This is a genomic window from Vibrio sp. 970, from assembly GCF_033339075.1.
Genome location: NZ_JAWOTW010000004.1, coordinates 57,672 through 115,342, shown reverse-complemented (window position 1 = coordinate 115,342; position 57,671 = coordinate 57,672). Strand labels below are relative to the sequence as shown.

General features: G+C 43.9%; 49 protein-coding genes and 1 riboswitch (2 of these 50 cut by a window edge). Of the genes, 26 read left to right on the top strand and 23 right to left on the bottom strand.

The genetic code is table 11. From position 1 onward, the window contains the following. A protein-coding gene (gene aspS, locus R7Q11_RS07535; RefSeq protein ID WP_005378401.1) for an aspartate--tRNA ligase crosses the window boundary here: on the bottom strand, window positions 1–813 show its 5' portion. Its footprint begins 966 nt before the window's first position; only the first 813 of its 1,779 coding nucleotides appear in the window; its start codon is at window positions 811–813; its stop codon lies beyond the left edge, outside the window. Window positions 814–1,119: 306 nt separating this feature from the next. On the opposite strand from aspS, the gene R7Q11_RS07530 reads away from it, so the two are divergent. The 7 genes from R7Q11_RS07530 to R7Q11_RS07500 all read left to right on the top strand — a co-directional run bounded on the left by R7Q11_RS07530 (window position 1,120) and on the right by R7Q11_RS07500 (window position 7,729). Beyond that, window positions 1,120–1,953, top strand: a complete 834-nt coding sequence (locus tag R7Q11_RS07530; RefSeq protein WP_224721216.1) for a DUF72 domain-containing protein — start codon at window positions 1,120–1,122, stop codon at window positions 1,951–1,953. Window positions 1,954–2,046: 93 nt separating this feature from the next. Further along, entirely contained in the window at window positions 2,047–2,784 is a 738-nt protein-coding gene (gene cmoA / locus R7Q11_RS07525; protein WP_017635063.1) for a carboxy-S-adenosyl-L-methionine synthase CmoA, read from the top strand. Window positions 2,785–2,865: 81 nt separating this feature from the next. Then, entirely contained in the window at window positions 2,866–3,837 is a 972-nt protein-coding gene (cmoB, locus tag R7Q11_RS07520) for a tRNA 5-methoxyuridine(34)/uridine 5-oxyacetic acid(34) synthase CmoB (protein ID WP_017820038.1), read from the top strand. Window positions 3,838–4,113: 276 nt separating this feature from the next. Further along, window positions 4,114–4,860 carry an ATP-dependent zinc protease gene (locus R7Q11_RS07515; RefSeq protein WP_005378391.1) on the top strand — a complete coding sequence of 249 codons (747 nt, stop codon included), beginning with the start codon at window positions 4,114–4,116 and terminating at the stop codon, window positions 4,858–4,860. Between the two features lie 11 nt (window positions 4,861–4,871). Beyond that, on the top strand, window positions 4,872–6,377 hold the full coding sequence (locus R7Q11_RS07510; protein ID WP_005378389.1) for an inactive transglutaminase family protein: 1,506 nt from the start codon (window positions 4,872–4,874) through the stop codon (window positions 6,375–6,377). Between the two features lie 3 nt (window positions 6,378–6,380). Further along, the gene (locus R7Q11_RS07505) at window positions 6,381–7,349 is read left to right on the top strand and encodes an alpha-L-glutamate ligase-like protein (RefSeq protein WP_005378387.1); all 969 of its coding nucleotides are present in this window, start codon (window positions 6,381–6,383) and stop codon (window positions 7,347–7,349) included. A 227-nt stretch (window positions 7,350–7,576) separates the two neighbouring features. Then, the gene (locus R7Q11_RS07500) at window positions 7,577–7,729 is read left to right on the top strand and encodes a hypothetical protein (RefSeq protein WP_005378381.1); all 153 of its coding nucleotides are present in this window, start codon (window positions 7,577–7,579) and stop codon (window positions 7,727–7,729) included. A 143-nt stretch (window positions 7,730–7,872) separates the two neighbouring features. Here the strand turns inward: R7Q11_RS07500 and mukB are convergent, their stop codons facing one another. The 4 genes from mukB to cmoM are packed head-to-tail and all read right to left on the bottom strand — an operon-like array spanning window position 7,873 to window position 15,176. Next, entirely contained in the window at window positions 7,873–12,336 is a 4,464-nt protein-coding gene (mukB, locus tag R7Q11_RS07495) for a chromosome partition protein MukB (RefSeq protein ID WP_225466377.1), read from the bottom strand. Window positions 12,337–12,338: 2 nt separating this feature from the next. Then, entirely contained in the window at window positions 12,339–13,064 is a 726-nt protein-coding gene (gene mukE, locus R7Q11_RS07490; protein WP_005378379.1) for a chromosome partition protein MukE, read from the bottom strand. Then, window positions 13,045–14,382 carry a chromosome partition protein MukF gene (gene mukF, locus R7Q11_RS07485; protein WP_009707095.1) on the bottom strand — a complete coding sequence of 446 codons (1,338 nt, stop codon included), beginning with the start codon at window positions 14,380–14,382 and terminating at the stop codon, window positions 13,045–13,047. The genes mukE and mukF overlap by 20 nt, the downstream gene beginning before the upstream one ends. A gap of 2 nt (window positions 14,383–14,384) precedes the next feature. Then, window positions 14,385–15,176, bottom strand: a complete 792-nt coding sequence (gene cmoM / locus R7Q11_RS07480; RefSeq protein WP_025998624.1) for a tRNA uridine 5-oxyacetic acid(34) methyltransferase CmoM — start codon at window positions 15,174–15,176, stop codon at window positions 14,385–14,387. 114 nt (window positions 15,177–15,290) lie between these two features. Here cmoM and elyC point away from each other — a divergent pair, with 114 nt between their 5' ends. Further along, window positions 15,291–16,076, top strand: a complete 786-nt coding sequence (gene elyC / locus R7Q11_RS07475; protein ID WP_213876627.1) for an envelope biogenesis factor ElyC — start codon at window positions 15,291–15,293, stop codon at window positions 16,074–16,076. 71 nt (window positions 16,077–16,147) lie between these two features. Here elyC and torR read toward each other — a convergent pair whose 3' ends face one another. Continuing rightward, on the bottom strand, window positions 16,148–16,858 hold the full coding sequence (gene torR, locus R7Q11_RS07470; protein ID WP_005378370.1) for a two-component system response regulator TorR: 711 nt from the start codon (window positions 16,856–16,858) through the stop codon (window positions 16,148–16,150). A 266-nt stretch (window positions 16,859–17,124) separates the two neighbouring features. On the opposite strand from torR, the gene torD reads away from it, so the two are divergent. From torD to R7Q11_RS07445, 5 genes are all read left to right on the top strand, one after another. Further along, window positions 17,125–17,772 (top strand): molecular chaperone TorD, encoded by a 648-nt coding sequence (torD, locus tag R7Q11_RS07465; protein WP_017820035.1) that lies wholly within the window; start codon window positions 17,125–17,127, stop codon window positions 17,770–17,772. A gap of 468 nt (window positions 17,773–18,240) precedes the next feature. Continuing rightward, entirely contained in the window at window positions 18,241–19,245 is a 1,005-nt protein-coding gene (gene purR, locus R7Q11_RS07460) for an HTH-type transcriptional repressor PurR (RefSeq protein WP_005378368.1), read from the top strand. Between the two features lie 287 nt (window positions 19,246–19,532). Then, window positions 19,533–19,622: riboswitch (cyclic di-GMP riboswitch) on the top strand. Window positions 19,623–19,738: 116 nt separating this feature from the next. Continuing rightward, complete coding sequence (locus R7Q11_RS07455) at window positions 19,739–20,329, top strand: TfoX/Sxy family DNA transformation protein (RefSeq protein WP_005378367.1); 591 nt, start codon at window positions 19,739–19,741, stop codon at window positions 20,327–20,329. A gap of 114 nt (window positions 20,330–20,443) precedes the next feature. Then, window positions 20,444–21,130: a TVP38/TMEM64 family protein gene (locus R7Q11_RS07450; protein ID WP_005378366.1), complete on the top strand. Its 687-nt coding sequence runs from the start codon at window positions 20,444–20,446 to the stop codon at window positions 21,128–21,130. 20 nt (window positions 21,131–21,150) lie between these two features. Next, complete coding sequence (locus tag R7Q11_RS07445; protein WP_017820033.1) at window positions 21,151–21,471, top strand: DUF2007 domain-containing protein; 321 nt, start codon at window positions 21,151–21,153, stop codon at window positions 21,469–21,471. Window positions 21,472–21,502: 31 nt separating this feature from the next. On the opposite strand, the gene R7Q11_RS07440 is transcribed toward R7Q11_RS07445, so the two are convergent. The 4 genes from R7Q11_RS07440 to topA form a co-directional block, all read right to left on the bottom strand. After that, window positions 21,503–22,306 carry an alpha/beta fold hydrolase gene (locus tag R7Q11_RS07440; RefSeq protein WP_017820032.1) on the bottom strand — a complete coding sequence of 268 codons (804 nt, stop codon included), beginning with the start codon at window positions 22,304–22,306 and terminating at the stop codon, window positions 21,503–21,505. Window positions 22,307–22,415: 109 nt separating this feature from the next. Then, complete coding sequence (glgA, locus tag R7Q11_RS07435) at window positions 22,416–23,873, bottom strand: glycogen synthase GlgA (protein ID WP_042522112.1); 1,458 nt, start codon at window positions 23,871–23,873, stop codon at window positions 22,416–22,418. Further along, entirely contained in the window at window positions 23,863–25,080 is a 1,218-nt protein-coding gene (gene glgC / locus R7Q11_RS07430; protein ID WP_017634726.1) for a glucose-1-phosphate adenylyltransferase, read from the bottom strand. The genes glgA and glgC overlap by 11 nt, the downstream gene beginning before the upstream one ends. Before the next feature lie 608 nt (window positions 25,081–25,688). Beyond that, the gene (topA, locus tag R7Q11_RS07425; protein ID WP_005378351.1) at window positions 25,689–28,319 is read right to left on the bottom strand and encodes a type I DNA topoisomerase; all 2,631 of its coding nucleotides are present in this window, start codon (window positions 28,317–28,319) and stop codon (window positions 25,689–25,691) included. Between the two features lie 434 nt (window positions 28,320–28,753). Here topA and R7Q11_RS07420 point away from each other — a divergent pair, with 434 nt between their 5' ends. After that, entirely contained in the window at window positions 28,754–29,002 is a 249-nt protein-coding gene (locus R7Q11_RS07420) for a YciN family protein (RefSeq protein ID WP_005387884.1), read from the top strand. A gap of 63 nt (window positions 29,003–29,065) precedes the next feature. Here R7Q11_RS07420 and aroA read toward each other — a convergent pair whose 3' ends face one another. After that, complete coding sequence (gene aroA / locus R7Q11_RS07415) at window positions 29,066–30,346, bottom strand: 3-phosphoshikimate 1-carboxyvinyltransferase (RefSeq protein WP_005387883.1); 1,281 nt, start codon at window positions 30,344–30,346, stop codon at window positions 29,066–29,068. Between the two features lie 290 nt (window positions 30,347–30,636). Next, window positions 30,637–31,113, bottom strand: coding sequence for a glycine zipper 2TM domain-containing protein (locus tag R7Q11_RS07410; protein WP_005378348.1), 477 nt, complete (start codon window positions 31,111–31,113; stop codon window positions 30,637–30,639). A 39-nt stretch (window positions 31,114–31,152) separates the two neighbouring features. Between R7Q11_RS07410 and aat the strand changes: the two genes are divergently transcribed. From aat to infA, 3 genes are all read left to right on the top strand, one after another. Continuing rightward, window positions 31,153–31,860 carry a leucyl/phenylalanyl-tRNA--protein transferase gene (gene aat, locus R7Q11_RS07405; protein WP_005387881.1) on the top strand — a complete coding sequence of 236 codons (708 nt, stop codon included), beginning with the start codon at window positions 31,153–31,155 and terminating at the stop codon, window positions 31,858–31,860. Next, window positions 31,857–32,558, top strand: coding sequence for an arginyltransferase (locus tag R7Q11_RS07400; protein WP_225466335.1), 702 nt, complete (start codon window positions 31,857–31,859; stop codon window positions 32,556–32,558). Before aat ends, R7Q11_RS07400 begins: the two co-directional genes overlap by 4 nt. A gap of 81 nt (window positions 32,559–32,639) precedes the next feature. Then, window positions 32,640–32,858: a translation initiation factor IF-1 gene (gene infA, locus R7Q11_RS07395; RefSeq protein WP_001040192.1), complete on the top strand. Its 219-nt coding sequence runs from the start codon at window positions 32,640–32,642 to the stop codon at window positions 32,856–32,858. Between the two features lie 133 nt (window positions 32,859–32,991). Here the strand turns inward: infA and clpA are convergent, their stop codons facing one another. Then, window positions 32,992–35,259 (bottom strand): ATP-dependent Clp protease ATP-binding subunit ClpA, encoded by a 2,268-nt coding sequence (gene clpA / locus R7Q11_RS07390; protein WP_005387879.1) that lies wholly within the window; start codon window positions 35,257–35,259, stop codon window positions 32,992–32,994. A gap of 50 nt (window positions 35,260–35,309) precedes the next feature. Continuing rightward, window positions 35,310–35,630, bottom strand: coding sequence for an ATP-dependent Clp protease adapter ClpS (clpS, locus tag R7Q11_RS07385; RefSeq protein WP_005378419.1), 321 nt, complete (start codon window positions 35,628–35,630; stop codon window positions 35,310–35,312). A gap of 704 nt (window positions 35,631–36,334) precedes the next feature. On the opposite strand from clpS, the gene cspD reads away from it, so the two are divergent. Then, the gene (gene cspD / locus R7Q11_RS07380) at window positions 36,335–36,553 is read left to right on the top strand and encodes a cold shock domain-containing protein CspD (protein ID WP_005378407.1); all 219 of its coding nucleotides are present in this window, start codon (window positions 36,335–36,337) and stop codon (window positions 36,551–36,553) included. Window positions 36,554–36,736: 183 nt separating this feature from the next. On the opposite strand, the gene R7Q11_RS07375 is transcribed toward cspD, so the two are convergent. Continuing rightward, on the bottom strand, window positions 36,737–38,962 hold the full coding sequence (locus tag R7Q11_RS07375; protein WP_005378404.1) for an NADP-dependent isocitrate dehydrogenase: 2,226 nt from the start codon (window positions 38,960–38,962) through the stop codon (window positions 36,737–36,739). 311 nt (window positions 38,963–39,273) lie between these two features. Here R7Q11_RS07375 and R7Q11_RS07370 point away from each other — a divergent pair, with 311 nt between their 5' ends. After that, a complete protein-coding gene (locus R7Q11_RS07370) occupies window positions 39,274–39,975 on the top strand; it encodes a pseudouridine synthase (RefSeq protein WP_017634731.1) in 702 nt (233 codons plus the stop codon). A gap of 85 nt (window positions 39,976–40,060) precedes the next feature. Here the strand turns inward: R7Q11_RS07370 and R7Q11_RS07365 are convergent, their stop codons facing one another. Both R7Q11_RS07365 and R7Q11_RS07360 read right to left on the bottom strand, forming a co-directional pair. Beyond that, window positions 40,061–40,738, bottom strand: coding sequence for a DUF2057 family protein (locus R7Q11_RS07365; RefSeq protein ID WP_017634732.1), 678 nt, complete (start codon window positions 40,736–40,738; stop codon window positions 40,061–40,063). A gap of 76 nt (window positions 40,739–40,814) precedes the next feature. Beyond that, the gene (locus tag R7Q11_RS07360; protein ID WP_005378424.1) at window positions 40,815–41,894 is read right to left on the bottom strand and encodes a porin; all 1,080 of its coding nucleotides are present in this window, start codon (window positions 41,892–41,894) and stop codon (window positions 40,815–40,817) included. A gap of 515 nt (window positions 41,895–42,409) precedes the next feature. On the opposite strand from R7Q11_RS07360, the gene dinG reads away from it, so the two are divergent. The 5 genes from dinG to xthA all read left to right on the top strand — a co-directional run bounded on the left by dinG (window position 42,410) and on the right by xthA (window position 46,891). Further along, complete coding sequence (dinG, locus tag R7Q11_RS07355; protein ID WP_167415105.1) at window positions 42,410–44,485, top strand: ATP-dependent DNA helicase DinG; 2,076 nt, start codon at window positions 42,410–42,412, stop codon at window positions 44,483–44,485. A 14-nt stretch (window positions 44,486–44,499) separates the two neighbouring features. Then, the gene (locus R7Q11_RS07350) at window positions 44,500–45,285 is read left to right on the top strand and encodes a sulfite exporter TauE/SafE family protein (protein WP_005387866.1); all 786 of its coding nucleotides are present in this window, start codon (window positions 44,500–44,502) and stop codon (window positions 45,283–45,285) included. Continuing rightward, window positions 45,282–45,827 (top strand): primosomal replication protein, encoded by a 546-nt coding sequence (locus tag R7Q11_RS07345; protein WP_005378431.1) that lies wholly within the window; start codon window positions 45,282–45,284, stop codon window positions 45,825–45,827. Before R7Q11_RS07350 ends, R7Q11_RS07345 begins: the two co-directional genes overlap by 4 nt. Continuing rightward, window positions 45,827–45,991: a pleiotropic regulatory protein RsmS gene (rsmS, locus tag R7Q11_RS07340; RefSeq protein ID WP_005378432.1), complete on the top strand. Its 165-nt coding sequence runs from the start codon at window positions 45,827–45,829 to the stop codon at window positions 45,989–45,991. Before R7Q11_RS07345 ends, rsmS begins: the two co-directional genes overlap by 1 nt. 93 nt (window positions 45,992–46,084) lie before the next feature. Continuing rightward, a complete protein-coding gene (gene xthA / locus R7Q11_RS07335) occupies window positions 46,085–46,891 on the top strand; it encodes an exodeoxyribonuclease III (RefSeq protein WP_005378433.1) in 807 nt (268 codons plus the stop codon). Between the two features lie 92 nt (window positions 46,892–46,983). Here the strand turns inward: xthA and R7Q11_RS07330 are convergent, their stop codons facing one another. The 6 genes from R7Q11_RS07330 to R7Q11_RS07305 form a co-directional block, all read right to left on the bottom strand. Beyond that, on the bottom strand, window positions 46,984–49,707 hold the full coding sequence (locus tag R7Q11_RS07330; protein WP_225466334.1) for an ImpA family metalloprotease: 2,724 nt from the start codon (window positions 49,705–49,707) through the stop codon (window positions 46,984–46,986). Between the two features lie 154 nt (window positions 49,708–49,861). Then, on the bottom strand, window positions 49,862–50,539 hold the full coding sequence (locus tag R7Q11_RS07325; protein ID WP_005378435.1) for an ABC transporter permease: 678 nt from the start codon (window positions 50,537–50,539) through the stop codon (window positions 49,862–49,864). Window positions 50,540–50,542: 3 nt separating this feature from the next. Next, complete coding sequence (locus R7Q11_RS07320; RefSeq protein ID WP_005378436.1) at window positions 50,543–51,283, bottom strand: ABC transporter permease; 741 nt, start codon at window positions 51,281–51,283, stop codon at window positions 50,543–50,545. 81 nt (window positions 51,284–51,364) lie between these two features. Next, a complete protein-coding gene (locus R7Q11_RS07315) occupies window positions 51,365–52,135 on the bottom strand; it encodes an ABC transporter substrate-binding protein (protein ID WP_005378437.1) in 771 nt (256 codons plus the stop codon). Between the two features lie 83 nt (window positions 52,136–52,218). Continuing rightward, the gene (locus R7Q11_RS07310) at window positions 52,219–52,989 is read right to left on the bottom strand and encodes an ABC transporter ATP-binding protein (protein ID WP_005378438.1); all 771 of its coding nucleotides are present in this window, start codon (window positions 52,987–52,989) and stop codon (window positions 52,219–52,221) included. Window positions 52,990–53,253: 264 nt separating this feature from the next. Next, window positions 53,254–54,729 (bottom strand): hypothetical protein, encoded by a 1,476-nt coding sequence (locus R7Q11_RS07305; protein WP_017820023.1) that lies wholly within the window; start codon window positions 54,727–54,729, stop codon window positions 53,254–53,256. Window positions 54,730–55,182: 453 nt separating this feature from the next. Between R7Q11_RS07305 and R7Q11_RS07300 the strand changes: the two genes are divergently transcribed. Further along, a complete protein-coding gene (locus tag R7Q11_RS07300; RefSeq protein ID WP_005378441.1) occupies window positions 55,183–56,730 on the top strand; it encodes a DUF3360 family protein in 1,548 nt (515 codons plus the stop codon). Between the two features lie 303 nt (window positions 56,731–57,033). Beyond that, window positions 57,034–57,671, top strand: the 5' portion of a protein-coding gene (gene pflB, locus R7Q11_RS07295) for a formate C-acetyltransferase (protein WP_005378442.1). It continues 1,639 nt past the right edge of the window; only the first 638 of its 2,277 coding nucleotides appear in the window; it begins with the start codon at window positions 57,034–57,036; its stop codon lies beyond the right edge, outside the window.

The following is a 57,671-nucleotide window of genomic DNA, read 5'->3' as shown; positions in this document are numbered from 1 at the left end:
CGGCATTACTGGGAATTCACCTAGGTCAACGTTTAGTAGCTCTTGCCACATTTCACGAACCATTTTCTCAGTCGTTGCACGAACTTGGTCAGCCGTCATGAATGACGTTTCGATATCGATCTGAGTGAATTCTGGTTGACGGTCAGCACGCAAGTCTTCATCACGGAAACACTTAACGATTTGGTAGTAACGGTCAAAACCAGACATCATTAGAAGCTGTTTGAATAGCTGTGGAGACTGAGGAAGCGCGTAGAAGCTGCCTTTGTGAACACGGCTAGGTACTAGGTAGTCACGAGCGCCTTCTGGTGTCGCTTTTGTTAGTACTGGTGTTTCGATGTCTAGGAAGCCGTTGTCATCTAGGAAACGACGAACAAAGCTAGACGCTTTAGCACGTAGCTTGATGCGGTCGCTCATTTCTGGACGACGTAGATCTAGGTAACGATACTTCAGGCGCTGCTCTTCAGAGTTCTTTTGGTTGAAGTCTAGAGGCAGAACATCAGAACGGTTGATGATTTCAAGACCTTTCGCAAGGATCTCGACTTCACCTGTTGCCATGTCTTTGTTTGCTTGGCTCTCTGGGCGAACGCGCACTTCACCCGTTAGTTTGATACAGAATTCATTACGAAGTGTGTTCGCCACTTCATACGCATCCGCCATATCTGGATCAACAACTACCTGAACGATACCTTCGCGATCTCGCATATCAATAAAAATAAGACCGCCTAAATCACGACGACGGTTAACCCAGCCGCAAAGTTCTACAGTTTGTCCTGCAAGGGACTTGTTCAGGTGACCACAGTAATGGGTACGCATAATGAAATTCCCAATCTCTCAAATGTTGTTAACTACGCTCTGTCAGCCTCATTGCTAAGCAGAGTAAAGATTCAGTTATACGCTGAATGTCCACGAAAATCGACTACTCAACATACAATTACGTGTGTTTTATCATTCACTGGTGCTTTTTAGTACAACAAATGTTCAAAAGCGCACCAAAGCGAAAAAATTGGGGAGGATTATAGCGTGAAATTACCTATTTCAGCAAAACTCTCGTAAAGTATTCACACGAGTAGCAAGCAGTAAAGAATAATGGATAACTTACCTCTTCGACTTGGATTGACAATGTGGTCGCACAATCAATGGCAACAAAGTTTTTACGGCAGCGGGACAAAGCCCGCTGAACGTTTAGAAAGGTATGCGCAAGTGTTTCATACCGTGGAAGGCAACACGACATTTTATGCCACACCGACGCTCAATACAGTGCAAAACTGGAGAGCCGCAACCCACGATGATTTTCGCTTTACTTTCAAACTTCCTAAAGCCATCACTCATGAGCAAATGCTAAGAGGTTGCAGCGAACAACTGAGAGACTTCATGAAGGTCATGGAGCCTTTGCATGACCGTGTGGGCCAATGGACAATTCAATTACCAGCCGCATTTGGTCCTGAGCACCTTGATCGACTGAAAAAGTTCTGTGCGAGCTTTCCACCTAACTTCCCTCTCGGTGTTGAGGTTCGCCATATGGCATTTTTCTCCAAAGGCGAAGAAGAGCGAGCACTTAACCAATGGTTAGTAGAGAATAATATTGACCGCATTATTATGGATAGCCGCCCAGTCTTTGCCGCTAAGCCCGACAATGAGGCGATTATTGATGCACAAATGAAAAAACCACGAGTCCCTGTTCACGCCATTGCTACCGCTTCACACCCTTTGATTCGCTTTATTGGTCATCCAGAAGAACAGCAAAATTACGAGTTTTTTAAACCATGGCTCAACAAGTTGCCACAATGGATTGCCGAAGGTAAACAGCCATATGTCATGATCCATACCGCAGACAATATAATTGCGCCAGAGTTGGCTGCAAACCTGTATAAAGACATACAAAAACGTATCACGCTCCCTGAGTTAGCGCCTTTCCCAGCTGACGATGGCAACTCGCAGTTACAGATGTTCTAACGCAACACATGACAGAGGCGCGAAATTCCCATAAAATACGCGCCTTTTTTGGTGCCTGACATTTTCAGGCGGCTTGTATGCAGAGACTTAGTTATGAACCCTAAGAGCAATCCAGATACTATTTTTTCGGCTCCAATCGATAAAATTGGGGATTTCACGTTCGATGAACGCGTAGCGGAAGTATTTCCTGACATGATTCAACGATCGGTACCGGGTTACAGCAATATCATTTCTGCAATCGGTATGCTGGCAGAGCGTTTTGTAAAACCTCACTCAAACATCTATGACCTTGGCTGTTCTTTGGGTGCTGCAACATTGTCTATGCGTCGCCATATCAAACAAGAAGGTTGCCAAATCATCGCAGTGGACAACTCTCCTGCAATGGTTGAGCGTTGTAAACTTCACGTCAACGCTTACCGCAGTGACACTCCTGTGGATGTAGTAGAAGCAGACATTCGCAATATCGAAATTGAAAACGCGTCAGTGGTGGTGTTGAACTTCACTTTGCAATTCCTCTCTCCAGAAGATCGTTACTCCTTGCTCGAGAAAATATACGCAGGCCTGCGTCCAGGCGGCATTTTGATTCTATCGGAGAAGTTCGTCTTCGAAGATGAAGTTTCGAACGAACTGTTAATTGACCTTCACCACGACTTTAAACGTGCGAATGGTTATAGCGAACTAGAAATCAGCCAAAAGCGCAGCGCGATAGAAAACGTAATGCGCCCAGATTCAAAGAAAGAACATAAAGAGCGTTTCGCTAAAATTGGCTTTTCTAGCTATGACGTTTGGTTCCAATGCTTTAACTTCGGCTCCATGTTCGCGATTAAATAGACCATGCATACCAAGCCTGAACCATACCGATTTCGGCTTTTGTTAATAATTTATACCCATCAACTCAGCGATTAACTAACTATGTTTAACTTTGCAAATTTCTACCAATTGATTGCCCAAGACACCCGTCTTCAACCTTGGCTTAATGTGCTTCCACAACAGCTAACGGATTGGCAAAATGCAGAGCACGGTGACTTTGGTCGCTGGTTGAAAGCCCTGAACAAAATCCCAGCGGGTAGACCGGACAACATCGACATTGTTGATTCTGTCACGATTTCAAACAATGAGCCCATGCCTCAAGGGGAACTTAAAAAGCTAGAAAGCTTACTTCGTACATTCCATCCTTGGCGCAAAGGCCCATACAACGTACACGGCATCCATATTGATACTGAGTGGCGCAGTGATTGGAAATGGGACCGCGTGCTTCCGCATATTTCACCATTAAAAAATCGCAGCGTACTCGATGTAGGTTGTGGTAACGGCTACCACATGTGGCGCATGCTAGGCGAAGGTGCACGCTTAACTGTCGGTATCGATCCATCTCACCTGTTTCTAATTCAGTTCGAAGCAATTCGTAAACTAATGGGCGATGACCAACGTGCACACCTATTGCCATTGGGTATTGAACAACTACCTAAGTTAGAAGCGTTCGATACGGTATTCAGCATGGGCGTGCTTTACCATCGCCGCTCGCCTCTCGATCATTTAGTGCAACTAAAAGATCAATTGGTATCTGGTGGTGAACTCGTATTGGAAACACTCGTGATTGAAGGTGATGAGAATGCAGTACTGGTCCCGACTTCTCGTTACGCGCAAATGCGTAATGTCTATTTCTTCCCTTCAGCAAAAGCCCTAAAAGTGTGGTTAGAATTGGTCGGTTTTGAAGATGTTCGTATCGTTGATGAAAACATCACATCCGTAGATGAACAACGTACCACAGATTGGATGACGCATAACTCTCTACCTGACTACTTAGATCCGAACGACCCAAGCAAGACTGTAGAAGGCTACCCTGCCCCTCGCCGCGCGGTTCTTGTCGCTCGCAAATCATAATTCGCTGAGATTCCTGACATTGTCTTAACTCATTTTACGAGTTAAGACATTACCCTCTTTCCTCGTAATGAGCGAGTTTGATTTTTGAATCCATTTTTCACGTCAAAATATAAGCACGCTCTAAATAAGGATGCGCTTTTATGTCCTTGATTTTTGGCTTTTCATCACTATTCCTCAAACAATAAGTAATAGAGAAACATTCTTACTTGTGAGGCTTTATCGATATAAGCTAAACTCCTAAAAAATAAACAACTTAATCCAATCCCAAGGTTTTCAATGTTATTACGATTGACCCCGATTGTTGCCATCGCCTTACTATCTGGATGCTCACTAACCAAAGGCGAACAGTACCACCAAGAAACGTTAGCGGCGATTCAAAATTCAGAAGCGAATGTCAATAATCGCATTACCAACCTAGAGCTACAGCTCAGCAACCAATCGGACTATATCGACAGCCTTGAAGAACAAGTCGATAAACTACAGGTTGAACTTCTTACATTTCGCGATGAAGCAATGGCAGAAGTAAAAAAACCGAAAGAGCCGATTATTGTCCAATCTCCCGCTCCTGTGGAACCAACCCCAACTCACGATATTGTCCTTGGCTCTATCGAAAAGGTCACTGTAGAGTCGATTAAGCAAACTTTTGATGCACGTATCGACACTGGTGCCGCGACGTCGTCTTTAAATGCCGTTGATATTGAAGAGTTCGAAAGAAATGGCAAAAAATGGGTCCGATTCCACTTAGCAGACACCAGTAAATCCGAAGAAGAGAAAAGTACTTGGATCGAAGCTCCTGTCATTCGCTACGTCAAAATCCGCCAGGTTACCAGTGAAGAGTTAGAACGCCGCGCTGTGGTAGAACTTTGGGTGCGCGTTGGAAAAATTCATGAAAAAGCGCAATTTACGTTGGCAGATCGCTCACATATGAACCATCCTATTTTACTGGGTAGAGAATTTATGCGCGACATAGCACTTGTCGATGTAAGTCGTACCTATATCCAAACGGACGAAGATAAAAAATAATAAGGTAGATTATGACGTCAAAAATACCGTTTTACCTTTCTATCATCTTATTGGTGATTGCGGGCATTGCTCTGAGTGTTTTCAGACATGAAAACTACGGCGTGCCTTGGACGCCAGGCGAAACTCGCCAGGTATGGGATGTAGAAGCTCGTATTGAGTTCAATGCTAACGGCAACGAAGTAAAAGCGTCACTTGCAGCACCTCATACACAAAGTGGTTACACACTTATCGGTGAATCTGCTTCCTCATCAGGTTATGGCGTTTCCTACATCAATGACGATTCAGGCCGTCGTGCAGAATGGTCAATTCGCCAAGCTCAAGGGCCACAAACCATATACTACAAAGCCCAGTTCTTAGTAGACCCTCAGGCTAAAGTCACTCCTTTACCGCCAACGGAAGACATTACGCCACCAACGCTATCAGCACCACAAGCAGCAGCGGCAAATGCCCTTATCGAACGTGCGATGAGTCGCTCAGCCGATAATGTGACGTTTACTCGTGAGCTTATCAAAGCGCTTAATGACCCAGATAGCCAAAACTCGTCGCTACTACTGAACGATTTCAGCCGTACTGATGCACTGCATAATATTTTGCTTACCGCAGGTATACAAAGCAAAACCGTCGGTGTTATCGAACTAGAAGATGGTCGTCGACGCCAAACAATTCAACCAATGGTTCAGGTTTGGTCAGGTAAAGATTGGGTACTGTTTTCGCCAAAATCCGAACAAAAAGCAGTGAAACCCAACTTGTTAGTGTGGGATGAATCAAACGTATCCTTACTTGACCTTGTTGGTGGTAAAAATAGCCAAGTGCATTTCTCGATGATTAAGCAAGAAATGACACCACAACAAGCTACAAACAACAAAATAGAAGCAGATGGATTACTGAATATTTCAATTCATAGCTTACCTTTGGAAGAGCAAGCGATGTTCAAAACCATCATGCTCATCCCTATTGGTGCTCTGATCGTTGTGTTCTTGCGTGTGATTATCGGCCTGAAAACATCCGGTACCTTCATGCCTGTGTTGATTGCCGTTGCTTTTGTTCAAACTCAACTATTAACGGGTATTGTCGGTTTCTTGCTAATTGTAGGTACAGGCCTGATTATTCGAAGCTATTTGTCTAGGTTGAACTTATTGCTGGTAGCAAGGATATCTGCGGTCATTATTACCGTTATCATGATCATCTCGGTGTTCACCGTTGTTGCGTTTAAGATGGGCTTAACGGAAGGCCTAACAATTACCTTCTTCCCTATGATAATCTTGTCTTGGACGATTGAACGTATGTCAATCCTATGGGAAGAAGAAGGTGCGAAGGAAGTTGCTCTGCAAGGTGGTGGTTCATTGCTGACAGCGGTATTAGTTTACCTTGCAATGACGAACTCATACATTCAACACTTAACCTTTAACTTTATTGGTCTACAGTTGATTGTTCTGGCCGGTATTCTATTACTAGGTACTTACACAGGTTACCGCCTCACTGAGCTACGACGCTTCAAACCACTAGCGGAGGACTAAACGATGTTCGAAAGTTTTACTTCGCCGTCTAAGCTTCGCCATAAAGGCATTATGGGGATGAACAAGCGTAACCACAGCTATATTGGCCGTTACAATGATCGTTCTAAATACCCACTTGTCGATGACAAGCTAAAGACCAAAATTATTGCACAGGCAGCAGGAGCAACAGTTCCTGCCCTGATCGGTGTCATTCATAACCAAGCTGAAGTTAAGACTATCCACAAAATGGTTGAGAACTGGCCTGGTTTTGTAATCAAACCTGCACAAGGTAGTGGCGGTAAAGGCATTCTGGTTGTTACGTCTCACAAAAACGGGGTATATACCAAACCCTCCGGCTCTACAATTGGTAGGGATGAGGTCGAGCGTCACATTAGTAATGCGCTTGCTGGCCTTTTCTCTCTTGGTGGTAAAAATGACGTTGCTGTGGTTGAAAACTTAATCAAGTTTGATGACTGTTTTGATGGCTTCAGTTATGAAGGCGTACCAGATGTTCGGATCATCGTATTTAAAGGTTATCCAGTTATGGCGATGATGCGCTGTTCTACAGCGGCTTCCGACGGCAAAGCAAACCTTCACCAAGGTGCCGTAGGAGTAGGCATTGACATCGCGACAGGTAAAGCCGTCAGAGCGGTGCAGTTCGATCATCCAGTGACTCATCACCCTGATACAGGTAAAGACCTTTCGACCCTTCAAGTACCGCATTGGGAGCGCTTGCTGGAGCTTGCGTCAAGTGCCTGGGAAATGACAGGTTTGGGATACATGGGTACGGATATGGTGCTGGATAAAGATGAAGGACCTATGGTTTTAGAGCTTAACGCTCGCCCTGGTCTGGCAATCCAAATCGCTAATGGTGCAGGCTTGCTTCCTCGTTTGAAACACATAGAGAGCCTTGGCACACCTGCTGAGTATCCAAAACCGATTGAACGCGTCGCTTACGCAGCAGAGCAGTTCGGTGTGAAGCCGTTGTTCTAACCCTCCGACCTAATGTTCGTTATTACTCGCCAGTAATTGTCATGATTACTGGCGTTTTTGTTCCCGCATCCAAAAACCTTGCACTTGCTCTCCTTATTAAACACATCCTTCTCATATATAAGTTGAATCAATGATCGAGCTAACAAAATCAACATAGATCGTTTCTTTTCTACTTTGCCTTTTGAGTATGATGAGAGCTCCCCTTACTCAACTTGAGAGGTTGGGAAATGCTAATAAAAGAAACAAATAATGATGAACCAGAGCTTGAAGAACAAGAGAGCTTAGACCAACACCTACAACGCTTGTCTGAGCTTTCTGTCCAAGCACTTGAAGAGCTTGCTGAAATGATCGAAGTCAGGGACGATATTCCAGAGGAATAAACGTCGCTTCCTCATTAAGTTCCGTTAATAAGCCGAGACTGCCGTCCTACAGTCTCGGCTTATCTTATGTATTTCGAAGCCTGCCTCGTAAACAGATACAAAAACGCCCGCATTCATTGCAGGCGTTTTGTTAGATTCGAAGTTTACGATTCAAACTCTTCAATCATCTCTTGTGCTTCGGTCTTAGGCTTATCCGTTTGACCAAAACCGCGCAGACCCACTACGTGTACGTGTTCGTGGTCTTTAAACACCTTACGCACCAGTTTGTAGGTCGTACCTTTCTCTGGGCTGATGTTTTCTGGTGCCGCGATAAGAAGCTGCATATCCAGACGGTCACACAATTCGAACAATGTCGCGATCGATTTCGCATCCAGACGCGCTGCTTCATCTAAGAACAGCAGACGACAAGGCACAATGTCTTTACTGCGCAGGCGGCGTGATTCTTCTTCCCAGCTTTGAACAACCATCAGTAGGATTGACTGACCAGTACCGATCGCCTCACCTGTTGATAGCGCGCCAGACTCAGCCTGTAGCCAACCATCTGTACCACGGTTCACTTCTACACTTAGCTCTAGGTAGTTACGGTAATCCAGTAGCTCTTCACCCAAAACCTGAGGAGAACGTTGACCCATATCGATATGTGGGTTCACACGTTGGAACAGCTTCGCCATTGCTTCGGAGAAAGTAAAGCGAGTCGATTCAAACAGGTCTTTGTGCTGCTCTTGTTGTGTCGCTAGACCGTTCAGTAGCACTTCGTGACTTTCGCGGATCTTCACGTTTAGACGTACGCCCTTCACCTGACCAAACGAAATGTTCGACAGGCCTTGGTTCAGCATACGAATACGGTTTTGCTCACGCTGAATCGTCTTCTTGATGATGCTCGCTACTGACTCAGAGCTGATCGCTAAGCGGTTTTCACGTTGCGTTAGCTCTTCCGTTAGACGCGCCAGCTCTACTTCCATCTCTTCGATCGCTTCTACAGGATCATCAGTACGGATGATATCCTGACGAATACGCTCACGAAGATGTTGGTAAACCGCAATGTAGAACAGAACTTTACGCTCTGGGCGAGCGTTGTCTTCTGATAGACGCAGCGCATCACGCAGGTCGTCATTGTTCGCAACCGCGAGACGCAGCGCACCCAATGATTTATCCGACATTGAACGCAGTTCATCCGCTGACATATAAGCCAGTTCACGCTTGTGTAGACGACGCTCAACATCGTTCTCACGCGCCAGACGAAGTACTGAACACCAGCCAGCTTTCGCTGCAACCACGAACGTACGTAGCTCAACGTATTCTTTCTGAACTTTCTTCAGGCGTTTCGCCAAGCCTTTCATCTCTAGTTCAGTAGAGGTTATCGTGCGCTCGTATTCGCTCTTACGGCTGCGAGACGTGTGTAGACGCTCGTGCAATTCGTCACGACGACGCATTGCGCGCTCTTCTGCACCTTCGTCAGCGTTCACGCCAAACTCTTGAAGCTCTTGTTTGAACTCTTGAACCGTTTCCAGTTTCGCTTGGTGTGAACTCTTCAATGATGCCAATACTTGGTTGTATTGGTTCATTTGACCTTGCGATTGCTTCAACTCTTCACGAGAGCGAGTACGCATTTTTTCAGCTTGAACCAGTTTAGCTTTTAGCTGCTCACTCAGTTCGCTACTCTTGTTCAGTAGGTCTACTGAATCAGAGTAAGCGAAGTAGTGACGACGTTCAACGAGATCCGAGAGTGCAAAGATTTGCTTCTTAAGATCTTGTAGCCGCTCGTCTGCCGCTTTGTATTCTGCTTCTAGTGCATCGAATTGCTCTGGGTCAGCATCAAGTGCAGACACAATATTCTCTAATTGCGCGACGGCTTTTGCATGGTTGCTTAAGAAGTTCTTCGCCTCTGCAAGCTGAGCGATTTTCTCTTCTAGCTCATCAAAACGCGCTTGCAATGACTCATCTTCAACAAGCACCATGTGTGACGCTAGCTTGTCCAGAGAAGACAACGCTTGCTTGCTGGTTTGAAGCTGAGAACGTTGTTGTTGCTCTTTCGCATCTAGATCCGCCAGCACGCGAGCAATTTGGTTACGCTTATCACGAATAGTTGCCAGTGCTTGTTCTGGATCGGCGTCAAAAGCAACCTGAATGTGGTTAGACACAAATAGGTTAAACGCTTGGTACAAGCGCTGCATTTTCTGAGAATCAAACGCCGCTTTCGCGTGTTTCTCTACCACTTCTTCTCGTTCGTTACGCAGCAACTCTAGACGCTGCTCACGTGCCGCACGGCCAAACAATGGGATCTCAGGCAAGCGAGAGTAACGCATTTGGCGATCGTTCATACGAACGCAAACCGCGCCCTCTAACTCTTCTGCATCGAACGAGCTGTCATCAAAGGCATCGATGTCACCTTCAATGATGTACAAGTCTTCTGGACAGTCGTCTAGCTCTACCAGTTTCTCTTCGATGCCTGACAAGTCAGAAACAACGATAGCGTGACGAGCCGGACCGTACATCGCACTGAAATAAGGCGCGTCATCAATCGTGATGTCATCGTAGATCTCAGACAGCAATACACCGCCCAGCGTATCTGCCAAACCTTTCAGGCGAGGGTCATTTGAACCACCAGGAGAAGCAAGACGCTCAATCTCAGAGTCTAGCTGGCTACGGCGCTCAGCAAGCTTATCTTTAGCTAAAGACAGCTCCCTTTCTTGTTCAAGGACAACTTGCATGTGGTTCATTACCGCATGGCGATCCTCAAGCTCTTCACCGCTCTGCTCTCTCAGTTTCTCTAGCGCATCGTTCGCCGCAATCCAAGCTGGTGCTATTGCTTCAAGCTTACTGATTTCTGCCACCGCGTTTTGCTCTAGACGGCGCTGTTCACCACGCTGATCACGAACTTCTTCTTGAGCTATCTCTAGTGATTCGATTTGCGTCGCATGACGTTCACGTTCTTGTTCAAACGTAACCTCATCGGTTAGTTCAACGTGATATTGCTTTTTGTATTCAGCAACCAGTTCACGTGCTTGACGCTGCTGGTTAAGGCTGCGTTCGAGATCACGGTGTTGTGCTCGCCATTGCTGTTCGTTTTGTGCGATTTGTTGTGACTCACGCGCTTTCGCGATTGCAGTTTTCGCATGTTCAGACGCGTCTTTGCGCTCAACTTGACCAACGATGCTTTGTACCAGTTTAAGCGCGGTTTCAAACTGCTCTGCCGCTGCAGAAGACATGTCCAGTTTGTGCTTAACCGATAGCAACGCATTGGTGCTTTCTGATTCTTTGTTCTTAAGCTCAGAGACAAGCGCTTGAGCCGATTCCGCCGTTAGGCTGTCATCGCCAAGTAGTTGCTTCGCTTTCTCCAGCGCTTGAACTGCTTGTTGATATTGAAGGGCGCGAGTTTGCTGAACGTCAAGAGCTTGCTGGTAATCAGCAAGTTGCGTCTTAAGGCTATCCACCTCTTCTTCTGCAACGGTAGCTTGCTCTTCAGCCATCATCACGCGTTCTTGCGCTTCTTCCACTACCATCATTTGTTCTTCAAGACGCTCGCTCAGCTCTTCAAGATCTTCTTGGTAGCGTTCGATCTTCTCTTGCTGACGCAGCGCGTTTTGCACCAGTTGCAAGTGATCAGAAGCCGCTTGGTAGTCTTGCTCTAAAGAAGATTCTGATTCGATCAGCAGTTCCAGCTCTTCTTGAACGCGGTTAAGCAGATTGTTTTGCTCAATCAAGGTCTCGCGAGAACCAAATAACTCTGAACGCAAAGACAATGTCTGTTCTAGTTTTTTACGGCGCTCGTTGGCATGGCGCATATAGTCCGCGGCCACGTAGTTGGTCGACTCTGTAATCAAGTGTTTGAACAAGTCACGATCTGCTTGCGTGGTTTTGATCGCTTCTAGCGTCATGCGGTTTTCACGCAGTGCCGATTCCATATCTTGGAACGCTTTTTTCACTCCGCCGTTTTGTGGCAAAAGGTAGTCACGTAGCGAGCGCGTAATCGCACTTGAGATACCACCGTAAAGCGATGCTTCGATCAGGCGGTAGAATTTAGAACGGTCACCAGAGTTACGCAGTTTCTTCGGAATCACACCGAATTCGAACATCTGCGAGTGGTAATCCACGATAGAAGAGAAGGCTTTAAATTGAACGCCTTCAAATTCTGCGATTGATTCTTTTACTTCATTGATTTGACGTACACGAGCTTGAGTCGCAGATACGCTTTCAACCAAGATATCCGTTGGTTTCACATGGCTTGGAAGACCTTGGATCACAAACGGTTTGATGTCTACTTTCTTATCACGACCCGCAACTTGCTGTAGTTTTACTGCAAACAATAGGCGTTGGTTACGTGAGTTCACCACGTCTAGCGCCGCATAACATGCGCCCGGCTGTAGCTTACCGTACAAACCTTTGTCACGAGACGATTGGCTGCTGCCCGCTTCTGTCGTGTTACGGAAGTGCAGCAGCGTTTGGTCAGGAATCAATGCGGTGATGAACGCCGCCATTGTGGTTGATTTACCTGCACCGTTACCACCTGATAGCGTAGTGACCAGACCATCGATGTCAAACGTACGGGCAAAGAAGCCGTTCCAGTTGACCATGGTCAGCGATTGGTATTTACCGCGTTCAATCATGCTCATGCTTCACCCTCTTCTGTTGTTTCTTCTTGGGCTTGGTCGTCTTGATCTTCTTCAGACAATAAGCTGCCTTGGCTTGGCTCTTTGGTGTGCACTACTGCTTCACCATCACGGATTAGACGCAGCTGCGCTTCACGCATGTCATCGCCAATACGTACATCGGCACCAAAGCGGAATACCGCTTCACTGATGCTGAATTTACCGGTTTCACCGATGTTGATGATCATGCCTAGGCGACGCAAACGACGAAGTGACGTACGTACTTTTTCAAACAGCTTTTCTTTATCAAGGTCAGAACCAGTCGCACGGTTCGTCACTAGCTTCATCAGCTTGTTTTCATCTGCTAGAGCAAGCAGTTCGTCGTACAGCTCTTGGTTAGTGAAGATGCCTTCGTGCGCAAGACGCTCTGGGCTTAGATAAAGGAAACACAGTACCTTACCCACCAGCATATCCAGTTCAGAAAGAACACTACGGCCAATCAGAGACGTTGAACGAGGACGAAGATAGAAGAAACCTTCTGGCGCTTTCACCAATTCGGTGTTGTAGCGTTGGTAGAAAGAAGAAAGCTCAAGTTCGAAATCCGACAGCAACGCGTGGTTGTCTAGATCTTCACTTGAGATATGACGCCCTGCTCGAAGCATGCTGTCTAGCGCTGGGAACAGAGGGTTAGAAATTGCTTTTGCCAGATTCTCTGACATGTATTCATTAGTATCGGTCGATGACATTCGCTTGTACCTTTGCCCCAAATTCGTTGATTGCTTTCCAGTCTGGCTGAACAGCTTGGTAGTCGGATTCTGAGTAACCCAGACGTACCGCCTGATCAACGACAATGCGAGCTAAATCAAAGTGATGAGTGTATGGGTGTTGTGCAAGGTAATCTCGCAGTACCACGCTCAAGTCGATTGGTGTGCCTTGATCTTTATGCGCTTTTAGCATGTCACCAATTCGCTCTGCCAACTCATCATTGACTTGTTGAAACTCTTCGTATTCTACTTCCATCGGAACTTGACCCGTTACCTCGTCATCACGCAGTACTAGGGCTTCATCACGAAGGTCAGAAAGCCTTTCCGCATCTGCATAAGTCAGATACCAAGGCGCATCGAAGTAATCTTTGACGGATTGACGCAGACGCGAGCTAAACGCACGGTTCTTATCCATATCAATAGCAGTACGGATAAACTTGTGCACGTGTCGGTCATAACCAATCCAGAGATCGATCGCTTGCTGGCCCCAGCTTGTGATTCGGTCCAGCTTCATTTGCAGACCAAACAAGGCTTCTTCGATGAACTCCAGCTCAGGGTCACCGTAAACAATTTCTTGAATATCTAGGATCTGAGTTTGCAGTTCATCACTGGCAGCTTGCAGCGTATCTTGAAGTTCACGCAACGTGCTCGACGTTTCTGACAGTAGCGCTTCACAGTTGTTGATCGCTTCACGCCAGTCTTTGTTAAGCAGATCAGCAATCTGTTGTTTAACAGACTGTTGCTGCTCATCCATCACACGTTGGTTAAGGTCGATTTGATCGAAGATCTCGCCTACAGAATATTTCAAAATTCCGTAAACGTTTTTCTTCCAGTGACCCGGTGTGCCACCTTTTTGTGCTGCCTCAATCGCTTTCGCCATTTCATCCGCTACCATGGATAGCTGGATAGATAGACGCAGTTTTGAGAACTCACGATGACGCACGTAGTAGTCGGTTATTCCTATCGCTAATGGCGACAAGCGGTAAATGCTCGCTCCGTCAGTAATTTCACTGACAAAACGGCTCATAAGACGCTGCTTAACCATCTCGTTGATCGCATTGTTCGCACGAAAAGCGGAGGCTTCGCCGGTCTCATCAAATAGTCGAGTGACGATGGCAAATGCATCATGCAGTTCACCTTCACCCAGTTCTTCATCGAACCTTTCATTACTCAGTACGGCAATGGCTATCAAAAATGCCAATCGCTCTGTGGTCAGGTTCAACGAGAAATCGTGCTGCTTAACCCAGCCAACCAGCTCATCGATTGGTTGCTCTGCAGCATTGAGAGTCATCTCACTCATTGTTATTCCTGTTTATCGTTCTTTTTAGCCCACACATGAATGTAGCGGCCTAATGAGAGGTATGGCTCTTGTCGACAAAGTTGTTTTTCTAGCGCCAACACATCTTCAAACTCGTAATCACCCATGTATTCCATATTGCCTATGTAATCACTAAATGAGCGAATACCAGATTTGCCACAAATATTAAAACCTGAATTTTCTATCCACTGGTAGACTTCTTCAGGTTTTAAGCCTTTTTGCGGCTGTAGTTTAAATCTTTTTCGGTGAGGCATGCCGTCTAATATATGAGGAATGTTGCCACAAACCACGTTTTTATAGACTAAACCGTGGTGGTTGTAGAACATGACTGATGCGATGCCTCCCGGTTTTACTTGTTCTAGAACTGTTTCAAGTGCGGCCTTAGGATCAACCAGCCACTCCATCACAGCGTGGAACATAACCAGATCGACCTGTACATCCATATGTTCACCGATGGATTGGACAGGCGAATGAATCAGGCGATACTGCTCAAGCAAACCGTTTTTTTCAATATCCTGCTTAGCCAACTGCAGCATTTCCGAAGATAGATCACATAAAGCGATTCGATGTCCGAGCTTAGCAAGCTTTTGCGACATTTGTGCCAAACCACCACCAGCGTCTAACACTTCTAGGGGTTGCTGGTCAGCATCTAATTCACTTAGAATCTGTAGAAAATCTTCCCACACAATGATTTGGCGGATCTCCCCTTTATCGGAGCCGTAAATATTTTTTGCAAATTTGTGGGCGATATCGTCGAAATTGCGGTCTTCTGTCACTTCTGCTGAGTTATCATAACGGATTGTGCCGCTATTCTGGCACAAGGAAAGCAGGAATAAAGAGGGATACCCTCATTTTTATTATCAATTGATGTTTTTTCGGACTATTTATGTATGTTTGAGCTGAAAAAAGTAGTGTCAGCCATGCTTATGCCCCTTCCGGCATTGCTGCTGATAGGCTTGTTGGGTCTTGCTCTCATTAGTTTTACTACAAAACGTAAAACTGGCTGCTTCGTTGTTCTATTCTCTTTTGTTGGCATTTTTCTTGTTGCCTTCCAACCTGTTTCAACCAAGCTTCTTATGCCGTTAGAGCGAGAGCATAAAGCCTTTTTGCCAGTTTCTGGCACCATCGACTACGTGATGGTTTTAGGGAATGGTCATGTTATCGATGACGAAATTCCACCCACCTCGCAGTTAAGCCGTGCAGCATTAATGCGCTTAACTGAGGGCATTCGTATTTTAAGAATGTATCCAGGCGCGAAATTAATCTTATCCGGCTATGCTGGCGGATCTGAAATTAGCCACGCGCGAATGATGGCGAACGTTGCCCTTGCGTTGGGCGTCGCGAAATCCGATATCATTTTATTAGAAGATGCGAAAGATACGTGGGAAGAGGCGCGTCAAGCGGCTGCATTCGTTCAACAAAAGGAGATTGTGTTAGTCACTTCTGCGAGTCACATGAACCGTGCATTGTATGAGTTCAACGCAGCAGGCATTAAACCAATCCCAGCCCCGACCAACTTCTTAGCTATTAGCGAGATAAGTCAACCTTGGGATAAATACTCACCTAAAGCGCGTTACTTAGAACAAACAGAGCTTTATTGGCATGAGTACTTGGGCAGTATTTGGCAAAGGTTGCGTGATACTGTCGGCCAAACACCAATGGTTGAAGCAAACTAGTATTATCTTGAAGCCACAAAAAAGGAGAGCCGAAGCTCTCCTTTTCTTTTTACGATTGAGTTATGTTCAAACTAGTCACCAGCAAACATATAGCCTTCGCCGTGCACCGTTACAAAAATCTGTGGGTTCTTAGGATCGAACTCCATTTTTGCGCGCATACGTCGAATAAGAACATCAATGGTGCGGTCATTCGGCGCATCCACTCGATGGCTGATCATGTTCAAAATACGCTCACGACTTAACACCTGGTTAGGGTAAGACGATAATGCCACCAAAAGTTCATACTCTGCTTTAGTTAGTTTTACTGGCTCACCGTTGCGGCTAAGTGCGCGACGTTGAATGTCGAATGTCCACTCCCCAAAGCGCACAATGTGCTCTTCACTGGTTTCATTCGCTTTCGAACTGCCACTGCGCGCTGCTGAAATACGCCACAGCAAGTTTTTAACGCGAACTAACAGCTCTCTCAGTTCAAAAGGTTTTGTCACATAATCGTCAGCACCCATTTCTAGGCCTACGATTTTATCAATGCTATCCGTGCGTCCTGTTACTAATATGATACCAATATCCGATTGGCTACGTAACTCACGAGTAAGCATCAGGCCGTCTTCACCAGGCAGGTTAATATCCAGCATGATCAGGTCTACATCGCCCGCTTGCAAAACTTCACGCATTTCTGCGCCACTCTCTGCTTCGCTGACTTGGTAGCCCTCATTTTGGAAATATCCCGCAAGCTTACTACGAGTTACAACATCATCTTCTACGACTAATACGTGATAGCTCATTTACACCACTTTTCTGTCTTCTTATTATCCAAGACGTATTCTATTCATAACTAGTAACATTTCTAGTCATAGATACATTAAAACGCAAGATTTAGCGTTTTTATTGATTCAAAACAAGCTTGCCCATTGCTATTAATAAACGGTCATTTTTGACCATAAAACATAACAATTATAGTTACTGCTATTCATTTTAATTGATTACACTTAGGGGATATCCCTAATTGACTTTGTGATGCATGACTTGAAGCATCATTCAGGAGCCCAAAATGCAAGAAGTGAAAGCTTTTAATGAGAAACGCGCTGAAATTTACTGGTGGTTTTCGAGCTTGTTCGCAAAAGAACTAACAGAGAAAGAATTGGAAGCCTATCACAGTGTTGAAATTCGCAGTTTTCTCGCAGGTTTAGGTGAAAATGAGTCGCTAAAACCAGCCGTTGATAGCCTAGTTGATGCATTGAATCGGTTACAAGATCGTGAAGATGCACAACTAGAGCTTGCAGCTGACTTTTGTGAACTGTTTTTGAAGACAGAAAAATACGGCGCTCTTCCTTACGCATCCATGTACATTGGTGAATCAGGTTTACTGAATGACAAGCCAGCTGAGGAAATGGAAAAGTTGATGGCTGAATTTGGCGTTCAAGTAGACGAAAACCTAAAGGAACCTGCGGATCACTTAGCCGTTGAGCTCGACTTTCTCGGGAACATGATTATCCGCTCAAACGAGCTTGAACAAGAAAAACACATGGAAGAAGCCTTCGTTAAACAAAACGACTTTATCCAGCAACAATTGATGTCTTGGTTACCTCAGTTTTCAGACAAATGTAAACAATTCGACGAATTTGGATTTTACTCGAGTGTCGCGAAACTATTAGTTGCATTTTGTAAACTAGACAGCGCCTACCTTCTTGGTGAATAATTGCCGCCTATTTTTAGGGAGCCTGCCTATCGGGCTTCCTGTATGCCTGAAAGTGACCAATTGTAAGTAACTTGGGTATAATATTCGTTTGCCTTAACTTAGCGCAAAGACGCTTGGTTATTTAGCAGTCAAAATGTGACTTCAAATACACAAATCTCTTGCTGAAAACATTGCTAGTCAGTCCACATAGGGCTAAAATGTGAGCGCAAACGATTAAATATGATTTATATGTAAACCGCTGAAATATAGCGGTTTTTGTGTTTTCTTAACAGGTTGATGGCAATTTCTCATCAGATAGAAAAAAGATAAAATTCATCGACCGATGCTGCTACGTACCCTTTTGTCGCACTTGGATCAACCGCTGCCGAGACACTTAGCGCCAATTTTATATTGCTAGGTGTGAAACCATTAGAGCATCAGGTACATCCAATACGACATATTTCAGTAGCTCGATACAGGACACCATTTATGGCCACGATAAAAGACGTTGCTCGCTTAGCCGGCGTTTCCACTACGACAGTTTCGCACGTTATCAATAAAACGCGTTTCGTTGCAGAAGCAACGCAAGAAAAAGTAATGAAAGCCGTTGACGAGCTGAATTACGCGCCAAGTGCCGTTGCACGCAGCCTAAAATGCAACTCAACTCGTACGATTGGCATGTTAGTAACTCAATCAACTAACCTATTTTTCTCAGAAGTGATTGATGGCGTTGAGAGCTACTGTTACCGCCAAGGCTATACTCTGATTTTATGTAACACAGGCGGGATTTACGAAAAACAACGCGATTACATTCGTATGCTGGCTGAAAAGCGCGTTGATGGCATCCTAGTGATGTGTTCTGACTTAACCGAAGAACTAAAAGAGATGCTTGACCGTCATGCGGACATTCCTAAAGTGGTCATGGATTGGGGCCCAGAGAGCTCACAAGCAGACAAGATCATGGATAACTCAGAAGAAGGTGGCTACATTGCAACCAAACATCTGATTGACAATGGTCATACGGATATCGCTTGTCTAAGCGGTCATTTTGAAAAGCTTGCTTGCCAAGAGCGCATTGCAGGTTTCCGTCGCGCAATGAGCGAAGCGAACCTAGCTGTAAATGAAGACTGGATCCTTGAAGGTAACTTTGAATGTGATACGGCCGTATTAGTTGCAGATAAAATTACCGCAATGGACAAGCGCCCGACGGCGGTATTCTGTTTTAACGACACAATGGCTCTAGGCCTAATGAGCCGCTTGCAACAAAACGGGATCAAAATTCCTGAAGATATTTCAGTGATCGGCTACGACAACATCGAGCTTGCGGAATACTTCTCTCCACCGCTAACGACTATCCACCAACCTAAACGTCGTGTTGGTAAAAATGCATTCGAAATTCTACTTGAGCGTATCAAAGATAAAGAACACGAAAAACGAATTTTCGAAATGCAACCTGAGCTTGTAATTCGAAATACTGTGAAAAAAATGAACTAAATTTCACTGTATTTAACCGTGTTAAATAAGCGCTCTACAGGGGCGCTTATTTTTTTGGAAAAATTAAGCATTCTCTAATACTTCACACCACTCTAATAACAATTGACTAACGTTAACTCCCTGTTTTATATAAATGTAATATATATTAAGAACTCCTTTTCAAAGGCCAATTTGCACCTTTCCATATGCAAAATAGAGCATTCAATCTATCATTTTTATTGAACCGAAATCACACTTTTAACGCTAAACCGTGATGTTAATTCAATATAAGAAGTATGCTCATTGTGTCACGCACAGGGCAAACCATTCGAAAGAGTGGGACGCAAAGCCTCCGGCCTGAACCATATTACGATATGGAAGGTAGCGGGGTTACCGATGGCAAGTGTGTAAGCAATGACTTTACTCTGTAATGACATTGTTTTTACGCATGTTTGCTACTCTCTCGGACCTGACTTTTGGTGGCGTAATATTAATTACACCGAGATAACAAAACATGGATAAACCGATACTCAAAGACTCTATGAAGCTATTTGAGGCACTTGGTAATATCAAGTCGCGCTCAATGTTTGGTGGCTTCGGACTATTCGCTGATGAAACAATGTTTGCACTAGTGGTAAACAATCAGCTTCATATCAGAGCAGACCAAAAAACTTCATCTGACTTCGAGAAACAAGGGCTAAAGCCTTACGTTTATAAAAAACGTGGCTTTCCAGTCGTTACAAAGTACTACGCTATTTCCAGCGATTTATGGGAATCAAGCGAACGCTTAATCGAAGTAGCGAATCAATCATTGAAAAAGGCAAAGCTTGAGAAAGAACAGCAAGCAAGTACAAAGCCTAACCGTTTGAAAGATTTGCCTAACTTACGACTGGCTACCGAGCGCATGCTAAAAAAAGCCGGCATCGAATCCGTAGAGAAGCTTGAAGAGGAAGGTGCGCTTAACGCCTATAAAGCGATAAGAGATACGCACTCTGCAACCGTCAACATTGAGTTGCTATGGGCACTAGAAGGTGCTATCAACGGCACTCATTGGAGTGTGGTACCTCAAGCTCGCCGAGATGAGTTGATGAACGGCCTCCAATAAAAGTCGGCCTAAAAACTATCTTGTAAAACCGCAGTCTAATCTGCGGTTTTTTTGTGAAATTTTTTCGGTTTTCCTACTGTCTTATTACATATATCCCAAATTGGAATCAAAATTATGAATAAGAAACTGATATTAGGTCTCATCCTACTAGCGGCTATCGTCTTTTTAGGTATTAACTTTGGCCAGTATTTAACCTTAGAGAATGCAAAAGCCCAACAAGAAGCACTAACTACATACATCGATCAGAATTTTGTATTCTCGGCTGCGATTTACTTTTTTACCTACATTGCAATTACCGCTTTTTCTATCCCAGGAGCGGCAGTAGTCACCTTACTTGGTGCAGCCTTATTTGGTTTTTGGACAAGCTTGCTACTGGTTTCTTTCGCTAGCACTATGGGGGCAACACTGGCCTTCTTGAGCAGCCGATACTTATTGCGTGACTGGGTACAAAACAAATTCGGAAATAAACTCAACGCAATTAATCAAGGTGTCGAAAAAGACGGAGCTTTTTATCTATTTTCCTTGCGTCTAATCCCTGTATTCCCTTTCTTTCTAATCAACTTACTGATGGGCTTAACACCGATGTCTGTAGGTCGATTTTATCTCACTAGCCAAATAGGTATGCTGCCAGGCACAGCCGTATATCTGAATGCAGGTACTCAATTAGCAACAATTGAAAGCCTATCGGGCATTGTTTCACCCGCAGTATTAGCGTCTTTTGCGCTATTGGGACTATTTCCAATCATCACTAAATGGGTTATGAATAAAGTAAGGCCGACACCAAGTCAGCAAAACTCGTAATTGGTGAAGTGGGTATTTTGATGAAAATATTTATCGCTAAAAACCCAGCAGAAGCACACATTGTATGTGAGCTGCTTAAAGTGGAACAAATTTACTGTGAAGTTCGCGGAGAAGGTATTTTCGGCTTAAAAGGAGAACTGCCGTTTGGTGATGATACCGATCCTTATGTGTGGCTTTTTGACACGGCACAAAAGATGAAAGCTGAAGAAATAGTAAAAGCATATCGAAAACAATCCGATAGGCATGAGTATCAAGATTGGCAATGCCCAAAATGTCATGAAATAAACGAAGGGCAATTTGGTGCATGTTGGCAATGTGGATATCAACTAGGAGAGCTATAGCGGCTCTCCTATTCAGTGGATGCACTCAGTTTTAAGCACATACAGCTTGCTGTTTAATAAACTCGATGGAGTGTTGATTGAAGTCTTCTGGACGCTCTACATTGCATACATGACCACAATTCGGGATTTCTCGTAGAATGCTGAGCTTATGTGCTGCAACCATTTCTTTGACAGGTTTAATAAACATGTAATCCCTGTCGCCCATTAAGTAAAGAGTCGGAATGGGTAACTCTCGATCTTTAAAATATTTCATTAACGGATTTACATCAGCGGCAAGAATAAACCAACGTTTAAATTCTTTTTGGCAAAGCTTCTTGGCTTCGCGAATAAAAAGGTGGCGAGATTCTCGTTGGCTTCTTTGAGGCATAACAATATAAGCGAACAGTTTGTAGAGCCACATGTACGGTAGGATATGCTTACAAAAATTACCTAATTTCACCAATATCTGAGAACGAGTGTTAAGCCTTGTGACAGCACCACCGAGCACCATCGAACGTACGCGCTCTGATGACAATTCAGCAAGGTTTCGAACAATAATAGTACCAAGCGACATACCGACAAAATGAGCGGATTGGATCTTTAAATGGTCCAATACTTTCAAAATATCTTGGGTAACTTCCGTAAAGGTATAACGGCTAGCAATGAGCTCTTTAAGTAACTGATTTGACTTTCCATGACCTCTTAAATCGATCAGCAATAAGTTAAAGTGTTGCTTGTAAGCTTTAATTTGCTTGAACCAGATAGAAGAGCTACCACCAGCACCGTGCACAAATACAACCCACTCATTACTAGTAGGGTGCAAATAGGTTTTATGAAAAAGTAGCGGCTGGGTCATATTGAGTATCAAAAAGATCGTGCTATTGAGTAAAAAGCCATCCTACCACACTCCCCTTACTCAAGATAATAAAGGCACCTCATTCGGTGCCTTTCGTTACAATTTTAAGTCAAACTAACGCTGAGTGGTAAAGCTGCAAATAAGATTCTGCGGCCTTTTGCCAACAAAAGTCTTGTTGCATCGCGTGCAACTGTACTTTATTCACTTCAGGCTCGTTTTGAGCGTAGAGCAACAGTGCCCTTAGCATCGTTAACAACAATGCCTGCGGTGTCGGTTCGAAAAAAACAAACCCCGTTGCTTCAGATGGGTTTACATCATAATCGCTAACGCTGTCCTTTAAGCCACCAACACCGCGTACTATCGGTAATGTCCCATAAGCCATACTATAGATTTGGTTTAAGCCACATGGTTCAAACTCAGAAGGCATCAAGAAGAAATCAGAACCAGCTTCAACGATATGCGCAAGTTCATTGTCATACGCTTCTACAAAGGCAAATTTGCTAGAAAACCGCGCGGCAACCTCTCGTAACTGAGCGGCAAGAACAGGGTCTCCGGTCCCAACGACAACTAGCTGAACATCGTGCTTCAAAAAATCGGCCAAAGCAGGCAACAAGTAATGAACGCCTTTCTGCTGGGTCAACCGACAAACCATACCGAACATAGCTACATTTTTTTCGGGCAAATTTAGTCGTTGTTGTAATGCTTTTTTACAAGCTTTCTTCCCTTGCGACATACTTTGCTGGTCGGCGCAGTAATTAACCGGCAAGTAGGTATCAGTTTCCGGATTCCAAGCGCTGTAATCACAACCGTTCAAAATACCAACTAAGTCCTGCGCGCGTTGCTGAAACTCCCAAGCCATTCCATGACTGCCAAGCTCTGTTTTTAGTTCCTCTGCGTACGTAGGGCTAACCGCGTTTATCTTATCTGCATTCATTACACCAGCTTTAAGCATCGTAATATGCGTTGCACTCACCGCAGCATCGGGAACGTTTCTATAATGAAACTCTGGCAAACACTGCACGTCTTCATAACTAAATACGCCTTTAAAGACCGCATTGTGAATTGAAATGACGCTTTTAGTATGAGCAAAAAACGGATCATTGCCATACCTGTGCTTGAGCAAAAATGGAACAAGACCTGTGTGCCAATCGTTCGCGTGTATGATATTAGGTTGAAAGGCGAGCTTGGGTAACATATCGAGACATGCTGCACTAAAAAACGCAAAGCGCTCGCCGTTATCAGTATACGCTTGGTTGTTCTCCGCATACATTGATGGTCGATTGAAATACGGCGGACAATCAATCAGGTAAACAGGATTTTGACCTAACATGAGCCGCAAAACTCGATACTCCGTATGCGGCCATGATGTTAATTCTGTTTCTAATACAACTTCTGCGTCTGCGAGTTTATCAATACTGCTGTACGCAGGGATGGTAATTCTTACGTCTTGCTGTAGGTTTTGAAGGGCTTCCGGTAGTGCCTTGGCAACATCTGCCAAGCCACCACTTTTAATGAGGCCTTCAACCTCAGAAGCTACAAACAGAATAGATAAGTTGTTAGTAGCCAACTCGAGCTCCTTTCGGAATAACAACAATGCCCTCCTCAGACACGTGGAAGTGTTTTTTATCTTCTTGAAGATTCACACCAATCTGAGTACCAGGAGCAATATCGGCATCCTTGTCGACAATCACACGACGTAAAACACATCCTTCGCCAATTTTTACGTCACCAAGAAGTATACATTCGCTGATATCGCAAGCAGAAGCAATATTACTGCGAAAACCAAGCACCGACTTTTCGATTCTTGAGCCTCTAACATAGCTGCCATTACACACTAAACTATCGATTATCTGCACACGACCATTATCAGAGTCGGTAAATGTCGCAGGTGGCAATGGTGGGTAGTAGGTATGCAATGGCCATTTACGGTTGTACAGCGAAAATGGTGCATCTTTTTCTAGCAGATCCATATGCGCTTGCCAGTACGCATCAATAGTTCCGACATCACGCCAGTACACCTCTTCTTTTTCGCCACTGATTTTGTTGGTACTGAAGTCATACACGAACACATCACCTCTAGGGAACATCTTTGGAATGATGTCCTTTCCAAAATCATGTGATGAAGCTTCATTATCCGCATCTTCGACCAACTCTGAGAACAGTACCTGAGCTTCAAAAACATAGTTACCCATTGAAACTAAAGCGTAATCCGGGTCACCAGGAATCGACTTCGGATTTGCTGGTTTTTCTTCAAAGCCAATCATACGGCCTTCACTATCCACTTCGATAACCCCAAATTGCGACGCCTCTTTTAGTGGCATGCGCAATGCAGATACCGTCAGAGAAGCCTGCTTTTCTGAGTGGAAGTTCAGCATTTGTTTGATATCCATCTTATAGATATGGTCAGAGCCAAAAATACAAACTTGCTCTGGTTCCTCTAACTCCATAAAACGCAGGTTTTGATAGATCGCGTCCGCCGTCCCTTCGTACCAACGTTTACCAGTACGCATTTGAGCGGGAATAGGATCGATAAAGCGGTCTGTAATGCCGTTGATGTTCCACCCCTTTTTTAAGTGATGGAATAAAGATTGGGATTTAAATTGGGTTAGGACGTAAATGCGCATCAGGTCCGCATTAACAAAATTGTTTAGAGCAAAATCGATCAATCGATAACTACCACCAAACGGTACCGAAGGTTTACTGCGAGATTCCGTTAAAGGTCTCAAACGAGAGCCTTCACCGCCAGCAAGAATCATTCCCAAAACACCAGCCATTTGTTGTTCTCCATATCGTTATAGCTTGGATTTGGTACTCGCTTGAATGAGTCATACTCGGGGAGTCAAGCGAATACATTTAGCAACCGTCTCTGAGTTTCTGTGAACTCTTACAACACGGATAAAAAAGCTACGGCACTTCCAGTATGCAACGTCCACTCTTTCCTTATTTTTTGACGCAAACAATGCACACAGTTGCACTAATTTTTGTAATAAATTATCTAAGCGGGTTCTAAATTACAATTTTTAATACGCCATTCTGTGTACCATACAGCTCTTGCGTACTCAAGACGATATCTAGATCACACATGGAAAAGCAAACGATTACATTGTGAAAACAATTTACGAACGGATTCACTACACCGCCGATTTTTTAGCCCAATGTATAACAAATATGTGAATGCAAAATGAAAGTTACAACAAATATTTTTTACATAAAAAATACATCAGCGACTACGAAATATTGATGCTGGGATCTTCTCGCGTCAGCAAAACTCAGTCAAAGCAGCAAAGAGCTATACGAACAACACAGTGGCCTTTACGCAAAAACAAAACGCAAAAAAGGCAGCGATATCGCTGCCTTTTTACATTACTTAGATCGTACGTTTTTATGCTTTCGCTTTTTTACGCTTATCAGTGACTTCCCACTTACCGTCAACAAAGAGCGCTGTCCAACCACTTGGCTTACCGTTCTCTTCCGAACGAACGTAGTTCTCTTTTGTTTTACGGCTAAAGCGTACAACAGCAGGACGACCATCAGGATCTTCTTGCGGCGCAGTTGCTAGGTATTTGAACTTCTCAGGTAAACGCTCTTCAAAACGCGCCAGTTCAGCAACCAAAGGAGCACGTGTCTCGCGCGATTTAGGGAAGTTGCTTGCCGCCATAAATAGACCTGAAGCACCATCACGAAGTACGAAATACGCATCTGAGTTTTCACATGGCAACTCGGGGAAATGAACAGGATCTTCTTTCGGGGGCGCGACTTCGCCATTCTTCAAGATCTTACGAGTGTTCTTGCACGTTTCGCTCGTACAATCCATGTATTTACCAAAGCGACCGTTCTTAAGCACCATATCAGAGCCACATTTGTCACATTCAACAACTGGACCATCGTAGCCTTTTACTTTGAACTCGCCGTATTCAACAAGGTAGCCTTCACAGTTCGGGTTATTACCACAAACATGCATCTTACGCTTGTCATCAATCAGGTATGCGTCCATCGCTGTTTCACAGATCGGACAACGCTTTTTAGCACGAAGAGCTGCGGTTTCAACGTCTTCTTCTAGAACGTTAATAATACCTTCTTCGTCACCCAAGTTGATGGTTGTCTTACAACGCTCTTTTGGTGGTAACGCGTAACCTGAACAGCCTAAGAACACACCTGTTGAAGCAGTACGGATGCCCATTGGACGGCTACACGTCGGACACTCGATATCCGTCATGACGATGTGGTTTAACTTCATACCGCCTTCTGACTCATCCAGCTCCGCTTTTTCAAGATCGCCAGTAAAATCAGCAAAGAAGTTGTCTAACACAGCTTTCCAGTTCACTTCACCTTCAGCGATTTGGTCCAATTTCTGTTCCATACGCGCAGTAAAGTCGTAGTTCATCAAATCGTTAAAGCTGTCATCAAGGCGGTCAGTAACAATTTCACCCATTTTTTCAGCGTAGAAACGGCGCTGATCAACTTTCACGTAGCCACGATCTTGAATCGTAGAAATGATCGATGCGTAAGTCGACGGACGACCAATACCTCGTTTCTCTAGCTCTTTAACCAGTGCTGCTTCAGTGTAGCGCGCAGGTGGCTTTGTAAAGTGCTGTTTAGGGTCAAGTGACTCTAAGCTTAGCTTATCGCCAAGTTGTACCGCAGGAAGGATTGTATCCTCGTTTTTGCCCATTGGACGCTGTACACGAGTCCAGCCGTCAAATTTAAGGATACGGCCTTTCGCTTTAAGCGTGTATTCTGCCGCTTTTACACTGATGGTTGTTGAATCGTATTCTGCTGGCGTCATTTGACACGCTACAAACTGATTCCAAATCAAAGCGTAAAGTTTGTGCGCATCAGCATCGACACCTTGCAGGTCTTCCGCCTTAACACCCACATTTGAAGGACGGATCGCTTCGTGCGCTTCCTGTGCCCCTTCTTTGCTACCGTACGTCAATGGTTTCGCTGGCAGGTACTTATCACCAAACTCAGAGCCAATAAAGTCACGTACAGCGTCCACAGCCTCGGCACTTAGGTTAGTCGAGTCAGTACGCATATAAGTGATGTAACCGGCCTCATAGAGGCGCTGAGCTAGCATCATGGTCTTTTTCACGCCGTAGCCCAGACGTGTACTCGCTGCCTGTTGAAGCGTAGAGGTGATGTAAGGTGCTGAAGGCTTGCTCTTTGTAGGGCGGTCTTCACGCTTACATACTTCGTAACTTGCATTCTCAAGTACAGACATCGCTGCTTTGGTTTCTGCCTCATTAACTGGCTTAAACGCAGAACCGTCTTTCTGAGCAACAAGCAGTTTAAAGTCCGCTTTGTCTTTCGTTTTCGTATTCGCATGAATGTCCCAGAACTCTTCTGGTACAAACGCGTTAATCTCACGCTCACGCTCAACTAACAGTTTCACCGCAACAGACTGCACTCGACCAGCAGATAAGCCACGAGCCACTTTTTTCCAAAGTAGAGGTGAAACCATAAAACCAACGACACGGTCCATGAAGCGACGTGCTTGTTGGGCATTTACACCATCCATGTTCAGCTCACCAGGTGTCTGGAAAGCTTGTTGGATCGCGTTTTTCGTAATTTCGTTAAAAACTACACGTTTGTATCGCTCTTCATCGCCACCGATGATCTCACGAAGGTGCCATGCGATTGCTTCCCCTTCGCGGTCCAAATCGGTTGCGAGATAAACGCAATCTGCGTCTTTGGCGAGTTTTTGTAGTTCGTTGACAACTTTTTCTTTGCCTGGAAGGATTTGGTAATTCGCTTCCCAGTCATGATATGGGTTAATCCCCATCTTTTTGATCAACGCTTTGCGGTCTTTCTCTTTTTTAACGCGCGCTTTCTCTTCCGGACTCATCCCTTTAGTTGAGATGGCTGCGGCTTTTTTCTCACCAGTGCTTTGACCGGCCGTAGGCAGATCACGCACATGACCAACACTAGACTTAACAATAAAGTCTTTACCAAGGTACTTATTTATCGTCTTTGCCTTGGCTGGTGACTCCACTATAACGAGTGATTTACCCATAACTGACTCTAACGTCCTTCATAATAATGCGGGTAGAAACCTTGTTTAAAGGCCACCCGCATAATGTTCTATTTCATTGCTTCTTTTTTTACTATTGTGCGAGATGAAAAGAAGATCAACTGCTTTTTTGAAATTCAGATCCGATTGGTTGACAATTCATCGTCTTTATACTTCAAAGAGACAGGGTTCTGAAAGGTATTGAGCGGCATATCTAAACAGGCAAACTTAGCATCCGCTAATCCAATGCAATAAATTTTGTTACCCATCACAAAATAGTTTGGTTCAATGCTCTGCCATCTTCCTCCGCATCATGCTTATACTCTAAAAATTGATCTGTTTAGTCTTACTGAACGATTGACTGAATTAATCATGCAAACCCATTTTAGTTGTAGGTATACTCAGCGTTCTTAACTGAATAGGATGGTAGAAAGAATATGTCTGATAGAACGTTTATCGAAGAGTTCGACCTTCTTTTGATCGCTAACCAAATCATCCAAGAGCACGATGATTACATCGAGGGAATGCGAGCAACAAGTGTAGAAGAAAAAGAAGGTGTTTTAGTTTTTAAAGGTGAATACTTCCTTGATGACAAAGGTTTACCAACTTCAAATACGACTGCAGTATTCAATATGTTCAAATACTTAGCGCATCACCTTTCTAAGGAATTTACGCTGGTTAAATAGTATTGGGAAACAAAAAAGCCAGAGTGTTATTCACTCTGGCTTTCCTGTTTCAGGTCAGAATATTTAGCAGCTCAAAGCCTTAAGTTTGTCGAAGTAGTCAGGGAACGTTTTCGACGTACACTTTGGATCGTTAATCGTCACAGGCGTATCACTAAGTGCCACCAGCGAAAAACACATCGCCATACGATGATCATCGTAAGTATCAATCGCTGCATGCTTTAACTGAGAGACAGGTTTGACGATGATGTAGTCTTCCCCTTCTTCCACTTCCGCACCAACTTTACGTAACTCAGTCGCCATAGCTGACAAACGGTCTGTTTCTTTTACACGCCAGTTATAAACGTTACGAATAGCGGTAGTGCCTTCGGCAAATAACGCTGTTGTCGCGATGGTCATTGCAGCATCAGGGATATGGTTGTAATCCATATCAATGCCTTTTAATTGACCAACACGTGAAATTACGTAGTCATCACCCCATTCAATTTCTGCACCCATTTTTTCAAGCGCATCAGCAAATTGAATATCACCTTGAATGCTGTTTTTACCGATACCCGTGACTTTAACTTCTCCACCTTTGATGGCTGCCGCCGCCAAGAAGTAAGAAGCAGAAGACGCGTCACCTTCAACCAAGAAATCACCTGGAGCGATGTATTGCTGACCGGCTGGGATCACAAACTCTTGATAGTCGTTGTTGATCACATCGACTCCAAACTGCTTCATGATATGCAGGGTGATATCGATATAAGGCTTAGAAACCAAATCGCCTTCGATGTTGATGCGAATTTCACCTTCAGCCAATGGCGCAGACATTAAGAAAGCGGTCAAGAACTGACTTGAAATGGACCCATCGATAGAAACTGTACCTGCTTTTAGGCCAGTACCAATTATTTTGAGAGGCGGAAAGTTCTCGTTTTCCATGTACTCAACGTTCGCACCAGCATCTTTCAGTGCCGTGACAAGGTGACCAATTGGACGCTCTTTCATACGAGGTTCGCCCGTCAGTACATACTCCCCTTCTCCAAGACAAAGAGCCGCAGCTAATGGTCGCATCGCAGTGCCAGCATTGCCGAGAAATAACTCTACCGGCTCTGAGACAGAAAACGGACGCCCAAGGCCTTCAACGAGACATTCTGTTTTATCTTCGGAAAGTTGGTATTGAACGCCTAGTTTAGTCAGCGCATTCAGCATATGACGGATATCATCACTGTCGAGGAGATTAGTAAGGCGAGTTCTGCCTTTAGCAAGAGCAGCAAGTAAAAGAGCTCGATTAGAAACGCTTTTAGAGCCAGGAAGGTTCACTTCCCCTTGAATTTTATTGATAGGTTGTAACGTTAGGCTTTCCATTAAAAGTTGATAATCCTTTGTGCCCTCAACATACGATTTTTTATGAGGGCTAAACAATTCTTCGTGAATTCAGACTACCCAAAAAAACACGACAAAACCAGAGTAAATCGGTGCTAATTTATGAATATCCTCAAGCAGCCTAAAGATACAGAATTAAAGGCATTGCCAGCGATGTAAATCAGAGCGAAAGAAGCACGGCGAAACAGCAAACTATTTCGACTTTATTTGACGATAAGCCAGCCCGACTGTACATGCCTGATTAGGCTTCGTTAGGCTAAAACAACCTAGGGTTAATAAGTGATATCAACCCTGACTCCATCATCAAAATATAAAATACGAACTTCATCCCCTCGACTAAATAACATATTTTTATCAACATCTTGGATGACATTAATTAGCTTATCACCCTTCACTTTGATGAGTAGCTCAACTAACTTATATTCAACCGTGTATTGGTAATTACTTTGGTTTTGAGCAACTGCGGCACCTGCAAGCGCACCCACTGCCGTCGCGACTTCTCTTCCCGTACCGCCACCAAATTGATTACCGACTAAACCACCGATAGTGGCACCAAGTAGTGTCTTCCAACCGTTACTTTTCGATTGAACAACCTCTTGTTGAGTAATATAACGGACAGAGTCAATCTTCCCGTAAACTACTTCATTAACTGGCTTGGCAACATTTCTTTCATAGGCTGCGTTGGCGACAAGTGGTAAAAACAGTATGATCCCAAGCCATACTTTTACGATATTTCTTAACCAGGTCATCATAAACTCCTCTGACTCCAATGTTGGTAACGACTTCTTATGGCTATTTATTTAACTGAACTCGATGAAACGTTCAACTTTCCCTCACCCTATAAAGCACTCAGCGACCCCAATGGCTTGCTGGCTTTTGGTGGTGACTTAAACCCCATGAGAATCCTCAATGGTTATTATCAAGGCATTTTCCCTTGGTATGGTCCTGGTGAACCTATTTTATGGTGGAGCCCTTCTCCGCGCGCTGTGTTTGACCCATTGCAGTTTAAGCCATCTAAAAGTCTCAAAAAATTTCAGCGTAAACATAACTATAAAGTAACACTCAATTTCGCGACAGAAGAAGTGATTAGACTATGTTCTTCAACACGCCCTGCAGAGGAAACATGGCTCAACGAGGAAATGCAAGCTTCCTACATTGAGTTAGCCAAACTTGGTCACTGTCACTCTGTAGAAGTATGGCATGACAACAACCTGATTGGCGGACTATATGGCATCTGCGTGGGCCAACTTTTTTGCGGGGAGTCGATGTTTAGCCTAAAAGATAACGCATCCAAAATTGCATTGTGGTACTTATGCAACCATTTGGCGTCAAAGCAAGGTCAATTAATCGATTGCCAAGTTATGAATTCTCACTTGGCATCACTTGGCGCATTTGAACTTGAGCGTGACGAATTTATGCAAAAACTACTATCTTTAAGAGAAAAGCAAACACTATTTGATGCCTATCAGCCCCAAGTTTTGCAGGATTCAGTATGAGTACGGATATACAACATATTCGAATAGGGTTGACGAATAATCACCCTTGTAGTTATTTGCCTGAACGGCAAGAGCGGGTTGCGGTGGCGCTTGATGAAAGGCTGCATACTGAAGAAAATTACCAGTTGCTCATGGCTAACGGTTTTCGTCGTAGCGGAGATACCATATATAAACCGCATTGCGAGCATTGCACCGCTTGCCAGCCAATTCGAGTCTCGATTCCAGACGTTAGATTATCAAAAAGTCAGAAGAGGCTGCTTAATAAAGCACAGTCTTTACGCTGGGAAATGAAGCATGAAATGGATGAGGAATGGTTTGAGCTTTACAGTCGGTACATCTGCAAACGGCATAAAAACGGCACTATGTACCCACCAAAGCGTGATGAGTTTGCTCGATTTGCTCAAACTAGCTGGCTGACAACGTCGTTTTTACACATTTACGATGAATCAGATCAATTGCTCGCCATTGCGGTGACAGATTTGATGCCACAATGCTCGAGTGCTTTTTATACTTTCTTTGACCCTGACTACGAGTTATCTCTTGGCACGTTAGCAGTGCTTTATCAAATTAAATACTGCCAAGAAAACAAACAACAGTGGCTATATTTGGGATATCAGATTGATGAGTGCCCAGCAATGAGCTACAAAACACGCTTTCAACGCCACCAAAGGCTAGTAAATCAGCGTTGGCGAGGGTAGAATACGCCTCAACTTTACATAATTACTATTTAGCGGCAGAATATAGCCCGCTAATATTGCCTAATTTCTAAAGAGGATTAAATGGCTAAAGAAGACGTAATCGAGATGCAAGGCACTGTCCTTGACACTCTACCAAACACTATGTTCCGTGTTGAACTTGAAAACGGTCACGTTGTGACTGCTCACATCTCTGGCAAGATGCGTAAGAACTACATCCGTATCCTAACGGGTGACAAAGTAACTGTAGAGATGACTCCATACGACCTGTCAAAAGGCCGCATCGTCTTCCGCGCTCGTTAATCTCTGATTTTCGGATGCAATAAAAAACGGAGCAAGCTGCTCCGTTTTTTATTGCACAATTTTTTCCGATTTAGTTCAGATAAAAAAGCGCACGATCTTCTCGTGCGCTTTTGCGTTTGTTACCGACTAACGATTAATGCATCGCTGTCTCTTTCTCACTTAAGTATTCAAACTCAAGCGTATCGTTGACCAGCGTTACTTTCACTGTACCGCCGTCAACTAAAGATCCAAACAACAGTTCGTTAGCCAAAGGCTTCTTAAGCTGTTCTTGGATAACACGCCCCATTGGGCGAGCCCCCATAGCTTTGTCATAACCTTTATGTGCTAACCAATGGCGAGCGTCTTGCGATACTTCCATTGAAACGCCTCTCGCATCAAGTTGCACTTGCAGTTCAACAATGAACTTATCAACCACTTGATGGATAACGCTTTCATCAAGGCTGTTAAACCAGATGATGTTATCAAGACGGTTACGGAACTCAGGAGTAAACACCTTCTTAATTTCCGCCATTGCATCGTGACTGTTGTCTTGTTGAATCAAACCAATTGATTTCTTCTCGGTTTCCGCCACACCTGCGTTAGTTGTCATAACAAGAATGACATTACGGAAGTCTGCTTTGCGACCATTGTTGTCCGTTAGCGTACCGTTATCCATGACTTGCAACAACAGGTTAAAGATATCAGGGTGCGCTTTTTCAATCTCATCAAGTAATACGACCGAGTGTGGATGCTTAATAACAGCATCGGTTAGCAAACCACCTTGGTCATAACCGACATAACCAGGAGGCGCACCAATTAAGCGACTTACGGAGTGACGCTCACCATACTCAGACATATCAAAACGAAGTAGCTCGATACCTAGAAGCTTAGATAACTGCACCGTCACCTCTGTTTTACCAACCCCTGTTGGGCCTGCAAACAAGAATGAACCAACAGGTTTGTTGTCTACACCTAAACCTGCACGTGTCAGCTTGATCGCCTCGGACAATGCATCAATCGCATTATCTTGACCGAATACCAACATCTTCATTTTGCTATCTAAGTTTTTCAAAATGTCTTTATCTGAAGAAGAAACCGACTTCTCTGGAATTCGCGCCATTTTGGCAACCATTGATTCGATATCAGCCACTCCGACCGTTTTTTTACGACGGCTTGCAGGAGCAAGACGACTACGAGCACCAGCTTCATCAATGACATCAATGGCCTTATCTGGTAGATGGCGTTCATTAATGTATTTAGCCGACAGTTCTACCGCGGCACGCAGTGCTTTATTGGTATAACGTACTTCATGGTGAGCTTCGTACTTCGGCTTCAAGCCCATCAAGATTTTAGTTGTATCATCCAATGAGGGCTCTACAACGTCTATCTTTTGGAAGCGGCGAGACAACGCACGCTCTTTCTCGAAAATGTTGCTGTATTCTTGGTATGTCGTCGAACCAATACAACGCAACTTACCGCTACTTAAAAGAGGCTTAATAAGATTTGCTGCATCGACTTGACCACCAGATGCCGCGCCTGCACCGATGATGGTATGTATTTCATCGATGAACAAAATGGCATCTTCTTCTTTTTCAAGTTGTTTCAAAATCGCCTTGAAGCGCTTTTCAAAATCACCGCGGTATTTGGTACCAGCGAGCAAAGAGCCAATATCTAGTGAATAAATCACGCTGTTTTGAATAACCTCAGGGACCTGCCCTTCGACAATTCTCCATGCAAGACCTTCCGCTATGGCTGTTTTACCAACCCCTGCCTCACCCACTAGTAGTGGATTATTCTTGCGGCGTCGACAAAGTACCTGAATAGTGCGCTCTAACTCTTTATCACGTCCAATGAGTGGGTCGATGTTTCCATCTTTAGCGACTTGATTAAGATTCGTCGCAAAGCTTTCTAAGCGTTCTTCAGAATTAGGCTCTTCAACACTTTCTGAGCTAAACGAGTCTGATGATGAATCCTCACCTGCACCTGATGCTTTAGTAATACCGTGGGAGATGAAGTTAACAATATCTAATCGGGAGATGTCATTTTTCTTCAGAAGGTAAGCGGCATGCGACTCTTGCTCACTGAAGATAGCAACAAGCACGTTGGCGCCTGTTACTTCATTACGACCAGACGACTGTACATGAAAGACGGCGCGTTGTAGTACACGTTGAAAACTCAAAGTCGGCTGCGTTTCACGCGTCTCATCACTATCTGGGATAAGAGGCGTAGTTTGATCGATGAAAATATCGAGTTCGTTGCGTAAAGCGTCAAGATCCGCCTTACAAGCTAGAAGGGCTTCCTTAGCTGCATCATTTTCCAACAATGCAAGTAGGAGGTGTTCGACAGTCATAAACTCGTGGCGTTTATCTCGCGCCCGAGCAAATGCACCGTTAAGGCTTGACTCTAGTTCTTTATTTAGCATAAGTACCTCCCGAAAAAACAACTGGGGTTGTTCGAGCAAGTCTTCTTTGTTTACGCTTGCTCCATAGTGCAAAGTAGCGGATGTTCATTTTCCCTTGCGTACATCGTAACTTGCGCTACTTTTGTCTCGGCAATTTCTGCGCTGTATGTGCCGCAGATTGCCTTTCCTTCATAGTGGACCTGAAGCATGATTTGAGTTGCTTTATCAATATCATGTGAGAAAAATCGCTCAAGCACCTCTATGACGAAATCCATAGGTGTATAGTCATCATTATTGAGTACGACATTGTACAGCTTAGGTGGCTGGACTTTCGTACTTTCTCGCTCCAGAAGATCAGAGTCCGGAGTGACCCATTCAAAATTTTTACTCATGGCAATCTAAAGATATCGTATCAAAGGGTTGATGTTTTCGACCTATAAAAACAATCTACCACAAGCATGCAGCGCGGTGTAGTGAGTTATGGCACCGAATTCGATCTTTGATCGATAAAAGTTGCTACCTAATATAGAGACTAATGCACGTCTTGATACGGCGCAAATAAAAGATGCTTGTCGATAAGTTACACATTTTTTCTTATAAAAGAACTTTCTATTTATTGCTCTCGGACTATTGCAAACCACCCCATCATCTTCTATCTGGATCACACTTCCTCATTGAGAATACGGTAATTATCACGAAAACTTCATTTTTTATTCAGTCAGAGGATTCTTCTCCCATAAGCAACACGGACAGTATGGCTTTTTCAGTATGAGCCGCTTCATAGGCAAATTGACTAAACTTCTGCGTATATACGAAAAACTGTTTGCAAATTTGTTAATCTCAAAAGTGATTTGTTTTCAATTATGTTTCTGTTTGTTGCTCACTGCTATTGACTGTCGAAATTCATTGACTACAGTGGAAAGTGTCGATGCATAAATCATCATTTTGAAACCTCTCTTCTTTAAGTGGTTTGATGAATGTGACTTATCATTGATTTGACGTTTGTTGGCATTCGCTGACAATGGTAGTACCAAGTTAAAGGTATAACTTGGTTGCAGTAACAACATCAGTAAAAAATGCATGAGGGATGTAAAGCATGGCTACAGGTACAGTAAAGTGGTTTAACAATGCCAAAGGATTTGGGTTTATTTGTTCAGATGAAGAAGAGGGAGATATCTTTGCCCACTACTCAACTATCCAGATGGACGGTTATCGTACACTGAAAGCAGGCCAACAAGTCTCTTACGAGATTGAAAAAGGTCCCAAAGGCTGTCACGCGAGTAGCGTCGTGCCTCTTGAAGGCCAAGCCAAATAATTAGAGCGCTGTCGAAATATAAAAATATTGCTCTCGAAACGCCACGTTGATGTTTTGAAGAGAAAAATAAACCCGCCAAGATAGCGGGTTTCTTACTATTTAGAGCACGCGTTACAAAAGGAACACTTACAACGCACTTACAGGATAGGAAACACGTCGAAAACGACGTGTTTTTACACTAACTTACTTGTTAATGATTGCGTTAAAGGTTTCGCTTGGACGCATCAATTTAGAAACCAATGCATCGTCTAGTAAGTAGTAACCTCCTAGCTCACCTTTCACGCCTTGCGCATTATTTAGCTCAGCAACGATCGTTTCTTCCTGCTCTGACAGCGCTTTTGCAATTGGTGCAAATTCAGCAGCAAGATCCGCATCATCCGTTTGCTCTGAAAGCGCTTTCGCCCAGTAAAGTGCAAGATAGAAGTGGCTTCCACGGTTATCTAGCTCACCCACTTTGCGTGACGGAGATTTGTTGGTGTCTAAAAACTCACCGGTCGCTTTATCTAGTGTATCTGCGAGAACCTGAGCCTTAGGATTGTTTGTCGCTACACTTAAATGCTCTAACGAAGCTGCAAGCGCTAGGAACTCGCCCAAAGAATCCCAACGAAGGTGATTCTCTTTTTCTACTTGTTGAACGTGCTTAGGAGCAGAACCACCAGCGCCTGTTTCAAATAGACCACCACCATTCATCAATGGAACAATAGATAGCATCTTAGCAGACGTACCTAACTCTAGAATTGGGAACAAGTCTGTTAGGTAGTCACGAAGAACATTACCTGTAACAGAGATAGTATCTAGGCCCGCTTTCATACGCTCTAGTGAGTACTTACAAGCTTCAACAGGAGATAGGATCTTAATCTCTAGACCGTCAGTATCGTGATCTGGTAGGTAGGCGTTTACTTTCTTGATGAGCTCAGCATCGTGCGCGCGGTTTTCATCTAGCCAGAATACAGCTGGAACACCTGTTGCACGTGCGCGAGTCACTGCTAGTTTAACCCAATCTTGGATTGGTGCGTCTTTAACCTGACACATACGGAAGATATCACCTTCTTCAACCGCTTGCTCTAACAGTACGTTACCTGAAGCATCAACAACGCGAACAGTACCCGCAGCGTCTAGAATGAATGTCTTGTCGTGAGAACCATACTCTTCAGCTTTCTGAGCCATTAGACCAACGTTAGGTACGCTACCCATAGTGGTTGGATCAAATGCGCCGTGCTCTTTACAGAAATCAATAACCGCTTGGTAAATACCTGCGTAGCTACGATCTGGAATCATCGCTTTGGTGTCTTTTTGTTTACCATCTGGTCCCCACATTTGACCCGAAGAGCGAAGCATTGCTGGCATAGAAGCATCTACAATAATGTCACTTGGTACATGTAAGTTTGTGATACCACGATCAGAGTCAACCATCGCAAGTTCTGGTTGAGTTTGGTAAACCGCTTGAATGGCCGCTTCAATTTCTGCTTTTTGCGCTTCAGGTAGAGACTCAATTTTTGAGTAAACATCACCGATGCCATTGTTTACATCAACGCCTAGCTCTTCAAACAGCTTACCGTACTTATCGAAAACGTCTTTGTAGTAAACTTTTACGGCATGGCCGAAAATGACAGGGTCAGAAACTTTCATCATCGTCGCTTTCATATGAAGAGACAGCAGCACGTCTTGTGCTTTCGCTTCAGCAATCTCTTTCTCGAAAAATTCAACCAACGCCTTCTTCTTCATTACTGAAGTATCAATGACTTCTTTATCTAGTAATGGGAACGCAGACTTAAGCTCTTTAACTGTACCATCATTACCGACAAACTCGATTTTGACCTCTGTTGCACCAGAGATAGTTGTAGACTTTTCGCTACCAAAGAAGTCATTGTCTGACATGCTCGCAACATGAGACTTAGATTCTGCTGACCATGCACCCATTGAGTGTGGGTTTTTCTTCGCGTAGTTCTTAACCGAAGTCGGAGCACGACGGTCTGAGTTACCTTCACGAAGTACTGGGTTAACCGCACTACCTTTGATTTTGTCGTAAGCCGCTTTAATCGCTTTCTCTTCGTACGTGCTCGGCTCTTCTGGGTAGTTTGGTAAATCGTAACCTTTCGCCTGAAGCTCTTTAATCGCCGCTTTAAGCTGAGGAACTGAAGCTGAAATGTTAGGTAGCTTGATGATATTTGCTTCTGGAGTTTGAGCTAGTTCACCAAGCTCAGTCAACGCATCGCCAATGCGCTGTTCTTCTTTTAGATGCTCTGGGAAGTTAGCGATAATTCGACCTGCTAGTGAAATATCACGAGTATCTACATTGATGCCAGACGATGCTGTGAATGATTGAATGATTGGTAGTAATGAATAAGTTGCTAGCGCCGGCGCTTCATCAGTGATGGTGTAGATAATTGTAGGTTTTTCTGTAGGCATGAAATTTCCCTATTTTTTAATCAACTTGTTGGCTGATCAACTCAGCGTCTGAGTTGGTTTAATTGACGCATTGCTGCGCGTTAGCAGTACATGTCTCCTCACTAACGCCACATGCGGTTCGCACTCTTTGTTGTAGTTTGAAGCTCTAAGCTCTGAATCCATGAGTGCACTGATATAATTAAACAAATAACACGAATTAGTCTATCATTCTGTGCGCGTTTGTTAGTTTTAGGCGCGCAAATCATATCCGATCATGAGAAAACTTAAAACTTTCAAACACAGTTCATTTACATTTTTGCAGGGTAGTTAACATGTCATCTCGTACAGGTCAGGAAAAAGGTCGCAGTCGTAACCAGTCTAAAACGGGCCATTTTAAACACTCAGGAGCTCGCAATGGCTCGAAGACTCGTACTCAGCAAGACCGCCGCCCTAATCGCCCAACAAAAAGCCAAAAGCCAAAAGTGGCCCCTAAAGATCGTAAAGTCATTATTTTCAATAAGCCTTACGATACGCTCAGTCAATTTACCGATGGCGATGGTCGCAAAACGTTAGCGGACTATATCCCAATCAAAAATGTCTATGCGGCTGGCCGATTGGACCGAGACAGCGAAGGTTTGATGGTACTCACTAACGATGGCATCTTGCAGGCGAAGCTAACGCAGCCAAAGTCAAAATCGCCGAAGACTTATTGGGTTCAAGTTGATGGCGCTCCTCAGGAGCAAGATCTTGAAAAATTGAGAAAGGGAGTAGAGCTAAAAGATGGTATGACTCTACCAGCCGAAGTTGAAGTTATTCCAAAACCACAAGTCTGGGACAGAACGCCTCCGGTTCGTTTTCGCGCAAATATCCCTACCACTTGGTTAGCCATTACCATTATTGAAGGAAGAAATCGTCAGGTGCGTCGCATGACTGCGCACATTGGCTTCCCTACTTTGCGCCTCATTCGTCATTCGATGGGTGATATCGTCCTTAACGACCTAATGCCTGGTGAATGGAGAGAAATCTCTCTCTAATAAGCAGAAAAGATAAAAGCAGGCTTAAAGCCTGCTTTTTAGATTCGTACTTTTTCAGTTAAGCCCTATCTAATGAACTAAGGGATTACTGCTCAGCAAGCCAGTTTTTAAAGGCCTCTTTTTCCGCCGGAGACGCTTTCTGGTACATCGTCTTTAATACATCAACCATTGGGCTGTCGTTCGATGCGGCTGTTGAACGGGTATCACTAGTCTCAACTCGAGGCTCGATATCACTTACTGATTGTTGATGCTGATTCACAGTTACATAACTAACGGCAACACTCGCGATACCGCCAGCAATATTGTAGTTGCGAGATTCTTGAGGGTAATTACGACCAATTTGAACACCATCTGACTCTAATACATCTTCGACCAAAGCAATAGGTTGGCCTTTGGTATCCAGTAATTGCCAATCTAGAGGCGAGATGTTGTTTTGCGCTTGGCGAAGAGTTTTAAACTCTGGCAGTTCAAACGTTAGCTTTTCGTTTTCAGCATCAAATTTAGCAACGATTACATCACTGTAAACCGTCTTAAGGTTTTCGTTAATTTCGAATGTAGGTTGATATTTGAAGACAATTTGATTCGTTCCGTCAGGTAGTTCGATTGTCTTCTCACTAGAAAAAAGACCACCTTCTAGATCTGGCTTCTCCATGTTGACGGCCAATAACTTCACGTCTTCTGGAACCACTAAAGTCGTTGCAGCGTAGAGGTTTGTACTGGCAAAAATAGACAGTGCCATTGCCACTTTTAATGATAACTGCATAGAATTTTTCATCCTTATCTTCATAGTAAAAGACCCAGCATATAGCTGGGTCTTACAATATCAAACTGGGTATTGATTACCAGTAGAAACGAGCACCAACACCGAAGTTAGTTGCGTCGTCTGTGTCTTTGTTGTCGAAGTCAGTACCTTCGAAAGTGTAACCCGCTTCTGCGAATACACGTGCCCATTTAGAGAACTTGTATTCAACACCAGCGTAGAACCAAGAAGAGTCTGCGTCTACTTTACCTGCTTCGTCAGTAGACTGAGCTAGGTACTCGTAACCAGAGTATAGAGTTGTTTTAGGAGCAACAGCGAACATACCAGCTACAACGATGTAGTGTGAATCAACTGTTGATTTACCTAGCTTATCTTCGTTTTCGTTGTAGTAGTACGTAGCACCTAGAGTGTGCTCGTTTAGTGCGTACTCAGCAGTTACTTCAAAAGATAGGTTTTCGTTATCAGTACGCTCTGTGTGAGAAACTGTTTGCTCTACACCATTAAGAACTAGTTTTTTCTCTTTAGTTACGTTGATGTCGTTGTTCGCAGTAAGTACACCAGCGTGTAGAGATAGGTCGTTGAAAGATTTACCAACGAATACTTCTAGTACTTCTTCGTTAGAATCTTTTTCGCCTAGCGCGTAACCAGCTTTTAGCCAGAACGCGTCATTTTCGTAAGCGTATTTGATTTGAGAATCGTTGTTCCAAGCGTGACCGTATGCAGTTTCCGCTGCGTTACCACCGAAGAAGTAAGAGTAATCTGCGAAGTATACGTCATCAGCCCAAGTACCTTCTTTACCGAAGCGAAGAGTACCCATATCACCCATATCAAAACCGATGATGTGGCGACGTACGTATACAGAGTCATCTGTACGCTCGCTTGAATCAGCACCTGCGTCGTAGTTGTCACCTAGAGCAACACCGATTTCAACTTCACCCAGAACTTTTAGGCTTTCGTCAACAACGTAAACCGCGTTCACACCAGTACGAGAAGAGCTAGTGTTTAGCTCTGCTGTGTGATCAGTTTTTTCTGTGAATAGAAGAGTTGGACGTAGCTGACCGTAGAAATCTACAGAACCTTCTTCAGATTTGAATACTTCAGCTGCGTTCACTGAAGTTGCAGACGCAACTACAGCTAGTGCTAATAGAGTTTTTTTCATAATTAATCCACTGCCTTTTCTTAGTTCGGGATATCCTTGTCCGGTTCCCTTTTTTTATATGTTTGAGGTAGAGCGTTAACAAAACGTTATACAGCACCTCCTCAAAATCTGGAGCTAAGAGTGCAAAAGATTATTCTGGCTGTCAAATTTTCTAAATACCAATGTAAAAAAAACAAAATACCATTATAAAACAACAACTTGATAAGTTTACCTTTATTTATTCGACGAACATCTAACCAATCTCCATTATTATTTGTAATTTACAAAATTATTAACAAATGGTTTTTTAATCCAATAAGTAAATTTAAAAAAACAAAAAAAAGAATAAAAACCCACAAATCAGACCAAGTTGGAGTTTTATATTTTTCATATAATGAAATTAATTTCATTAAGATAAGGTTCAATATTTTTTTGTGAAGGAGATCTACATTCCTTATAAAAGCATTCCGTTTTGTGAACTACTGTACAACTAGTGATGTGTGCTACTATTCGCCTCCAACGCATTTGAGGCCCGTATGCTGACCAGTAACATTCAAAAATCGATTCGTAATAGCTATCAAAACCTTCAAGATCAACTTGATAACTTTGTGCCTAGAAGAGCACAAAACTACCTTGTTGCAGAGATTGCAAAAACGCTGTGCGGTCAGTATCACAAATCTAACCGAATACTCGTTGCAGAAGCAGGGACTGGAATTGGTAAATCGCTCTCCTATCTAATGGCAACCATTCCCGTGGCTGTACATAACAATAGAAAAGTGGTTATCTCAACGGCGACCGTCGCTCTGCAAGAGCAGCTCATAAATAAAGACCTCCCTCTTTTTCGTCGGATTACCGACCGAGAGTTTTCTTTTATTTTGGCAAAAGGCCGTCAACGCTATTGTTGTGCAGAAAAGCTCGCTACTGCTAGCGGTGCTGATGGTGGCCAGTTAGCCATGTTTGAAACCAAACCTAAGCAAAAAGATATAGAGCTGTTAGAAACAATGCATCGCTCTCTTGCGCAAGGTAAATGGGACGGTGACCGTGATTCTTGGCCTAAACCCATCGACGATAAGCTTTGGCAACTGATTGTCAGTGATAAACACAGTTGCAATAACAGTTTACCAGGCCACCGCGGCTGCCCATTCCAAAAAGCGCGCTCAGAGTTGGATAAAAACGATGTCATCATTGCTAACCACTCTCTCGTCATGGCAGACGCAGATTTAGGTGGCGGCGTGATTTTACCTGAGCCAGAAAATACGATATACGTCTTCGACGAGGCACATCACTTACCTCACGTCGCTCGTGACCATGCTTCAGCATCTGCGAGTTTAAAAGGTGCGGCAGCATGGCTTGAGAAGTTAAATCAGTCGATTAGTAAGTTTTCATCACTCGCAGACGAGAAACGCGTAGCTCGATTTCGCAACGACCTTCAAGACGCGGTTCAGAACTTGATACCGGCACTGACTCAATTGCCCAAACAGTTCGACCCAGCTCAATTTGAAGAGGGTATCTACCGCTTCGAACACGGTGAACTACCTGAGTGGCTAGAGAACCAATCCAAAGAACTAAAACAGTTCAGTAAAAAAGCAAATCAGAGCGTGGCAAAAATTGCCGACCTTATTGCGGAAAGAGTAAAAGACGGGGAGCTTGCGACAAGGTTGGCTGAACCAGCGCTTGCAGAGCTCGGTTTCTACATTCAAAGGTTAGAAAACCTAGCGCAAGTATGGCATTTAATGGCTGAACCAACTCGTGAAAAAGGTGCGCCTTTAGCTCGCTGGTTAGAAACCCACCCCGATCGCGAGGGTGATTTCATTGTGAGTGTTTCGCCACTTGAAATTGGATGGCAACTCGACCAACAGATTTGGAGCAGATGTATTGGCGCCATTTTGGTTTCCGCAACGATGCGTGCATTAAACTCTTTCCATTACTTTTGCCATCAGGTTGGTATTGATGGAAAACCAGAATCAGGCACTCAGTTTTTAGCGCTTGCGTCACCATTCGATTACCAAAACCAAGCAGAATTACTCATCCCTGCGATGAAATATGAACCACCAGCGCCTCAATTTACTGAATATCTTATTGAGACCTTGCCTAAGTACTTGGAAGACAAGAAAGCCAACTTAGTATTATTCTCATCCTATTGGCAGATGAACCAAGTCGCGAAGGCACTCTCTTCGGAGTTCATAAAAAAAGGCTGGGCGTTGCAAGTTCAAGGTGAAAGCTCACGTCAAGAAATTCTAAAAAAACATAAAAAGTTAATAGAATCAAATAAAACCAGCATCTTATTTGGTACTGGCAGTTTCTCTGAGGGGCTAGATTTACCTGGCGAATTACTTGAAAACTTGGTGATTACAAAAATTCCATTTGGTGTTCCAACCTCCCCTGTTGAGCAGGCTCACTCCGAATACATCGAGAAAAAAGGAGGAAACCCGTTTATGCAAATAACTGTACCTGACGCAAGCAAAAAGCTGATCCAGAGCGTAGGTCGCTTACTGCGTAAAGAGAGAGATTCTGGTAGAGTAACGATTCTTGATCGACGCCTAGTCACTAAGCGATACGGACAAGCCTTAATCGACTCACTACCTCCATTTAAACGTAAAATAGAATATTAGAAGAATCACCATTTATGGAAATGATTGAGCCAACCATGCTGTTGGTGTTGGCGCTTGTCGCTTTTGTCGCAGGATTTATTGATGCAGTTGCCGGTGGTGGTGGCATGCTTACCGTACCTGCTCTACTTTCGCTAGGCTTGCCGCCTCATATTGCACTAGGCACCAATAAACTTGCCGCTACCTTTGCTTCTTCTACTGCAGCATTTACGTACTACAAAAAACGTCTATTCAAACCTCAATGCTGGAGGCGTGCATTCGTGGCAACACTCGTCGGAGCGACATTAGGTACGCTATTTGTAGATGCGATTAGTACGGATTGGCTGGAAAAAGGATTGCCGCTTGTTATTTTGGCGGCAGCGTTGTATACCGTTTTTCATAAAACACCCCACTCTGCTCATCAAAGTCCAATACCCGAGCCTTGTCCAAAACTTCATAAAAAACAGTACATGCAAGGCTTATCCATAGGATTCTACGACGGACTCGCAGGGCCTGGAACTGGGGCTTTTTGGACAGTAAGTTCAATGGCGCTGTACCGGCTGAATATCTTGCTCGCTTCTGGCTTAGCAAAAGCAATGAACTTTACCAGTAACTTTACCTCTTTGATCACTTTTGCATTCCTCGGACATATCAACTGGGTGCTAGGCTTAACAATGGGAGTATGTTTAATGGCTGGTGCTTTTGTTGGCGCGCACTCCGCTATTAGATTTGGTTCTAAATTCATTCGTCCTGTATTTGTTACTGTCGTCAGCATACTAGCCATTAAATTGGCTTATGACGCATGGTTTGTAGGTTTGTCATGAACATTTCTCAACTCCAGGAAAATCTAGAACAAATGGCGAAGCAAGCCGCTGTTCTTGACCGTCAAAGAGGCGAACATCATGTTCCGCTTTTTGATGAGCGTTTATTTGGTTGCCGCTCTCGCTTACTTACTCCTTGCGTAAAAGAAGCAAAAGCCACGCTGGATGCGATTGTGCGTGAGCAAAATGAAGGTAAGCTCACCGCTTTGCGCGCTGAGTACCTCACTGAACGGTTAGTGGCGCAAATCGGTGCGATTCAACGCGAGATTTCTACCACTAAAATTCGTAAGAATGAAATCAAACATAGCAGCCATTTCCGTAAGCCTATCAACGTGCTTTATCAGGAGCTCGCTCAACACCAAGAGTGGGCAAGACGCTTGCGCGAGATGGTGTTAGAAAAAGAACGTGCTGTCGAAAGCGCTCCGAGTTTTATGCGTGCCGACGCTCAAAAAGTATTACTAGCAACCGAGCAACGTTTAGCGCGTTGTGAAGCAGCACTTCTTAAGCTAGAGAACCAAATTACACATAGGGAAAAACATCAATAATGGCTGACCAACCAACCTCGCCTTTAGATGACGCACCTGAAGAGATCAAACTGGCTGTCGATTTAATCTATTTGCTTGAGAGCAATGAGATAGATCCAGAAGTTGCGCTTAACGCTTTAAAGATCGTGCAAAACGACTTAGAAAACAAATTAAAAGCAAAGTAGCTCAGAGCGTTTCACTCCTTTCACCGAGACTCATTTTCAGTGCTCTTACACAATGATACTATTCATAAAAAGTACGCCCCAAAAGGATAAATAATGAAAGTAATCAGCTTTAACATCAATGGACTACGTGCGCGACTGCACCAACTCCAAGCGCTAATCGACAAACACCAACCTGATGTAATTGGTCTTCAGGAAATTAAAGTTCACGATGAAGCATTCCCGATTGAAGCTGTCGAAGCCATGGGCTACAAAGTGTATTTTCATGGTCAAAAAGCACATTACGGCGTAGCAATGCTTTGTAAGCAAGAGCCTCTACACGTACAAAAAGGGTTCCCGACGGATAACGAAGAACATCAAAAGCGCATGATCATGGCAACGTTTTTAAATGAAAACGGCGAAAAGGTCACTGTGCTAAACGGCTACTTCCCTCAAGGGGATAACATCAGCCACGAAACCAAATTCCCATACAAGCGCCAATTCTATAAAGATCTGATGACCTACCTAAACGATCATCACAATAACGACGAGCAATTGATTGTTATGGGTGACATCAACATCAGCCCTATTGATGCAGATATCGGTATCGGCGAGCCAAACCGTAAACGTTGGCTAAAAACAGGTAAATGTTCATTCCAACCTGAAGAGCGCGAATGGTTGAAAACCTTACTAGACTGGGGCTTTGTGGACACCTTCCGTAAGCTATACCCAGAGGTGAACGATCAATTTTCGTGGTTTGACTACCGTTCTCGCGGTTTTGATGATAACCGTGGCCTACGAATTGATGTCATTTTGGCAACCCCTTCTCTAGCGGAAAAGTGTATTGAATCTGGTATCGACTATGAGCTTCGTGGTATCGAGAAGCCTTCAGATCACGCACCAATCTGGTCGACATTTAAGTAATTTATTGCAAAGCTATAAGCGAGACTCAACGCTAAGCTTAGTCCAATAAAAAGGGAGACTCAGTCTCCCTTTTCATACAAATTACCAGTTAATCACTGATTTAGCGGCCAAACCGTTTGACCATCAATAGTTATCGGTGTTTGAGCAAATTCGTTCAGACAGTAGCCTGTATTACTACTTGCAAAGTAAGTGAGCGGCATCGGCGGTAGATTCAGCGCCACAACCTGCTGTTTCGCTTTTTCTGTGAACGAGAACCCCCACATATCGAGATAGCTAGTCATATCTCGCTGAGAGATGTAGCTCAGAGCAATAAGCAACCAGTCGTTGTTCGAGATGCTATTTGCTTCTTCCCGAGAGTAGTTGGCAAAACCAATGCTCAATCGTCTCTCATCCCAAAGCGCGTCGTCCGATTTTAAGCGGTTAAACTCACGTTCAATCAGGTGCAAGCGCGCCAATAAATGCCAACCATTTTTAAGCACACCTTCATGCTGCGCCGCCATCATCATTTGAATGTAAACACGAGCGCCCCAACTCCAACTGGTTTGATTTTGCGCAGCCATGTATGCGTTTGGATCCGCTTGAGTTCGGCTAGCTTGCAATAATTCAAACTGGCCTTTGAAATCCAAGCTTTGGCAAGTTGAAACTTTTCCCGTATTCTGGAAGAAACGAGACTTACTGTAATACGAGTAGTAATTGGTCGTTGAATGCCCTTCCCAGCCTGAAAATCGGAATCGACCTTTTTCTAAACCATGACCAAGCTCATGTAAATCACCGTGACCGAGTGGGCTGAATGACCAGTAAGTATCGTAAGGGTTACCCGAACAACCATAACCACACGTCGCTTGGTCAGCGTTCATGTGCTTCACTATATCAATATTGGCGATTTCCCAACCTTGGTTTTGGGCGTATTGAATAATTTCAGGCACTTCATCTATGCCCGGCCCTTGGAAACCTGCCAGCACATGCGGGTAGTTGTGAACATATTCTTCTGTTGCAAGCGCCATTTCCGAAGGGGTAGACCACATTTCATCGTTGACCGACTCCAACATTTTGTCGCGCTTTGAGTGTACTTCAAACCCAGGAGTGATCAGCTCAGCCCAATCGAATAAATTGGCTTCTAACTGTTGAATAAAAGCGTCGTTGTCCTTCTCACTTCTCCAAACTGGATGCTGTGCCACATGATTAAATTTCAGTTCAACCGGAACATCATTTTTGTCAAAGTGAACCTGTACTGGACCACCATAAGGAGAAGTCAGCGTGATGGTTTCACCCGGCTTTACTTCATAGCCGAATGAAGTCAGCAGTTTTGGTCGCGTGTATCCATCTTTGCTGAACTCATGAGTTGCACCACTTCTTAAAGTGTTGATGACAATCTTAGTCGCCACATCATTGCTGTCATTACGTTTAACCGTAAAGGTTTCCCCAGGAAGCGCATACACACCAGCCGAACGGAAGTTACGCTTTGATTCCATATTAATCGTTGCACTGATTCTCTTTATGTCAGGGCTAAACTCACTACGGCTGAAGTTCCCCATATTTGGTTGTTTTGGGTTTACGCTTCGGCTGTTGTATTGCACGTAATCGGCAAAGTACGACTTTAGGAATTCGGTCGTTTGGGTTGATTGTTTGTCCATCGGGAAGACAACCGTTTGACGATAATGATCAGCCAGCAATACCATGAGTTTTTCGTATTGGTAGCCGTTTTGATTAAACAAATCTACTTTTTGTTCATCAAGCTTTTGCAACCAATGGCGAATGCTGTTTGCCCCTGCATAAAATTGACTGTCCATATTCGCAGTGTCAGGGCAGGATTTGTCATCACACTTTGACAAGTCAACGTTGAAATTTTGAGATTCAAAACGAGACAACAGCGCTTGTTGTGTGATGACAGAGTCCGGCACAACGTTCATCAACGATGAAGGTTCCCAGTTGACCAAGCCTAACTTACGCCAATAGTTATCTCCCACATAATCAACATGGAATTTTTCCAAAATGTCTTGGCCAAGATCAGTTAGTCCTCCATCCCAATGCAGGTATAGAACAGGAATTTGGACTTGCTCAGCGTATTCCAAAGCTTCGAGTACTGGTTTGTTGGTATCTCCAGATTGCAGATGCTGTGACAAGATCAATAAGTTTGGAGTATTGGTTTGCAAGCAGCTAAGTAGCTTCGAACCATCGCATAGGTTGGCCTCGTTAAACGCCAACTCTTGTGAAACATTGTCTTTCAGCCAATTCCGAGTCGCTTGCTCATCCGGAAAGTAATAAGACTGATCCATTTGCGCGATGACGACGTTTGAAGTAACTCCGCCCGACAACCAAGTGACCAGGTTACTTAACCATTTCGTCATCGCTGCGTTGGAAGAGTCGGGAAAACGTTGTGCCGTTCTAAATGGGTTACTACCTAATAGTGCGTAACGTTGACCATTAGACTTTTCCCCGGCAACGCCAATTGACAGAGCTTGATCTTTGTAACCGCTTGCCATGGCCTTATTGGTCATCAAGATGGTGTCGTTGAAGCCATACTGAGGTGCCAAGATCGCGGCATCATGGGTTGGATCCCAATAAAGACCTGAAAGGCTTTTCGCAATTGCAGATTTGATCGTATTCGACTGCATCTTGTGGGCTTCTACAACCTGACGACTTTCTCGAATGAAATCGCTCGGGTCAGAAACGAGCAGTGCATTACCAGTTTCCAGAGCTTGTTGAACTGGAGCTTGCGTTGGTTTTACTTGAGCATTAGGTTGTGATTCTCCCTCTCCCCCACCACATCCTGTGGCTAAGGCGGCAATGCCCAACGATAGAATTGTTTTTTTCATTTTTACTTACTAAACAATGAGTTTATCGAATGTTAATGTAAGTTAATGAATAATAAGAAAGAGTCTTTTACATCGGCTGGAAAAATAGGAATGAAGATAACAAAATTATCAAAAGCAATAGCACCCACTCCGGTGCTATTGCCTCTATTGATAATTAGCTTAAAGGACGCAGATAAGCTAAGAAACGCTTCTCTGCCACTTTGAAACACCACAAAATCATAAACGTCAGTGCCATGTAGAACAGCCCCGCCGTCAGGAAAGACTCAAATGGTGCATAGTAGCGCGAGTTAACTAGACGCGCAGCACCAGTTAAATCCATGATGGTAACGATGCCCGCGACTGCACTTCCGTGCAGCATAAATATGACCTCGTTGGAATAAGCTGGTAATGCTCGACGCAATGCACTCGGCAAGATAATACGTCTGTATGTCATAAACTTACTCATGCCATAGGCTTTCGCAGCTTCCACCTCACCTTTCGGCAAACCATTAATCGCACCACGAATAATTTCTGCGGTGTAAGCCGATGTATTCAGAATAAAAGCGACCAAAGCACAGAACCAAGCGTTCTCCCACAAGGTATCTTTCACAGGGAAAAACTGATCCATGCCGTAGTAAATCAAATACAGCTGAACCAATAGCGGCGTTCCACGGAAAAAGTAAATGAATCCCCAAGAAGGTAAGCTTAGAGCGTAATTGGTACTATTGCGTGCCACGGCTAATGGGATAGAGACACACAAGCCAATAACCAACGCTAATCCCACTAACCAAACTGTTGTCCAAAGTCCCTGAAGATAAGTTGGAAAGCTTTCAATAATCAAAGAAAAGTCCATAACTTACCTCGCATGAATACTGAACTTACGCTCAACAAGCTTGAGTAGCCCGGTCGAAACGCTGGTAAAAAATAGAAAGATGAGCGCGACAGCCATGTAAAAGGTGAACGGCATTTTCGTTGTACCTGCTGCCAATGAGCTCATTCTCACCATGTCATCCAGACCAATAATGGAAACTAACGCTGTGGTCTTAAGTAACACTAACCAGTTATTACCAAATCCAGGTAATGCATGACGAATCATCTGAGGAAGTAAGATTCTTCTAAACGATAAAGCAGAACTCATCCCATAAGCTTTCGCCGCTTCTAATTCACCCTTGTCCACCGCCATGATCGCTCCACGAAAAGTCTCCGCCATGTAGGCGCCAAAGATAAAACCAATCGTGAGTACACCAGCTATAAATGGGCTGACATCAATATAATCAGGTAAGTAAGACGTCCATTCATGGTTTGGATCACTCGAGGCAAACCACTCGTTGAGCGTTTCGTTGATGGAGTAAAGGCTGTTATTTAAAAGTATTTGTCCACCAAAGAAAATTAGCATCATCAGAACCAAATCTGGAATGCCGCGAATAACGGTGGTGTAAAGAGTGGCAATCGCCCTTGCCCATTTGTAAGGTGCTAACTTAGCTAATGCGCCAAGCATGCCTAAGACCATGGCGAGAATGAGTGAAAGCACTGCAACTTCTATTGTTACTAAAGCTCCCTTCAAAATCGAAGCTTCGTATCCTTGTAAATCTAGCATAGGTGAGTTCCTAATCCCTAAACTCAAAAAATCGACCGTTGACTACTTCTAGGAACAAGCCAACGGTCGCTTAATTACGGTTTATTCACCGTACACATCGTAGTTAAAGTATTTACCAGCAATTTCTTGGTAAACACCTTTCTCACGTAGTGAAATAATTGCTGCGTCGAGTTTCTTCGTCAGATCTTTGTCTTGTTTACGAACAGCGATACCCATACCTTCGCCAAACCATTTTGGATCGGTTAACGATGGTCCAACAAACTCATAAGCTTCGCCACCTGCTTTGTTGATCACACCCTCTTCTAGAGCAGACGCATCACCTAAAACGGCAGCAATTCGACCATTTTCTAGATCAAGATACGCTTCATCAAAAGAGCCATAACGCACAATTTCAACATCATCGCCGTAGTTGTCAGTTAAGTACTTGTCATGTGTCGTCGCACGTTGCACGCCAATTTTGACATCTTTAAGATTATCAAAATCTAGACCAGCACCTTTCTTAGCGATAAATTTATTTGGAATTTGTGCGTACTTGCCAGTGAAATCGACTTTTTTCTTGCGCTCTTCAGTGATAGACATTGCTGCGATGATGGCATCGTACTTACGTGCAAGCAGAGAAGGAATAATACCATCCCAATCTTGAGCGACGATTTTGCACTTCACTTGCATCTCTTCACAGAGTGCATTTGCCATGTCTACGTCAAAGCCTTTTATTGAGCCATCAGTTTCTGTCCAGCTAAACGGAGGGTAAGCACCTTCGATACCAAAGCGAACTGTTTTCCATTCTTTCGCTTGGGCAACACCTGATACTGCCGTTGCAGCAATCGTTGCTGCTAATAACCACTTTTTCATTTCCATACTCCTGTGATTGCTATTTTATTTCGTTTTGTTTGTTGTGTTGGCTTAGGAGGCAATAGTCTGCCGCCTAACAAATATTAGTAAATGGATGAGATAAACTGCTGTAATCGTTCTGAATCCGGGTTTGTAAATAGCTTAGCTGGATTTCCCTGTTCTTCCACTAAGCCTTGATGTAAAAACATCACATGGTTTGATACGTCACGCGCAAACGCCATTTCGTGCGTGACCACCAGCATAGTTCGCCCTTCATCTGCCAAATCTCTCATTACCCCCAGAACTTCTCCTACAAGTTCTGGGTCAAGCGCAGAAGTTGGCTCGTCAAACAACATCACCTCTGGGTCAACTGCTAGCGCACGGGCAATAGCGGCACGTTGCTGCTGGCCGCCAGATAAGTGCCCAGGGTAATAATCTTTACGCTCATACAAGCCTACTTTCTTAAGCAAGACTTCTGCGTTTTCAATCGCTTGAGCTTTTGGCACGCCTAGGACATGAACAGGCGCCTCAATCACGTTTTCTAGTACGGTTAGGTGAGACCAGAGGTTGAAACCTTGGAAAACCATTGCCAGGCGTGAGCGAATACGTTGGACTTGCTTTTCATTAGCAGGAACAGATTCACCTGCTCTGTTGTTCTTCATTTGGATTAATTCACCATTTACCCAAATTTCGCCCGCGGTAGGCGTTTCTAGCAAGTTGATACATCTGAGAAAGGTACTCTTACCTGAGCCGGAAGAGCCAATGATGGAGATAACATCTCCTTTGTGCGCGGCAAGTGAAATGCCTTTTAAAACTTCATTTTGTCCAAATGTTTTGTGCAGGTCTTTTATATCTAGCGCTGGTACATCATTCATGCGCCCTACTCCCTGTGTTTTTGTCACTGCAATTAAGGGACTCCGCCCTCTCTAATTCGGAACAAATTAGCACCGCCCCTTGAAACTTGCAACAAATTATTAACCTAAATAATTCGAATAGAAAGATACGATAAACAAATTAATATGCAATATATAGCAACATATTCTTCAAAAGTTGAATATTAAATATAAAAAAGCCCCTTTCAAAGGGGCTTAATAAATTTACAAAAGTGTTAATTGAAACCTATTCGAGGTCGCAATGAATTAATTAAAACGACTGACTACCAACGAGTTTGAAGTACGTAATGTCACTTCATTTTCTAAGCCTTCTTTTTCAGAAGTAATGATGCCATCTAGGTCTTCATCTAGTTCAGGCTCTGACGCTTCACCATTGGAGAAGAAGCTCATGAAAACTTTAGAATCAATATTACTATCTTCATTCACTACTAAAGCAGTGCGATTAAAATCGTCCGAAGCTGAAACCTTCAAACCGTTAACGGCCGATGTTGGGAAGTTGTAGTAATGCAATTCAGGAACAACAACAGAATCACTATCACTTGTTGTGAAAATGCGATGTGTGACTCTGTAGTCGCCTGAAGTTGCAAAGTAAGCGACACGAGTAAAGCCTTCAGTAGACGATGTTAAGCCCATGTCCAGATCAATCACGGACTCTGCACTTCCTTGCGTTGATACACTTGGTTTTGTGTTCGGCAGGTTATCAATATTTAAGTAAGCACTCGGATCAACGTCAATATCCCATCCGTCAGAGATCGTTTCGTTAAGTAGAGACTCCCAACCATTAACTTGATTCTCTGAGAACGCCATGTATACCCAAGTTTCTTTATTCGTTGCACTAGGGCGATTATATTCAACGGCCGTTTTATCCAGCTTCAACGCGTCATATGCAAAACCGTTAGTAACAAAGCCAATGTTGAGCGAGTCGTAAGTATAGTCAGAAGACGAATAAATGTTTGACGTATTATCCGCTCTAACTAAGGCTATCTCACCAGTTCCCCACGAACCAATACCATACTGGTAAAGCGCTTTGTCACTTGAACCTGATTCATACTGAAACAATGCCGTTGGTTCACCTTTAAGCCCCATCAGTTCATCAGTAGGCAACATATCAGGGTTCGGAGACGTGAAAATATCGGTTTGCGAGACAAAGTTGTAATCTCCGCCACCTGATTCAGCGTTTCGGTAATCTAAGTTAGTAAACTTATTGCTTGCTAAGTTACCGCCAGTAAAGCATTTGTTCAAAGAGTCTCGGTTTAGTGCAAAAGTAGCATTACGTAGTTTCTTATCTTGCAAGAACTCTTTTGAAAACGTGTTTACGCGAGCTTCTTTGCCGTTAAATTCTATTGCTTGAAACGTTACAAAGCCGCCGTCAGGGATATCTTCAAGATAAAACTTAAAGTTATCAGTGGTAGGTTTGATAATGTCTCCGGATCTTTTGCCATCGGCATCAGAGTAGTAACCGATAACATAGTTGGTCACTTGCTCTTTTGACGCTGCACTGTAGGTTAAAACCGTTTTATCGCCGTTCAGCTCAGTTTTGTGGTCATATACAGTACAACCTTTCGTAGTTGCTTCACTTTCAGTCATTGTTGCTGGTATAGCAAAATCAAAAGTAAACGCAGTTTTCGGCGCTGCACCACCGCCACCGCCGCCACCGCCGCCGCAACCGACCATTAACCCTGAGATGATTGCCACTAGTGGCAGTACTTTAAGCTGTTTCATGTCTTTTTCCTAAACTGAGCGGCAATGATTAGCCAAAAAATTGTCTTTGCTCTGTCCAAAGCAAGAATAAAGCCAGCTTTATATAATCACCGTGAATATTGACATTTAATCTGCATCTCGTGCAAAAGGACAAAAAGTTCTAATTTTATGCAACTTGTGTAATGAAATTACACAAGATCTCCGCATCTCATTCGCATGCCAGAAACTTTCTGTAGTTTTATTTCACAACCATTCTTAAAGTGATCTAAATCAATCACCCTAAATGGCTATCTTGCTAGACTCCTGCCAAAAGATGAGGCTTTTTTTGTGCCTCAACACAATAAGTTATTAGCTATGCTTAGGCACAGTGTCGACGTGTAACAAATCTAACAATAGCTAGCATAAGCGTGCCGCAGGATGCGGATTAACACAATTGAATGAAGAATTCATAACTTTTAAATATATGAGGAATCTATGTCAGACGCAGTTAACAAAACGCACTCTGATTCAGATATCGAGACCAAGAGCTACCGTGAGCTTCATCGTCCAGCATCTGAGTTCGCAAGCCGTTCAGACTACCTAGACCACGAACTACAAATTATGAAGCCACGTCGTTTTGGCTTGAACTTGCCAGGTCGTGACTTCCGCTTTGAGCTTGAAGACCTTGTTCCAGCGCTTGCTGGTACTATCGGTATTATCGCAATGTACTCTGCGGTAATGATGTCTTGGGCTGAAGGTCTTACTGCAGCATGGGACCACGTAAACTTAGGCAAGGACTTTGCTATCGAAGTTGCGCGTGTAGAAATGCTCATCCCTGCACTTCTTTTCTGTGTACTTGCCTCTGGTTTTATTAACCCTAAAGCCAACCTAGCAGGCAACCACGGCCCAATGATCCCTCTTATTGGTACCATCGCTCTTGCTGGTGCTCACCCTCTTGCATTAGCAATTCTCATTGGTGTGTTTGGTTTGATTTTGAGCCTCTTAAAAGGTGGGTCAAAACTGGTTAACCTCACCTCTGAAGGTACGGCTGGTGGCCTTCTTATTTTCCTAGGTTTAACCGGAACCATGAGCCAAATTAACTCTATTCAAGCTTGGGCTGTTGGTTTGCAATCCGATACGGTTGCCGCTGGTAGCATGGGTTACATCGGTCTAATTGTTCTTGCGGTTACCATTGGCTTATACGCGTTCCTTGCTAAAGTGAACAAACGCTGGCTAGCGATCCCTGTTTGTGCCTTCACTGGGCTTGCAATCGCACTTGCTCTTGGCGCAGGCTTCGATATTAAATTCGTAACCGAGACAGGCCTTCCAAACCTAAATCCAATCTACTGGTGGGGTTCAACAGAAGAAGGTTGGATGCTTGGTCTTCCTAATATGGAACACTTCATCGCTTCTCTACCATTCGCCATTCTTGCGGTAGCAATGTGGTCACCTGACTTCTTGGGTCACCGTATCTTCCAAGAGATGAACTATCCACGTAAGAGTGAGAAAGTGCTGATGGACGTTGATGACACAATGACAATGTGTTCCGTTCGCCAAATGGTCGGTACTGCAGTGGGTGGTGGTAACATCACATCATCTTGGGGGACTTACATGATCCCTGCTGCAATCGCGAAACGCCCTATTCCTGCTGGCGCCATCTTACTAGGCTCTCTATGTATTATTGTTGCAATCCTTGGTTTTCCTATGGACGTTGCAGTATGGCCTCCAGTTATGCGCGTTGCTCTTCTCGTTGGTGTATCTCTACCACTGCTTGAAGCTGGCATGCAGATGGTGAAGGACTCGAAAGACTCACAAGCAGCAGGTATCTGTATCTTTGGTTCTGCCGTTGTTAACCCAGTTCTAGCTTGGGCACTAACTATGCTTTTAGATAACAACGGTTTAATTGGAGATAAAGAGCGCGCGTCTCGCCTATCATTTGTAGACAAGATTGTGATCCCAGTAAGCGTACTTGTTATCTGTTTAGTTGCTATGCTTGCAGTTGGTATGCTTGAAGGCCAGTATGGCATCCAAGCTTGGCTATAAGCTAGCAGTCCAGAAATTTGTGGGTAGCGCTCGTCGCTACCCCATTTTTATCGAGATTTTTGAGGATTTATTGATTTAGTTTAAGGTTTGCAAAAAAATTTTAGTTTAACCTCTAACTGTTGCTTAAAAAGAGAAACGTTAAAACTAGTGACAATATTTATAGTTTTGTAAATCGAATACGTAAATTTAAGACTATAAATATTGTTATTCATAAGAGTGTACTGTTCCCCTCTTTTATCTGGGGATAGCTGGCTCAACGGCGAAGCAGTACGTATTTTTTTCTACTAAAAAGGTAGGTATGTCATGGCAGAGCAATTTGCTAAAGCTTGGGAAGGTTTTGCTGCAGGCGACTGGCAAAACGAAGTAAACGTTCGTGATTTCATTCAGAAGAACTACACTCCGTACGAAGGCGACGAATCTTTCCTAGTTTCTGAAGGTACTGAAGCGACTAACAAGCTTTGGGCTAAGGTAATGGAAGGCATCAAACAAGAGAACGCGACTCACGCTCCTGTTGATTTTGATACTTCAGTTATCTCTACCATCACTGCTCACGATGCAGGCTACATCGAAAAAGACCTAGAAACTATCGTAGGTCTTCAAACTGACGCTCCTCTAAAACGTGCGATCATCCCTAACGGTGGTATCCGCATGGTTGAAGGTTCATGCAAAGCCTACGACCGCGAGCTAGACCCACAAGTTAAAAAAATCTACACAGAATACCGTAAAACTCACAACCAAGGCGTTTTCGATATCTACACTCCTCAAATCATGGCGTGTCGTAAATCTGGCGTACTGACTGGTCTTCCAGATGCATACGGTCGTGGTCGTATCATCGGTGACTACCGTCGTGTTGCTCTATACGGTATTGACTTCCTAATGAAGGATAAATTCGCGCAGTTCTCTTCTCTACAAGAGCGTTTTGAGAACGGCGAAGACCTACA

Excerpts from the sequence above, each read along its gene's own strand:
- R7Q11_RS07530 (WP_224721216.1), top strand. The coding sequence starts at position 1,120 with ATGTGGTCGCACAATCAATGGCAACAAAGTTTTTACGGCAGCGGGACA.
- R7Q11_RS07410 (WP_005378348.1), bottom strand. The coding sequence starts at position 31,113 with ATGACCTGGTTAAGAAATATCGTAAAAGTATGGCTTGGGATCATACTG.
- R7Q11_RS07500 (WP_005378381.1), top strand. The coding sequence starts at position 7,577 with ATGCTAATAAAAGAAACAAATAATGATGAACCAGAGCTTGAAGAACAA.
- R7Q11_RS07350 (WP_005387866.1), top strand. The coding sequence starts at position 44,500 with ATGGAAATGATTGAGCCAACCATGCTGTTGGTGTTGGCGCTTGTCGCT.
- R7Q11_RS07510 (WP_005378389.1), top strand. The coding sequence starts at position 4,872 with ATGACGTCAAAAATACCGTTTTACCTTTCTATCATCTTATTGGTGATT.
- aroA (WP_005387883.1), bottom strand. The coding sequence starts at position 30,346 with ATGGAAAGCCTAACGTTACAACCTATCAATAAAATTCAAGGGGAAGTG.
- R7Q11_RS07305 (WP_017820023.1), bottom strand. The coding sequence starts at position 54,729 with ATGAAACAGCTTAAAGTACTGCCACTAGTGGCAATCATCTCAGGGTTA.
- cspD (WP_005378407.1), top strand. The coding sequence starts at position 36,335 with ATGGCTACAGGTACAGTAAAGTGGTTTAACAATGCCAAAGGATTTGGG.
- R7Q11_RS07455 (WP_005378367.1), top strand. The coding sequence starts at position 19,739 with ATGGATAAACCGATACTCAAAGACTCTATGAAGCTATTTGAGGCACTT.
- R7Q11_RS07360 (WP_005378424.1), bottom strand. The coding sequence starts at position 41,894 with ATGAAAAAAACTCTATTAGCACTAGCTGTAGTTGCGTCTGCAACTTCA.
- R7Q11_RS07320 (WP_005378436.1), bottom strand. The coding sequence starts at position 51,283 with ATGCTAGATTTACAAGGATACGAAGCTTCGATTTTGAAGGGAGCTTTA.
- R7Q11_RS07400 (WP_225466335.1), top strand. The coding sequence starts at position 31,857 with ATGAGTACGGATATACAACATATTCGAATAGGGTTGACGAATAATCAC.
- R7Q11_RS07445 (WP_017820033.1), top strand. The coding sequence starts at position 21,151 with ATGAAAATATTTATCGCTAAAAACCCAGCAGAAGCACACATTGTATGT.
- aat (WP_005387881.1), top strand. The coding sequence starts at position 31,153 with ATGGCTATTTATTTAACTGAACTCGATGAAACGTTCAACTTTCCCTCA.
- cmoB (WP_017820038.1), top strand. The coding sequence starts at position 2,866 with ATGTTTAACTTTGCAAATTTCTACCAATTGATTGCCCAAGACACCCGT.
- infA (WP_001040192.1), top strand. The coding sequence starts at position 32,640 with ATGGCTAAAGAAGACGTAATCGAGATGCAAGGCACTGTCCTTGACACT.
- clpA (WP_005387879.1), bottom strand. The coding sequence starts at position 35,259 with ATGCTAAATAAAGAACTAGAGTCAAGCCTTAACGGTGCATTTGCTCGG.
- R7Q11_RS07420 (WP_005387884.1), top strand. The coding sequence starts at position 28,754 with ATGTCTGATAGAACGTTTATCGAAGAGTTCGACCTTCTTTTGATCGCT.
- mukE (WP_005378379.1), bottom strand. The coding sequence starts at position 13,064 with ATGTCATCGACCGATACTAATGAATACATGTCAGAGAATCTGGCAAAA.
- topA (WP_005378351.1), bottom strand. The coding sequence starts at position 28,319 with ATGGGTAAATCACTCGTTATAGTGGAGTCACCAGCCAAGGCAAAGACG.
- R7Q11_RS07505 (WP_005378387.1), top strand. The coding sequence starts at position 6,381 with ATGTTCGAAAGTTTTACTTCGCCGTCTAAGCTTCGCCATAAAGGCATT.
- mukB (WP_225466377.1), bottom strand. The coding sequence starts at position 12,336 with ATGATTGAACGCGGTAAATACCAATCGCTGACCATGGTCAACTGGAAC.
- R7Q11_RS07330 (WP_225466334.1), bottom strand. The coding sequence starts at position 49,707 with ATGAAAAAAACAATTCTATCGTTGGGCATTGCCGCCTTAGCCACAGGA.
- elyC (WP_213876627.1), top strand. The coding sequence starts at position 15,291 with ATGTTTGAGCTGAAAAAAGTAGTGTCAGCCATGCTTATGCCCCTTCCG.
- clpS (WP_005378419.1), bottom strand. The coding sequence starts at position 35,630 with ATGAGTAAAAATTTTGAATGGGTCACTCCGGACTCTGATCTTCTGGAG.
- rsmS (WP_005378432.1), top strand. The coding sequence starts at position 45,827 with ATGGCTGACCAACCAACCTCGCCTTTAGATGACGCACCTGAAGAGATC.
- R7Q11_RS07310 (WP_005378438.1), bottom strand. The coding sequence starts at position 52,989 with ATGAATGATGTACCAGCGCTAGATATAAAAGACCTGCACAAAACATTT.
- R7Q11_RS07370 (WP_017634731.1), top strand. The coding sequence starts at position 39,274 with ATGTCATCTCGTACAGGTCAGGAAAAAGGTCGCAGTCGTAACCAGTCT.
- purR (WP_005378368.1), top strand. The coding sequence starts at position 18,241 with ATGGCCACGATAAAAGACGTTGCTCGCTTAGCCGGCGTTTCCACTACG.
- R7Q11_RS07315 (WP_005378437.1), bottom strand. The coding sequence starts at position 52,135 with ATGAAAAAGTGGTTATTAGCAGCAACGATTGCTGCAACGGCAGTATCA.
- R7Q11_RS07450 (WP_005378366.1), top strand. The coding sequence starts at position 20,444 with ATGAATAAGAAACTGATATTAGGTCTCATCCTACTAGCGGCTATCGTC.
- R7Q11_RS07365 (WP_017634732.1), bottom strand. The coding sequence starts at position 40,738 with ATGCAGTTATCATTAAAAGTGGCAATGGCACTGTCTATTTTTGCCAGT.
- R7Q11_RS07515 (WP_005378391.1), top strand. The coding sequence starts at position 4,114 with ATGTTATTACGATTGACCCCGATTGTTGCCATCGCCTTACTATCTGGA.
- R7Q11_RS07440 (WP_017820032.1), bottom strand. The coding sequence starts at position 22,306 with ATGACCCAGCCGCTACTTTTTCATAAAACCTATTTGCACCCTACTAGT.
- R7Q11_RS07300 (WP_005378441.1), top strand. The coding sequence starts at position 55,183 with ATGTCAGACGCAGTTAACAAAACGCACTCTGATTCAGATATCGAGACC.
- torD (WP_017820035.1), top strand. The coding sequence starts at position 17,125 with ATGCAAGAAGTGAAAGCTTTTAATGAGAAACGCGCTGAAATTTACTGG.
- torR (WP_005378370.1), bottom strand. The coding sequence starts at position 16,858 with ATGAGCTATCACGTATTAGTCGTAGAAGATGATGTTGTAACTCGTAGT.
- glgC (WP_017634726.1), bottom strand. The coding sequence starts at position 25,080 with ATGGCTGGTGTTTTGGGAATGATTCTTGCTGGCGGTGAAGGCTCTCGT.
- R7Q11_RS07375 (WP_005378404.1), bottom strand. The coding sequence starts at position 38,962 with ATGCCTACAGAAAAACCTACAATTATCTACACCATCACTGATGAAGCG.
- dinG (WP_167415105.1), top strand. The coding sequence starts at position 42,410 with ATGCTGACCAGTAACATTCAAAAATCGATTCGTAATAGCTATCAAAAC.
- R7Q11_RS07345 (WP_005378431.1), top strand. The coding sequence starts at position 45,282 with ATGAACATTTCTCAACTCCAGGAAAATCTAGAACAAATGGCGAAGCAA.
- xthA (WP_005378433.1), top strand. The coding sequence starts at position 46,085 with ATGAAAGTAATCAGCTTTAACATCAATGGACTACGTGCGCGACTGCAC.
- mukF (WP_009707095.1), bottom strand. The coding sequence starts at position 14,382 with ATGAGTGAGATGACTCTCAATGCTGCAGAGCAACCAATCGATGAGCTG.
- R7Q11_RS07325 (WP_005378435.1), bottom strand. The coding sequence starts at position 50,539 with ATGGACTTTTCTTTGATTATTGAAAGCTTTCCAACTTATCTTCAGGGA.
- cmoA (WP_017635063.1), top strand. The coding sequence starts at position 2,047 with ATGAACCCTAAGAGCAATCCAGATACTATTTTTTCGGCTCCAATCGAT.